This is a genomic window from Marinomonas sp. S3726, assembly GCF_000967665.1.
GTDB lineage: Bacteria > Pseudomonadota > Gammaproteobacteria > Pseudomonadales > Marinomonadaceae > Marinomonas.
On record NZ_JXYC01000006.1, the window covers coordinates 1 to 57,671 of the forward strand.

Genomic DNA, 57,671 nt, shown 5'->3' on the forward strand with positions numbered 1-57,671 from the left:
CATGACCATGACCATGACCATAAGAGCCTCTCTGAGAAAAAGACACTTTCAAATCTTGATGCGCATAATCAAGAGGACTTTTATCTTAAGGTGTCAGATGATGGTTTAAATATGGCTTGGGTTTTTCCTCAAACGGCTGCTTTTGATCAGGCCTTGTTAGAGAGTGTGCTTGAAAAGCTTAATGGGATGGAAAACATTTTAAGGATGAAAGGTGTATTTAATCTTGCTTCGGGGGCTTTATTATTAAATGCAACGCAAAGGGATTTTTCCCTTTATGCTAATGAGAAAAAACAGACGGAATCTAAACTTGAACTGATTCTGTCTGCAGATAGTGAAGATCTGAACCAAGACCAAATTCAGTCTTGGGTGTTAAGCTTGCTCTGAACTAAGGCTATTGAGGCCTCAGGTCTATTCTAACCTTTACTTTATTGCCTGGCGCTTCATAGTTTAGATCGTCAAAACTGAAGAGCTTGGCAATTGCTATCCCTCTACCATGAGGGTCCGTAATCCGCTCGTTATCAATTTCTAAAAACTCCTCCCAATCAAAACCTTCCCCTTGGTCGGTAATAATAATTTCAACCATGTCTGAGTTTTTATCAATTTCTAAAGTGGCGTTTTTGTCTGAATTCTCATCGAGGGTGAGTCGTCTTTCGACTTCTTCTTCCCATTGGTCAATTTCCATTAAATGGGTTTTCTCTTTATAACTGATCCCCAGGTTGCCATGCTCTATGGCATTAATCATCAGCTCTCTTAAGCCAATTGGTGTATTAATATTATGGGGGAACATACTGCTCAAGCTTTCAACTAGGCAGTTCACATCATGTAGGGTGCGAAAGTTAAACTGACCTTGGTTAATTAGGCTAAAAGCATCAGCAAATTTGTCTTGGTTTTCAACTAAAGAGCGTATGCTGTTTAATTCGTTAAGCGCGGCTTTAAGAACCGAGAAAAGAACATCTTGTCCTAATGGTTTTGTGAGGTAATAAAAGGCACCAGCATTCAAGCCTTTCGAAATGGCTGATGGAGCGCTTAAGCCTGAAATCATAATGGCCGGAACATGCTTATATTTATCCAGCTCTTTGGCTTTTTTTAATAGTTCTAGACCGTCTCCATCCGGCATAACCCAATCAAGCAGAAGTACATCAAACTGGTAATCATCGTTGGTTAAGTATTCCCAAGCCAGTTTGCTAGATTGTGCAAATGTAACTTGGTAATCAGATTCAGATAAATAGTGTTCTAATATCCTTAAGTTAATTTCTTCATCATCAACGGCTAGTAGGTGGGGGCGAATATTTGTCAAAGCGACGTCCTCATATATGTCTTAACCCTAATATAGACGCTTGGTATAAGCTTGCTCATCTTACTATGTTTATTCTTGTAGTTAAGTTTATAAATGAGCCATATTTGTTATGAAATTGTTATTGCTACTTGATTATCACTTGTTTTCAGTAGCGCATTTTTTACTCGTGTTTCTATTACTAAATAGTCAAATGGTTTTCGAATACAGTCATAAGCGCCATTTTCAATGGCAATAGAGGCTTCTTTTCGATATTGATCACTGTATAAAACAATCACTGGAATGTGCTTTGTGGCGCTGATTTCTTTTAGTTGAGTGAGTGTGTCTAAACCACTCATAAAAGGCATGAGTAAGTCTAATAGTATTAGGTCTGGTTTATATAATTCGGCTTTTCGTATGCCTTGAGCACCTGTCTGTGCACAAGAAATTTGGACTTTATCTCTTAAGAAGTTACCAAGAATTTGCAAACTGTTTTTGTCGTCATCAATAATCAAGACTTTTTGATCAGTATTCATGACAGGACCTCCTTGTCCTTTTGTAAGATTAAGCGTCTAAATAACTTACTTCTTCCAATAGTTCATTGCGGTAATGTACTTGATTTTTACCTGACTTTTTAGCGTCATATAATAAAGCATCAGCGGCATTCAAGAGCCAGTTTGGAGATAGTTTTTTACTTGGTTTACAGGTAACGCCACCTAGGCTAATTGTTAGGGTATTGTTGTTAATACATTGGGCTTGCTCTTGTGTTGCTTGAATTCTGACATCTAGCTTTTCAATTTCTAGGCGACAAGATTCAATAATCGTTTCTACGTCAGAGGCTTTGGTTCCTGGCATAAGCAAGATAAACTCTTCGCCACCGTAGCGAGCTACTAGGTGGTCTTTATTGCTACTGATTGAGTTTATTGTGTTAGCAAGGGTTGAGGCTACTTGTTTTAAGACCTTATCCCCAGAGGTATGACCAAAACTATCGTTATGTAGTTTGAAACAGTCTATATCTATCATGGCGACGGTTAAAGGTTGCTCTTCATCTAAGCATTTTAGCCATTGTATTTTGAAGTCTTGGGTAAACTTACGGCGATTGGCAATGGCCGTTAGAGGATCTATATGTACAAGCTCATCTAATAAAAGCCGTTGTTCAATTAATTTAAGCTGTAAGCCGATACGAGCTTGAACAATATCTGAGTGAAATGGCTTATGGATATAGTCACATGCACCTAGTTGGAATGCATGTGCCTCATGGTTTGTCTCACTTAAGGCACTAATGAAAATAACAGGAATCTCATTGGTACAGGGGTTTTGTTTGAGGATTTCCATCACCTCAAAGCCTGTCATAACTGGCATAAGTATGTCGAGAATAATGAGATCAGGCTGAAAACGTTTGCTAAGGTCTATCGCCTCAGCGCCATTTTTAGCGCATAAAATCTCACAATCGCCTCTATCATCAATAATGCTAGTGAGGAGGATACGATTGATCTCTTCATCGTCAACCAGAAGTATTAGGTGCTTTTTATGAAAAGACTGACTCATATTAGATGTCTCTATCATTTCTAGACAGGTTGTTTAGAAGTTGTTCTGCTAAAGCTGATGCTTTTTCAAACTCAACATCTTCTACCCAGTCAACTAACTGCTTAACTTGTACCTCTAAGTGACTACCTTTAGCCAGTGTTAGTAGCGTTTGCATATCTTGCTCAACACTAAAATCAGAAGAATTTAGGAGAGGTAATATGCTGGTTAAATAGTCTTTTAGTTTTATATCTATCTGTAGCTTACCAATTATTGGATCAGAATCGCTTATCGCATCAGATATTTCTTGTATCAGCAGTTTTAGTGGTCCAGTAATATTATCAAGTAGGCCTGTTAATAAAGACTCAGCTTCATTATCAAGGTCACTCGTTTTATTTTTATATTGTTCTAATTCTTTTTCTAATATGGCACTTTGATCGTATAAATCTAATGCGCCTATATAGATAGCATTCGACTTTAAAGAATGTACCTTAATGAATAAGGTCTCAAATTTCCTTTGATTAAACAAGTCATTCAATTCATTCTCTAGACCAGAGTTATCCTTTAAGAAGCTTTTTACTAGCTGGATATAGAGTTTATGTTGCCCTTTTAAGCGAGCAAGAGCCTCTTTAGTCGATAACAAACTTATGTTTTCAAGCTTTGTGATTTTAGTTGTTAGCTCTTGGTTTGCTTCTTCTTTTTTATCAAGAGTATCTAACTTTATCGGATCTGGCTGGTTCTTTTCTTTAATCCATGAGGAGAGTATTTTAGCCAGGCTTAAAGGGTCTATCGGCTTGGATATATAATCATTCATACCAGCATTTAAACACTTTTCCTTATCAGATGCGGTTGCATGTGCTGTCATTGCAATAATAGGGAGGTCTTTCCATCTTGCATGCTCTCTGATTTTCTTGGTTGCCGTAAAGCCATCCATAAGAGGCATTTGAATATCCATGAAAACGAGATCGTAATCTTGCTTTGTGAGCTTCTCTATCGCTTCTAATCCATTTACAGCTAAATCAATATTAGCTAGCGTTTCTTTTAATAAGCCCTGAGCAACTTGACGGTTTAGGGCGTTATCTTCAACGAGTAAGATTTTTCTACCTTGATAGAGTTGAGGCGATTTAGTCTCTTTAATCGCTTTTGAGGTAATAAGCCTTATGTTTTTATCTGCAAAGGTTAACAGGACTCTAAAACCAAATGTAGAACCTTTGCCAGGTTCACTATTAACCCAAATCTCCCCTTTCATTAATTCAATGAGCTCTTTAGAGATAGCAAGGCCTAATCCAGTCCCACCATATTGGCGTGTTATGGAGTCATCGCCTTGGCTAAAGGAGTTAAATAATTGGCTGATTTGTTTTTTATTCATACCCACGCCTGAATCAATCACTTCAAACTTGAGTTGTGCTAAACCTTGTTCATTTGGCTCTAAATGAATGTGGATGTCTACTTTCCCAGAGTGGGTAAACTTCACCGCATTATTTGCTAAATTAATGAGTATTTGTTGTAGCCTAAGTGGGTCACCTTGTAATAATGGAATGCCTTGTTCATGGTTGTAAATGTTGAGAGCGAGTCCTTTTTCTTTAGCCTTGATTGAGCAAATAGACGTACTATTTTCAATGACTTCGTTTAAATCAAATGGAATAGATTCTAATGATAATTTGTGAGCTTCAATTTTTGAAAAATCGAGCACACTATTTATTAAGCCTAATAATACTTCTGCTGATTCAAGAATTTTATTGAGATAATCTTTCTGTTCTAGATTTAATTGGGTTTTTAGCGCCAAGTGACTTAAACCTATCACAGCATTCATTGGGGTCCGGATTTCATGGCTCATGGTTGCTAGAAACATGGATTTAGCTTGATTAGCTTCCTCTGCCTGTAATTTAGCTAAGTTTAGCTGTTTGGTTCTTTTATTTACTCTGTCTTCTAGGTTTTGATAAACCAAAGCATTGTCGATAGATATAGCGGCCTGACCTGCCAGAATATTTAAAACCTCTAAACGATCTTTAGTAAAAGCCCCAGATATTAAATTATTTTCAAGATATAGAATTCCCATCAAAACACCTTGTTTTAAGATGGGGTAGCAAAGTAATGAAACTGGGCTTTGCTCTTGGATGTAAGGGTCTATTGCATAATCAAGACAAGTACCGGCGTTATCTAAAATCACAGGAGTGCGGGTGCGTTTTACATAAGTCAGAATAGACTTAGGTAAGGCAGAGCTTTGTAACTCTTCTGAATTAAAGTCTATCAGTGTGCCGACAGGAATACGTTCTTCGTCATGACTATCTTTGCTAGCGAACTGATCGTTTATCGCTGAGGCCTGAACACTCCAATTGTCATCCGTATTAAGGATAAGTTCGCCAGACTGTGCACCGGCTTCTGAAATAATGGTCGACATTAATTTAGTTAGAAGCTGGTCAATCTGGATCTCGCTAGAAATGATCTGGGCTGATTTAGTGACTGATAATAGATCGAGTGAGCTTCTTTCAAAATTACGAGTGTTGAGCGTATTTGTATGTGGTCTTGATGTTTGTAATTTGAGCTCGGGGTAGGCTTGTTGTAACTGAATCGCTTTATTTTTTGCACCCCAGTTGAGAAAGTGAGTGTAAGCTTCTTTTAAATAGCTCAGTGCAATAGTCAGCTTGCCTTTTCTAAACCAAAAGCGACCTGCAAGCTCATTTGCGATACCTGTATGGTAAATAAAGTCACCTTCACTAGCGCCTAAAATAGCATCATCATATAAATCAAGTGCAGCTAGAGTGTCGCCTTCTAAACTCGCCAATTCTGCATCAATTAACTTTAATTTAAAGCCAAAGTTAACCTCACAGTTATTTGCCCAGTTTTGCATTTTATCTCTGTTTTCAGCAATTTTAAGCTTCATTTCTTGTTGTTTAGAAATATCTAAAGCATCAGTTTGACTTACTTGGATTAAGCTCAATGTTTGTAAAAAGCAGTGTTCTGAAATGCTGAACCAGCCAAATGTTGCTGCAAGCGTTTTCTCTGCTTCGATAGAGAAGTCTAATGCTAAGCTGTAGTGGCCTAAGATAAAGGCTTCCATCATCTTGCTAAAATGATAATAGTTAAGACAGAGTATATGATTAGAATCAATAAGAGTTTGCACAAACTCAGATTCATTAAAGTTCTCATCATCCCAACTTAAATCTGTTTTGCTTCTGCCTTGTAAGAGGTTGTTGGAGCGCATAAGCATTTCGTGCACTTCCATTGTATTTGGATCGGCTAATTTTTGTATGACACCACTAAGTTGTTTGCCTTCTTCTTCAATAATATTAAGAGGTTGTCCACTGAGTAGCATATGTTTAAGAATATGGAAGGCGCTGTAACTAGCAAAAACGATTTCACCCGCTTCTAACCCTGCTTTAAGTGCTTTCTTGAGGTAATCAATATTGTTTGGTAAGTGAGATGACCAAGGGCTATTCGTGACACCAAACATGGTATAAATCTTACAGGTTAAGGGTGAATACGGGCTGCGTTTCACTAAATCGACAGCCAGTTTTCCAAACTCATAACCTTGCTGGTAGTTCCCCATAAATGCGGCCAACATGGTGCCATAATTGACATAACCAAAGGCAGACATGTTTGAGTTACCTTGCTGAATAGATAGCTTTACCATTTTAACAACAGCTAGGGTGCTCATATGCAGTTTTACATTAATTGCAGGCCCCCAAATGTGGCCAAAAAGATCCATTAGCACGAGGGTTTTTGGGTCTTGCATTGGAGGGAGTTCAAGTAAACTTTCTATACTTTTTGCTTCAATAAAGGACGCTATTTCAGAGAGTTCTACGCCCATTTGTTGTTGTAATGCTTCATCTTCTTCGGGCCAGAAAACACCCAATAAACGAATGCCTTCAGAGCCTGCGCTAAGAGCCTGATCGAATTGGCCTAGACCTGCATAAAGCTCAGTTTTAAGTGCTAGGATTCTGGCTCTGTCTATGTCTTCAATTTTGTGTTCTAAGATAAAGTCACAGGCTTTGTGAGCGGCATCGAAACGCCCTGCTAGGTGTGCTGCTTCTGCTTTTTCTTTATAAAAATTAAGTGCGATCTGGTAATTATTATGCCAACAATCAGCAGATAAAAATTGAATACCATGATCAAGGTAATTAAGTGCAGGTACATAGGCATTGGAATCTTTAGCCTTAATTGCTGCTCTCAAATTCAACTTTATTAGAGAGTGAAGCTCCTCTTTATCACCACTAAAGAGGGATTGGGCTAGATTGAAATGATGAAGAATATTAAAGAGTTGGTCGTCTGAATTTGGGCCTTGTTTTTCTAATAGGTTTTGACCAAGTTCTAGATGAATTCGTTCGGCATTTACTTCAATGCCAATGTTGTAGGCCGCTTGCTGGATGTTGTCATGACAAAAGCGGAACTTAGGGTTACTGATTTCTAGTAGTTCACTTTGTCCAAAAGTTCTGTAACTGCTATCTATTGCTTGAATAAAACCATGGTCAATACAGACTGATAGATGTTGTGCGCAGACTGCAAGAGGCTGTTTAATCAGCATGCAGAGTGTTCTGAAATCGAATGTGGTGCCGATAAAGGCCGCCAGCTTGAGTGATTTCTGGCAGGCATAATCGATTTTTTCTATCTTGCTAATCATAAAGTCAGCAACATTATCGGTAACTGCCCAACTTCTAATTTTATCTATATCCCAATGCCAACGCCCTTGTGAGGGGTTGAAACTAATGAGTTTTTGGTCGTAAATCGAGTAGAGAAACTGGGTTAAGAAAAAAGGGTTTCCTAGTGTTTTTTCATAACATAGCTCTGCTAATGTGTAAGTGTCTTGCGCTGGCAAAGATAAGGTTGAAGCAATTAATTGATTGACTGAATTTAAATCAAGAGGCTGCAGAGGAATACGGACGATGTCTTTGTCAGTTTTACCTATCTCATTCAACGTTAAGTTTAATGGGTGGGCCCTGCTAATTTCGTTTTCTCTATAGGCTCCTATAATAAGCAGGTGATTCGAATCTTCGTCACTTAAAATAGTTTCTATTAGATTAAGTGAGGCTGAGTCTGCCCATTGTAGATCATCAAGAAATAATGCAATGGGAGAGTGCTTATGGCATATGGTTTGAAAGAATATTTTTAATGCAGAGTTAAATCGACTTTGAGATTCACTGCCTCGGATGACATCTGGTTCAGGAACTTCATCAAAAATGAGGGCTAAGCTTGGTATAAGGTTACTGATTAATTTTAAGCTATTGCCTAAAGCAAGCGTTAAGGCTTCACGCCACTGACTGACAACTTTTTCGTCTTGGCTTAATATCTGATTAACCCATTGATTGCCTGCCTGACTAAATGCAAAGTAGGGAATATCACGACTATATTGATCAAATTTACCTGATATAAAATGGCCGTGTTTAGCAACTACATTTTTATGTACTTCGTTGACTAAGGATGACTTTCCTGTCCCTGCATAGCCTGTCACTAATAACAGGCTTGAAGCGCCAATGCTTGCTTTGTTAAAGGCATTATTTAGTTTTTCAGCTTCTTGTGTGCGTCCACTAACAGTTTGAGTTACTTGGAAGTTACTTCTGATATCTTGCTTTGCAATATCAAAATCAGCTAGCTCTTGCTGATTCTCGAGTTGATCGATGCATGACTTTAAGTCTGCTTTTAAGCCAAAGGTGCTTTGATATCTTTCGTCACCTGTTTTCGCCATGAGCTTTAATACAATATTGCTGATCACCTTGGGGACATTAATATTAAGGCTCGTTGGTGAAGGAGGAAGTTGGCTTAAATGACTATGAATAAGCTGGATTGGATCCTTGCTAATAAAAGGTAACTGGTTAGTAAGCATTTCAAAAAGCGTAACACCAAGGGAGTAGAAGTCTGCACGATAATCTAAGGGCCTATTCATTCTGCCTGTTTGTTCTGGCGCGGTATAGGCGAGAGAACCTGCATGAATACTATCTGCAATTTGTGCATGCCCTGATTTAGAGGTATTGGTGCTAATACCAAAATCAATGAGCTTTGCTGTTTTATCTGGCAGGTTCCAAAGTATGTTATTGGGATTAATATCGCAGTGAATGAGGTGCTTACTGTGAATATCCTGAAGAGCGCTTGCAAGATCAAAAGTAATTTTCAAACTATCAATAATAGAAAGCTTTTTATCTTTTATCAGGGAGGATACAGGTGTGCCTTTGCAATCTTCTAGCACCATATAGAGTGTATGGTTAGACCTTTCTAGATTAAAAGCCTGTCTGATATGCTGACTTTCTTTGAGAGATTGAATTATCTCAAATTCTTTTCGATAGCCTGCCATTAATTCTGGGGTAGGAGATTTATCCCTGATGACTTTTAGTATGACAGATTTAGCGTCACTTATTCTGATTGCACGATATATAAGGCTATTAGTCCCTTCGTGAAGTTGAGTTTCAGTTTTATATTCGGCTAATTTAATCAAGGATAATCCTCTAATTTACTGATAAAGCGACATTTATTTTCGTCGAGTTAGATTTCTAGCACACTTCTATTCAAAATTAAATTATTGAAATTGAAGATAAGTTCATCTATTTCTAAATACGGTAATTAATAATGGAAACAAGGATTTAATTATTGAGCTTAGACTAACTATTTTAGTAGATAAATGAAGTTATTCTTTTTATTAGATATTGAGGAAGTTGTGATGACGGATGTAAGGAAATTAGCGGTACTTGGCGGTGGTGTGGCGACTATCACCAGTTTGTTTGATTTGACCAGTCAGCCGGATTGGAAAGAAAAGTATGATATTACTCTTTATCAAATGGGGTGGCGCTTAGGAGGAAAAGGGGCAAGTGGCCGTAATCTAGAAGATCACGGTAGAATTGAAGAGCATGGTATCCATGTGTGGTTTGGCTTTTATTATAATGCATTTAAATGTATGCGTGCTTGTTATGAAGAGCTGGATAGACCCAAAGATAAGCCCTTATCGACCCTCTATGAAGCATTCACGCCTCATCACTCAACCGCTTTAGCACAAGACTTTAGGCATGACTGGTCCGTTTGGCCGGTTAATGTGCCACCATTACCTGGCAAGGTAGGTGAAGGGGCTGACCCAGTTGATATCTTGGAGGCCTTGTCTGTTTTAATTAATTGGTTATTAAAGCAGGCTGAAAAAGAGCCAGAGCCATTAGATGAAGATGCTAATTTCTTCGACTTTATTTCTCATGTTAAGGATGAAGTTGAAGATTACTTTGAAGATGAGATTATTTTGGCCGCCGTTAAAAAGCTAAAAGTGGTCAAAAATGGTTTGTCTGAATGTGCGACCCAAAAGGATAAGAACAAATTTGATAAGCTTATTAATGAGATAATTTGTATTATGGAAGATGTTAGGGAGACCTTAACTGGGCTTCTTTCTATTCCTGCTAGATTGAATTTAAAAATTAATCGAATTTATACCAGTTTAGATTTTGTTTTAACTATGGGAATTGGTGTTTTAAAAGGTGAGCTTTATGTACCTAGTGCATTAAGTAAAATTAATGACCAAAACTTTAAGGACTGGCTAACTTCATGGGGGGCAAGTGAATTAACAACCTCAGGTCCTTTGATGAATGGCATGTATGGCGGCTTCTTTGCTTATAAAGATGGAGATTTATCTCAGCCAAATGTTGAAGCTGGTACTGTGATTAAAGCGGGTTTATGGGCAATCGTGGCGGTAAGAGAATCGTTTGTCTGGCGTATGCATGCTGGTATGGGTGATGTGGTTTTTGCTCCCTATTATGAAGTGCTCAAACGTAGAGGTGTTAAATTTAAGTTTTTCCATCAAGTCGAAGAAGTTTGTGCAATTGAAAAAGATGGTAGGCATTTAATTAGTGAAATTCGCATAGCGCAACAGGTCCCTCTTAAACAAGGTGTTGATGAATATTGCCCTTTAGTGGATGTTAAAGATTTACCTTGCTGGCCTTCGGCCCCTTTATATAAGCAAATAGAGCCAAGTATCGCAGCTAAGCTGATCGAAAATGATATTAATTTAGAATCCTTCTGGAGTAATTGGTCTGAACTTTATGATCAGCCTAAAATTACGCTAAAAATGGGTGAAGATTATGATCAGGTGATTTTTGGTATTTCTGTGGCTTCAATTCCGTCAGTTGCACCAAGTTTAATGGCTTTAAATCCCGTGTTTAAAGATATGGCTGAAGGGCTCTCAACGGTCGCTACACAGGCGTATCAGGTGTGGCAAAACCAAGATATAGAGTCTCTAGGTTGGCCAGAATATAAAGAAGGTGAAGAAGCGCCAGAAATTCTTGGTTTTGATTCACAACCTTTGGACTCTTGGGCTGATGTAAGTTATTTGGTTAAAAGAGAGGAGTGGCAGGCAGGAGACCCTGATTCACCTAAAGATATTAGTTATTTTTGTGGTGTGTTTGCACCTGATGCTGCGCCAAAAGCACCAGATCCTTCTTATCCAAAATCGCAAAAGGCTAAGGTTGAGGCAGGGGTAAAGGATTTTATGCTAAATCGAGTGGGGTTTTTATGGCCTAATGCTAACCCTCAAGAAGGTGTGTACAAATGGGAGTATTTGGTTGCGCCTAGTAAAATGAAGGGTGAGGAAAGGTTAGATGCTCAGTATTGCAGGGCGAATATTGATCCAAGTGAGCGTTATGTTCAATCAACAGTAGGTACAACCAAATTAAGACTAAAAACCGATGAGTCTGGTTTTGATAATCTATTGATTACAGGGGATTGGATTTTAAATGGATTTAACATGGGGTGCGTTGAATCCGCTACCATTTCAGGCTTGCAGACGGCAAGAGCTGTCAAAGGTGAGAGTTATGGTATCTTCGGTGAAACCTTATTTGATTAAAGTTTAACTATGATAAGAGGCTTAATATGAAATCATATTAAGCCTCATTTTTATTTTGCTACAGCTTATTTCGTTATTTCATTAGGCTTGGGGTTTTATTGGGTAAGGGTAGCAGGGCTCTTTTTTTTCTAAGTAGCCAGTGAGGAATGGTGCTTGATCATATTTTGCGGCAGCTGCATACATTTCTTTTATATGTGGTTTGATTATCCAGTCATCTAAGATTTTTACCCCAAAATCTTCTAGTTGGAAGGCATCTTTAATAATTTCTTTTAAATCAGGTTTCTCTTTCCAATCTTTAATTATATCGAAAAAAACCTCTTTAAGAGAAAGCTCATCGCCTTCAATGATAGCTAAATCATCTTCAGTTAGTGGGTAATTAGTTGGATAAAAGTCTGGTAAACTGGTTATTAATTTAACCGAAAAACCTCTAGGGTCTGCTAATAGTGAACCTAACTCTCCAAAAATAGTGACATCTTCAACCATGGCTTGAGCAAACAGAAGTCGATATAAAATGATGTTAAGAAACTTCTGCTCTATATCATTTTCTTCTCTGGCATCACTCAAATAATATTCGAAGGCATTAAGAATCGTGGTGTTATGAGCTTTGTACCAATGCTCAGCCGTTGGTTCATTAAGATAATCTAACCAAACCTGAACAGGGACTGGTAAATCAGCTTGGATGAGTTTTTCATCAAAAACTTTACCTGCTAACTCAGAAAAATAGATAAACCTCAAATTAACGTTACGCCACCAAGGACTACCATCTTGAATAGGATCGTTGAGCGGGTTAAATACACCTCGATTAATTTCCCATTTCAAAAAGGCAATTTCAGAGTCGCCATAATTATAGGGGTCGAGTAAGGTTGAGCTTCCATGGTTGAGGTAGAAATCTTGTCTTACTTTGAGCCTTTGTTGAGGTTTGTTTTCAATATCTTGGCAAAGTTTGGCGACTTCTTGTTCTAATTGAGCATATGTTTTCATCTTATCCCTCTCTTTCCATTTGATGATTGATATTTCTATATGAGTTGTTTCTAAACTAATATTAATCAGGATAGTGAGAGGGTCAAATTTATGAACTCTTATTCAGAAAGTATTATTAAAACTTATTTAAAGTATTTTGACCTCTTATTTATCGTTTAAGTAAAGAGTGTAAGCCGTAATAGATGCTTGTAGAGTATTAGATACCAGTAGTCCAGCGATAGACTTTAAGTTTTATGTATTAAAGTTTTGAACGCTATTTTTGCTTTATAAAAAGTTGTTTAAGGTGGATGTTCTATTTGGTGAGATTCATCGTATGCTTATGAGAATATTGAAGTGATAAATTAGGTTTTAGCTAGGCTCTTTAAGCTGTAAAAATATGACAATTACGCTTATTCAAAAAGCTTAATATTTATACTATGCATATTTTTGTTACTAATCTTGGTAGCTTTTGTTATTGAGAGAATTTGAAGAATAGCCGAATCTGTTAGTCATAGTTACCCTGTTGAAATGTAAATGGGGACAAATGAAAAAAACAATAAGAGGTCAAGGCCATGCCTGAGTATAAAGCGCCATTGCGTGATATTAAATTCGTAACAGAAGAAGTGTTGGATGTTAAAAGTCATTACGCCAACCTGCCGGGAGCTGAAGAAGCTACCCCTGATATGATCGCTGCAATTCTGGAAGAAGGTGCTAAGTTTGCTGAGCGTGTTTTATCTCCGCTAAACCGAGTTGGTGATCAGCAAGGCTGTACTTTTAAAGATGGTGTGGTAACGACACCAGAAGGCTTTAAAGATGCTTATCAGCAATATGTTGAGGGTGGTTGGCCATCTCTTCCTCATCCTGAAGAGGTGGGTGGGCAAGGTCTTCCTGAATCTCTCGGTTTGATGGTGACAGAAATGATTGGTACTGCGAACTGGTCTTGGGGTATGTACCCAGGTCTGAGTCATGGTGCTATGAATACACTTGAATCTCATGGAACCGATGAGCAAAAGCAAACATACTTAACTAAGTTGGTGTCTGGTGAGTGGACAGGAACCATGTGTTTGACTGAGCCTCATTGTGGTACAGATTTAGGTTTGCTAAAAACTAAAGCTGAGCCTCAAGCCGATGGTTCTTACGCTATTTCAGGTACAAAAATCTTCATCTCAGCGGGTGAGCATGATATGGCTGACAATATCGTGCATATCGTTTTAGCACGACTTCCTGATGCACCTGCTGGAACCAAAGGTATTTCTCTTTTCATCGTACCAAAATTTAATATTGATGATGCTGGTGAAGTGGCTGATCGTAATGCGGTAGCTTGTGGCTCTATTGAGCATAAAATGGGGATTCATGGTAATGCAACCTGTGTCATGAACTTTGATGGCGCTAAAGGTTTCTTAATCGGGCCTGAAAATAAAGGCTTGAACTGCATGTTTACCTTTATGAATACGGCGCGTCTAGGTACAGCACTTCAGGGGTTAGCTCATAGTGAATGGGCTTTGCAGAACTCTGTATCTTATGCTCGTGACCGTTTGCAAATGCGTTCTTTATCTGGCCCTAAAGCACCAGAGAAAGCGGCTGATCCAATTATTGTTCACCCTGATGTTCGTCGTATGCTATTGACACAAAAAGCCTTTGCAGAAGGTGGTCGAGCTATGATTCATTATTGCTCTATGCTGGTGGATATCACTAAAAAAGGTTCGCCTGAAGATAAGGCTCATGCAGATGAGCTAATGTCTCTTCTAACCCCAATCGCAAAAGCTTTCTTGACAGAAACAGGTTATGAAGCTGCAAACCTAGGTATGCAAGTTTATGGTGGTCATGGCTTTATTTCTGAGTGGGGGATGGAGCAAAACGTACGAGACTGTCGTATCTCTATGCTTTATGAAGGTACAACAGGTATCCAAGCACTAGATTTACTAGGCCGTAAAGTTTTGATGTCTCAAGGTAAGACGCTAAAAACCTTTACTAAGATTATCCACAAGTTCTGTAAAGAGCATAAGGGTGATAAACGCTTCAAGCCGTATATCTCTACTTTGAGCAAGCTTAACAGCGAATGGGGTGATATCACTCTGAAAGTAGGTATGAAGGCTATGCGTAACAAAGATGAAGTGGGTGCGGCATCTGTTGATTACCTAATGTTCTCTGGTTATGTTGTTCTAGCATATTTCTGGGCAAGAATGGCTGTGACAGCACAAGTTCAGCTAGATGAAGGTTCTGATGAAGAAGGTTTCTATAAGTCTAAATTGCAAACTGCAACCTTCTATTATGATCGTATCTTGCCTCGTACTCGCTCTCATGTTGAAGCGATGCTTTCGGGTTCTGATAACCTATTGTCGATTGATGAAGAAAACTTCGTTTTCTTATAAGTTCTTAATTAATATGAAAAAAACCTTACTTTCAAGTGTTTTGAGAGTAAGGTTATAAACAGATAAATATGTAAGAGGTATATATGAGCAATTCTAAAGTAGTTTTTGATTCAATGATTGAACGTTTTGATGCAGAGGAAGCAGATGATATGGAAGCTGTTTTTCAATTCGAACTAGATGATGCTGATGACTATCATATTGCAATAAATGACGGTGCTTGTGAGCTTGCAGCAGGTGAGCATGACGACGCTACCGTTACCTTGTCTATGGATCTTGAAACACTTAAAGATATTATGAGTGGTGAGCTAGATGGTATGGCTGCTTTCATGCAAGGTAAAATCAGAGCTGATGGTGACATCATGCTTGCGACAAAATTGAATCAAATTTTTCCTCAGTAATTTGATTGCCAACTCATACCATATGAGTTGTAAAACCCAACGTTAATAAGCTAACGTTGGGTTTTTGACATAAGAACTTTCCCCAATATAAAAAAAACAAAGCGGAGCATTAATATGCTGACAGAAACTGAGTCTTCACTTCATAAAGAGCCTGGTAGTTGGATACCAGAATCATTAAATCCACATAATTTTCAGTCTGTTACAGAAGTATTGAAAAAAAGCTGTAATGACTTTGCTGAACTCCCTGCATTTAGCTGCATGGGTCGAACCATGAGTTTTAGAGAGCTAGATGAAAAATCCAACCATTTTGCGGCATATCTGCAAAATGAAACAGATCTTGTGCCTGGCGACAGAATTGCTATCCAATTGCCTAATGTTTTGCAATATCCTGTTGTTACTTTTGGCGCTTTAAAGGCGGGTCTAATAGTTGTAAATACTAATCCCTTGTATACCGCTAAAGAGCTAGAGCACCAGTTCAATGACTCGGGTGCTAAGGCATTGGTTGTATTTGCTAACATGGCAAGCACAAGTGAATCGATTTTGGCAAAAACAGGTATTAAGCATGTTTTTGTGACTGAAATAGCGGATTTTCATCCGCAACCTAAACGCTTATTAATTAATAGCATTGTTAAATACCTTAAAAAAATGGTCCCAGAATATAGCCTGCCGATGGCGAAAAAGCTAAACGATGCTATTGCTAAGGGACAAAATTATCAGGTTAAGATTATAGATAAGAGTCCTGGTGATATTGCAGTTTTACAATATACTGGTGGTACAACGGGTGTAGCTAAAGGCGCAATGCTAACTCATGCTAACCTGATATCTAATATGCACCAATTAGGTGATCGCCTTGATGCACATTGTATTAAAGGTGAAGAAACCTATGTTGCACCTCTTCCTATGTATCACATTTATGCCTTTATCATTCATGGCCTAACCTTACTTGAAAAGGGTGCTCAAACGGTTCTTATTCCAAACCCTAGGGATATCCCAGGTTTTGTAAAAGAATTAAGTAAGTGGAAGATTACAGGCTTTGTTGGTTTAAACACTTTATTTGTGGCGCTTTGTAATAATAAAGATTTCCAAGCATTGGACTTCTCTGCTTTAAAAATAACAGCATCAGGTGGAATGCCTTTAACTCATGCTGCAGCAGACGAATGGGAAGCTGTGACTAAGTGTAAAGTGGTTGAAGGCTATGGATTAACTGAAACTTCACCTGTTGTGTCTTTCAACCCTCCAGGAGAGCAGCAAATTGGAACCATAGGTATCCCAGTTGCAGAAACCATAGTTAAAATTTTAGATGATGATGGCAATGAAGTACCTCAAGGTGAGTCCGGCGCTCTTTGTGTTTCTGGACCTCAAGTTATGAAGGGGTACTGGAAAAGAGAAGCAGCAACACAAGAGATTATGGTAAATGGTAACTTTTTAAACACTGGTGATATTGCTTTAATCCAAGCTGATGGTTATCTGAAAATTGTAGACAGAGCTAAAGATATGGTGATTGTCTCAGGCTTTAATGTTTACCCTACAGAAATTGAAGATTGCTTATGCTCTCATCCAGACGTTCTTGAAGCCGCTGTTATTGGGATCCCTGATGAAAAAACAGGTGAAGCGGTTAAAGCCTTTGTTGTTCTTAAAGGTGATGATGTGCAGTTTGATAGTAAAAAGCTTCGCAACTATTGTCGCGAAAGCTTAACGGCTTACAAAGTGCCTAAAATCATCGAAGCGAGAGACGATTTACCAAAAACTAATGTGGGTAAAGTTCTACGTCGTGCCTTAAGAGATGAAGAGGTTGCTTAGGCTGTGAGTTTGTCATCAAGCTCCTTCATTATTAATCAAGCAGAAGCTGATGAGCCTGTGGTGAGAGAGTTAAAGCATCGCAGGCGAGTCATTAGTGATGGCTACCTTAGAAGTGATGAGCTTTGGGAAGTTGAAGCTCAGATGCAAGATATCAAGGCATATGATGTGTGGCGTGACTTTGATGGAGAGCTTGTAGCTCAAGATACACCATTTCACGATATTAGTGTACGTATCGCTCTTGATGACACATTTGTCATTAAGGAAATAGATGTTCGCATTGATGCTCACCCTTTTCCTAATTGCCATGAGATTGCGCCAAACTTTAATCGCCTTGTTGGCACATCAATTACGTCTGGTTGGCTATCTCATGTGAAGAGGGAGTTTAAAGGTGTTGCTGGTTGCACTCATGTTCTAGAACTCATGCCTGTGGTTGCAACCACTGCTTTTCAAATGATGTGGTATCCATTAAGTGATAAGTACCCTGAAAGAGCTAAATTAGCGATTAACTCTTTTTCTGATAACTGTCATGGGTGGGCTGAAAAAGGGCCTATGATGACTAAAATTAGACAGGGTGAAGTCGGTTAGTTCTTATATAGATTGATTGTTACGAATGAATACTCATGCCATTTAAACGTGTCATGAGTATTTTTTTTGCCCAGAAAATAAAAAAACAAAATGGAGCTTAACGTGGAAGCACTAATTCTTGAAAAAATTGAAAATGGTATTCAGACATTAACGATTAATCGATCAGATAAAAAGAATGCGATTACGCTAGATATGTATTTGGCTTTAACGCAAGCACTCAATAGTGCTAAACAAAATGATGATGTTAGAGTGACTTTGATAACAGGTGCTGGTGCAGACTTTAGTGCTGGTAATGACTTAGCAGAGTTTGTAACGCTCGCTCAAACGCCAGATAAGTTAAATACAACATTTGACTTTCTTCATACTATTGCAACTTATCCAAAGCCCTTGGTCGCAGCTGTTGAAGGAATGGCAGTTGGTATTGGTGTCACCATGCTTCTACATTGCGATTTGGTTGTCGCAAGTCAGTCAAGCACGTTTATTCTACCCTTCGTTAAATTGGGTCTAGTGCCTGAGGCTGCATCTAGCTTACTTGTTCCTAGTTTAGTAGGACATCAGAGGGCGTTTGAGCTTTTGGTGTTAGGTGAGGCTTTTGATGCAAATTTAGCCCTTGAGTTAGGTTTAATAAATAAATCATGTGATCTTGGATCAGCCTATGAAGATGCGTTAGTTTATGCCAATAAGCTGTCTGTTTTGCCGACACAAGCAGTGCAGTTAAGTAAGAGACTTTTGAAGCAACCAAAAGAAGATAGTGTGCAACTGAGCTTGGCAAGAGAAAGCCGTGTGTTTAAGGAAAGGCTGACCTCTCAAGAGGCAAGAGATGCTTTTATGGCGTTTCTTAATAAAGCTTAATATGAAGCTTTTTAATATTAGTTATATTTAATTTGATGAATTAATAATCGACTTCTGGGTGTTTTCGACACTTATCTATCATGTTTAGAGTGAGTGTTTTCAAGGGATGAATTGTATTTGAAGATTTTTGTTAGTTAACTGTGGCTTTTTTGTTATTGATGAAAAATTGTCAGAATTTAGTATTAAGTACAAATGACGACCATCCAAATTAATAAAGTATTAGGGTGCTTGTAAGTTCTAAACTTGTTTTGGACTTAGTTTAAAAATAGACACGAGGGGCGTATGAAAGTATTAGTCGCAGTTAAGCGCGTTGTTGATTACAACGTCAAAGTAAGAGTACAAGCTGACCACAAAGCAGTCGAGCTTGCTAATGTAAAAATGTCTATTAACCCATTTTGTGAAATAGCTGTTGAAGAAGCTGTTCGCTTAAAAGAAAAAGGCATAGCAACCGAAATTGTAGCTGTTTCAATTGGTTCAAAAGGTTGTCAAGAGACGTTAAGAACAGCGTTAGGTTTAGGTGCTGATCGTGCGGTTCAAATTGAAACTGAAGACGGTGTTGACTCTTTGGCTGTTGCTAAGCTTCTAGCGGAAGTTGCTAAAACTGAATCACCAGATCTAATTATTCTCGGTAAGCAAGCAATTGATTCTGATAATAACCAAACTGGTCAGATGCTGGCTGCATTGCTTGATATGCCTCAAGCAACATTTGCCTCTGAAGTTGTGGTTGAAAATGGTGAAGCACAAGTTACCCGTGAAATTGACGGAGGACTTCAAACACTTGCTGTGAGCTTACCAGCAGTCGTAACCACAGACTTACGTTTGAATGAGCCTCGTTTTATTAAGTTACCAAATATTATGAAGGCTAAGAAAAAGCCTCTAGATGTTAAAACGCCTGAAGAGCTAGGTGTTTCAACAGCATCTAATGTCAATGTTATTTCTGTGACACCACCTGCAGAACGTCAAGGTGGCATTAAAGTAGGCTCGGTAGCTGAGCTTGTAGAAAAATTGAAAAATGAAGCGAAGGTGATTGCATGAGCATTTTAATTATTGCAGAACATGATAACGCGAACCTAAAACCAGCTACTTTAAATACGTTAGCTGCTGCCACTCAAATTGGCGGAGATGTTGATCTTTTGGTTGTTGGAGCTAACTGCCAGACAGTTGCTGAGCAGGCCTCAAAGGCGGAAGGTGTTTCACGTGTTTTGTTAGCTGATAATTCTGTTTATGAATATCAGTTGGCTGAAAATGTTAGTAAATTGGTTGTTGAACTATCTGAAGGTTATAGTCACATTTTAGCGCCTGCAACAACAACTGGTAAAAATATGCTTCCTCGTGTTGCTGCTTTACTTGATGTTGCTCAACTTTCTGATGTCATCAAAGTTGAAAGTGCTGATACCTTCGTTCGTCCGATTTATGCTGGTAATGCGATAGCTACGGTGCAATCAAACGATACCGTTAAGGTTATTACTATTCGTGCAACTGGGTTTGATCCTGTTTCAGCTGAAGGTGGTAGTGCAGAGCTAGTGACACTTTCTCAAGTAATTGCTTCAGATAAGAGTCGTTTTGTTGGTGAAGAGCTTGCGGAATCAGATCGTCCAGAACTAACAGCTGCAAACATTATTGTTTCAGGTGGTCGTGGTATGGGAAGTGGCGATAACTTTAAAATTCTTGATGGTGTTGCTGATAAGTTGGGCGCTGCTGTTGGTGCATCTCGCGCAGCAGTTGATGCTGGTTTTGTACCCAATGATTTACAAGTGGGTCAAACAGGTAAAACAGTGGCTCCCGATTTATATGTCGCAGTTGGTATTTCTGGTGCAATTCAGCATTTGGCAGGCATGAAAGATTCCAAAGTAATTGTTGCTATCAATAAAGATGAAGAAGCGCCAATTTTCCAAATTGCAGATTATGGTTTAGTGGCAGATCTTTTTGAAGCTGTACCAGAGTTAGAAAGCGCGTTGTAAGCGATTGAGCATTTGCTCGATATTATTAACTTTTAAATAGGCAGTGAATGCTGCCTTGCCTTAGGCTCATTTTTAAATGAATCCAAGGAAAGGTCAAAATAAGAAAAATTGGAGATCAGCATGATTTTTGAAGGACAAGCAATAAAGGTAGCTGAAAAGTCACCTGGGATTGCCATCGTCACTCTTGATTTACAAGGTGAATCAGTAAATAAATTTAATAGCTTAACTTTGCAAGAATTAGGCGAAGCCGTTTCTGCATTGAAAGTACAACCTGGTTTGAAAGGTGTTGTTTTTGCTAGTGCGAAAGATGTTTTCGTTGTTGGTGCGGACATTACTGAGTTTTCGACTTGGTTTGAATTAGAAGACGAGCTATTGGCTGAAAAACTGCGTGCAGCCCATAAAATCTTCAATGATATTGCTGCTCTTCCATGTCCAACTGTTGCGGCAATTAATGGTGTTGCTCTAGGTGGTGGCTTTGAGCTTTGCTTGGCCTGTGATTACCGTGTCATGGCAGATTCAACTAAAGTTGGTTTACCTGAAACACAATTAGGTATTTATCCAGGTTGGGGCGGTACAGTTCGTTTACCTCGTATTATCGGTGTTGATAATGCTTGTGAATGGATTTGTGGAGCAGGTCAAAAACGTGCCAATGTTGCTTTAAAAGATGGCGCCGTAGATGCAGTTGTTAAGACTGAAAAAGTGTTAGAGTCTGCGCTTCACTTAGTTGAGCAAGCTGCTTCTGGTAAGCTTGACTATATGGCTCGTCGCGAAGAAGAAACGGCACCTATGGTTTTCTCTGCTATTGAGAAAATGATGATTTTTGAATCAGTTCGAGGTGTTGTTGGTGCTAAAGCTGGCAAACATTACCCAGCGCCTATGGCTGCGATTAAATCAGTAGAAAAAAATATCGGTCAAGCTTTTGAAAAAGCTTGTGAAACTGAAATTACTGGTTTTATCAAAATGGCGAAAACGCCAGTTGCTAAATCTCTTGTTAACCTTTTCTTAAGTGATCAGCAAATCAAGAAAACATCTGGCGCTCTAATTAAAGATGCGACACCTGTCAAACAAGCCGCTGTATTAGGTGCCGGTATAATGGGTGGTGGTGTTGCTTACCAGTCTGCTTCTAAAGGCACTCCTATTATTATGAAAGACATTCGCACAGAAGCGATTGATCTTGGCCTGAATGAAGCTACTAAGCTGTTAAATGGACAGGTTTCACGTGGTCGTTTAACTGCTGATAAAGCGATGAAGTCTCTAAGCAAAATTGTACCTGCTTTGACTTATGGTGAATTTGAAAATGTCGACCTAGTTGTTGAAGCGGTTGTTGAAAATGTGAATGTTAAAAAGTCAGTATTGGCGGAGACTGAAGGCCATATTGCTGATGATGCTATTTTGACCTCTAACACTTCGACAATTTCGATTACTGAGCTTGCGACTGCACTTAAACGCCCTGAAAACTTTGTTGGTATGCATTTCTTTAATCCTGTGCATAAAATGCCTTTAGTTGAAGTTATCCGTGGTGAAAAATCTAGTGAAGTTGCTGTTGCGAAAACTGTAGCTTATGCACAAGCAATGGGTAAAACACCAATTGTTGTGAATGACTGCCCAGGCTTTTTAGTTAACCGTGTTCTATTCCCTTATTTTGGTGGTTTTGCTGCCATGATGAAAGAGGGCGCAGATTTCCGTCAAGTAGATAAAGTGATGGAAAAATTTGGTTGGCCAATGGGTCCTGCTTATTTGATGGATGTAGTCGGTATTGATACGGCATACCATGCAGATGAGGTGATGGCACAAGGTTTCCCTGATCGTATGCAGCATGAAGGTGTGAGTGTCATTGATCGCTTGTTTGAACTTGAGCGTTTTGGTCAGAAAAATCAAAAAGGCTTCTACACTTACGAAAATGATCGTAAGGGTAAACCGAAGAAAATTTACAATGAAGAAATCGTTGAGCTTCTGGCGCCGACTGTTGAGTCTCAAACTGAGTTAACAGAAGAAGACATCATTGCTCGTATGATGATTCCGCTATGTATTGAAACTGTTCGCTGCCTTGAAGAGAATATTGTTGCTTCACCAGCTGAAGCTGATATGGGTCTTATCTATGGTATCGGTTTCCCTCCATACCTAGGTGGCGCAATACACTATCTTGACCAAATGGGTCTTGCAGCATTCTGTGAGCTAGCTGATAAGTTCAGTCACTTGGGTAAACTTTACCACCCAACAGAGCAAATGCGTGCTATGGCAGCCAATAACGAAACTTACTACGGCAATGCTGCTAAGTAATTCATAGGTCGAGATTAGGAGATAATCCATGAAATTGAATCCAAACGATGTAGTCATCATTGATGCCGTACGCTCACCTATGGGTAAGACGAAAAACGGTGTATTTAGAAATGTACGTGCAGAAAATCTATCTGCTGGTCTAGTAAAGGCTTTGTTCAAACGTAACCCTGGTGTTGACGTAAATGAAGTAGAAGATTTGATCTGGGGTTGTGTTAACCAAACGCTAGAGCAAGGTTTTAATATGGCTCGTGCAGTCGCTCTTATGGGTGGCTTACCTGTAACGTCAGCCGCTCAAACTGTGAACCGTTTATGTGGTTCATCAATGTCTGCAATTCATACTGCTGCTCAAGCTATTATGACAGGTCAAGGAGACGTGTTCGTAGTAGGTGGTGTAGAGCACATGGGCCACGTAGATATGATGCATGGTGTCGATGTTAACCCTGCAATGTCTAAGCATATGGCAAAAGCGTCCATGATGATGGGTGTAACAGCTGAAATGCTAGGTAAGATGCATGGAATTAGCCGTGAAGATCAAGATGCCATGGGTGTACGTTCACACCGTCTTGCTCACGAAGCCACTTTGGCTGGCCGTTTTGATAATGAAATAGTGCCTATTGAAGGACATGATGCAGAAGGTAATAAAATTTTAGTTGAAGTAGATGAGGTTATTCGCCCAGAAACCAATATGGAATCTTTAGGTGGATTACGTCCTGTCTTCATGCCAAAAGGCGGTACAGTAACTGCAGGTACTTCTTCTGCACTGTCTGATGGTGCTTCTGCTATGTTGATGATGTCAGCTAAAAAAGCAGAAGAGCTTGGGGTGACACCTATTGCTCGAGTTAAGAGTATGGCTGTGGCTGGCTGTGATCCAGCGATTATGGGTTATGGACCTGTTCCTGCATCTAAAAAAGCACTGAAACGTGCAGGTTTAACTATCTCTGATATTGAAATTGTTGAGTTGAACGAAGCTTTCGCTGCGCAGGCACTACCTGTAATGAAAGACCTTAAACTACTTAATGATTTAGAAACCAAAGTGAATCTGAATGGCGGTGCTATCGCTCTCGGTCACCCACTGGGTTGTTCAGGTACGCGTATTTCGACAACATTGCTTAATGTGATGAAGGAGAAAGATGCAACACTAGGTCTTGCTACTATGTGTATTGGCATGGGGCAAGGTATTGCAACCGTTTTCGAACGTTTGTAGTTGAAAAAGGGTGCACCCCCGCGCCCAATTTCAATGTTATTGAAAGTCCATCTCTGTCTTTTAGCCCCTCTTTGAGGGGCTTTTTTTTGCTTAGAAAAAGTGCTTATAATTTATTTATTCGAGCTAAAAGTTTAACTTTCAAAAAGGAGCTGCAGTGTGGAGTATCGACAAGCAAGCTTGGGAGACCTTGATGCAATTGCAAATCTACATGCTAAAAGTTGGCAAGAAACTTATACCGGCATTTTGTCTGATGAATACTTAGAGGGAAACGTATTACAAAATAGGCTAGATGTTTGGCGTAAAAGATTGACTAACAAAAATGAGAATCAAACGGTTTTACTTGCTGAGGAGGCGAATAACCTGCTTGGTTTTATTTGTTTAATGAAAGCGCCGAGTGCAAAAACAATTTTGTTAGATAATCTACATATTGATTCCAGCCATAAAGGCAAAGGTTTAGGAAGACGACTTATTGATAGGGCTTTATCAAGTTTGGGTGATCTAGAGGGGGTTAGTTTGTATTTAGAGGTGTTAGCAAAAAATAAAAACGCTATTAACTTTTATGAAAAATTAGAAGGTAAACGAACCAAAGCCAATGTATGGAATTCTCCTTGTGGCAGTAAGGTAGAGGAGTTTGTTTATGTTTGGCCAAGTACGGATGCATTACTTGAGTTATTAAAGTGTAAAGTTGAAGTTAAGCAAAAGTAGAGGCTAAATAAATTTATTGGGTGTGATAAATCAAGATAGGTCAGGGTCAATGTATAGAGTAAAGGCAAGGGTAATTAAAAACACTCTTGCCTTTACTCTTACTACAATTGGTGAAAGCTATTCTTTAACAGGTTTTTGGTACCAAGGGTTAAGTTGATCAGTCATTTGGAAGAGGTTGTTCTTTTTATTAAGTTTTTGACCACCATCTCTTGTTAGAGGTTGCCACTCAAAATTAGCTCTACTTGAGTTAGGCTTAATTGTTAAAATATCAAAAGGAACTGTAAAGTAGAAACCTTTGGTAAAGCTGCCCTCACCAAATTCTTCAGCAGACATGTCTGTCTTGCTTGCATAAGCCCCAACGATAATGCCACTGTTGAACTGCTTGGAAAAGTCCAGTTGAAAACCAATATCACCTGCTAAGAATTTACCATAATCTAGTTGGAACAAGGTATCTTGTAGGAAACCCCATTCTGGTCTGTAGTAAACAGATGCATGACCAGTTGTACCTTGTGAGAGCACTTCTTCTGTACTGCTATACTCCCAAGGGCTATTGAATGTACCTAGCCAAGAATCGGGCTCTCTCTGGGATACAAGGTTCCAATCTAGGCCAAGTGCCCAGTTAGCACCTTTTTGACGGTATAAAACTTCACTGCCGACACCTGCAAACATTTGTTCTAAATAGCCAAAGTAAAACTGTTGGTACCAATCTTGGTTATATTTTTGGAAATTACTCAGTTGTAAGCTGTTTATATAGGCTTGATTGTCATGTATGTATTCTCGCGCTAGGGTTCTTACTCTAGGGTTAGATGTTCCATCGCTTGGAACTGTATAGTTAAATTTGTCGTAATTATCTAATAGATTGAGGTAGAAACTTGACTCAAGTTGCCAATTTGATGACAACCAGTATGAAACGTCAAGTTCAATACCTATGCTATATAGGTAAAAATCCTCGGCGCTTCCAAGTGTTTGAGTAAGCCCTGGACCAAAACCATAATTAAAGTTTTGATCGTTTGTATAGCTAGGGTTAGAGCTTGGTAAATTGTTGTTATCAAGATCAGTAATGGCATCTTGAATTCTAGGATTAATATAATTTACTTCTGCATAGTCTGCATGCTTATCACGTGAAACTATGCTGCTTTTAACTGGTATATTTTTAACTTTTTCTATGATTAAAAAGTCGTTAATATCTTCGGGAAGCTCATTTGATAGGATTGAAGAAGCTTTATCTTGAGCTATAAATCTATTTCTATACTTTTTTTGCTCAGCGACTAAAGTGAGAGTGGAGTCTTCTAAGTAAAACTCATTTTCGTTGTAACCTGCGATATCTGCTAGTTGACTATCTATGGACTCCCAATCTATCTCATTTGTATCAATATTATTTTGTGTATGATTTAAGTTAGGTGCTTGTAGGTCTTGTGAAAATGATCTGTTTTTGTATAACTGTTTGTTTTTATTGAAATTTGTAGAAAGGCTAATACCTAAAGTTACGGTATTCCCTCTTTCGTAGCTAAAACGGGCATCCGCATAATCACTGAGGCCATATACAACTCCAAAGTTCCAAGGGCTATCTTGAATCATTGATACATTACCACTTGTGAGCGGAGCATCTTGACTATAGTCATTACCGTCGTATTCAAGCTTGAGTCTTAATGGCGCATAAAGAGTTTGGTATTCAATACCACCAAAAAGTGCTGAATTACCTTTGAACCATCTTTGTGAGTCAATAGTGCCGCCATTATCAGAAAAGCTGGAGTCACGGTTACAATAAGAATCGCTATAACTACATAGAGGGTTGGAGATATTGCCACTTTGTCCAAGGTAGCCCCACCCCAATCCTAATGTAAAATCGAATTGTCCATAGTTATCAGTTGCTAGACGCTTTGTAGCAGCAATGAACTCTCCATCAAATAAGCCAGTGCCACCTATATCTCTTAATCCGATTGATGTTTCAGGTAGCCAATTAGTCTCTTTAAATAATCTAATTTTGGCATCAACACCTTTATCAGCAAACTTGGTGTCACCACTAAACACTTCACTATTACTGAAGAGCAAATCTTGTACTTCTGTATAACGAATCGTACTTTCAAACCAGGGCATCAGCTGCAAAGAAAAAGAATAGAATTCATATTCAGAGTTTTGTGTGTAATTAAAAGAAAATTCACCTTCTTTTGCCATACGACCAGTTGGCATTTGCATTAATCCAACACCGCCAAAGTCCATTTGAGATACTTTAAGTGTATGAGGCTCAAATGGATAACTTGTATGGTTTTCAGAAGCAATAAGGTGTTGTGAAAATAGAGTGCTTGCTAAGGGTATAAGGTAATATTTAGGCATTAGTAAACCACGTGATGTTGTAGCAAGTTTGTAACGTTTTGATTAATAGTCTCGGCTTTGTAGATATTTCTATTTAATCCCACATAAATGATTGCTCCTGGTGATAAATAGTACTTATTGCTACTCCAGTAATTTATCTTCGGGGTAATGACTTGTTTATCTGCCTGAATAATTCTAATGTTTTCTGTAGTGAAGTTTTTGTTTTTATAATGATCACGTAAGTAGTTTTCTAAGTGATATCCGGCGTTTAATTTTAGCCTTACGATTTTCTCAAAGTTTTGAGGGTCAATTAAAATAACGAAATCAGGTCTCTTTGGTAAATAAAGTTGGTAGTCACCTGAAATAATGGGGTTTAGTCTGTTATTTTGTTGTATTCTCTCAAGATCAAGGGTGATATTTTCTTGTTGAAAAAAATTGAGGTTTTCTATAATTGTTCGTAGGTTAGATGTATTTGCATTGCTAATAACTTCTAAGTGCTCTAAAAGTTTAGTTTTTGTGTTTTGTATAATAGTGTTTGTATTGTTGTTTTTTTTAATTAGAGCTGAGCCTAGTGGGTATGCTGAATATTCAATGTTCTTATTTGCGTCAATTAATAACTGAGATAATTTAGGTGCATTATGATAACTTAAACTAATACCTTGCTGAGGTATAGTGACTTTTAGAGTAGTTTCACTGTTAGCTTTACTAATACTAAATAAAATAGGTACTAATAAAATTAAGATGTAACGGAAAAGATTAAATTTTGCTATCATAATTAATTACTTACTTTTGTTTTTTTTACTTTGGCAAGAAACTTTTGACAAAGCTCATTTCTATCTTATCCATATTTGGTCCAAGATATTGTATTGACTTAACCACTTGACCATTATCATTCAACCAGTAATGATTTGTTAATTCTGTCTTAAGTTCGTTAAAGTTTATGACTTCTTTCACATGTTGGGCCTGTAGAGACCAAGACGCAAGACTAACTGTTTCTTTTTTAACTAACTTTGAATTTATACTAGCGCTAAAATGGTATTTATAGAGCGGCATCCAGTCATAATATGCAGACCATTTGTTAGTCTGAACTGAAGGTCGAGGAAGGTTTGAATTCAAATTGTCCTTTTGGTTAATTCCTATAAGATTACTTTTAAACCCTAAACTTTTAACTATCCTACTATTTTCAGTTATTAGTATATAACTATCAGCTGAAACCCATTTAAAACGCTGGTAATTATTTAAATTATTACCCTCTATTAAAGCAAGTACCATTAGTATTTTCCGACCATCATTTAAACGTACATAAGCGCTATCATAAGGGAAGTCTTTAAGCTCATCTTCACTGAGCTCAATATCTTTTAAGCCCTTGATTGATGCGTTAACTGTACTAAAGGAGTCCTTAAACTTTTGAGTGCAGGCAGACAATAAAAATAGGCTAATAAAAAAAGTTAGCTTAGTTCCATGCATTCTCGTTAATCGCATTATTTTTCACTTTTACATGTATATAAATTAGGAGCAAAAAAAACCCAGCATAAATGCTGGGTTTCTATTAACGAGCACATTAGTTCGTTGTTGATGCACTTGTTGCTGTGCTGTTTGAATCTGTAACAGTAGCTGCAACAGAAATAGCTGCTACTGATGCGGCTAAAGTACCAACTGTACCTAATGCGGCAGTAGTACCTGCTGCTACACCACCTGCTGCTACAGCACCACTTGCTGCTGCACCACTTACTGCTGCACCACTTGCTGCTGCACCACTTGCTGCTGCGCCACCACTTGCTGCTGCGCCACCACTTGCTGCTGCGCCACTACCAGCTGCGCCACCACCAGCTGCGCCACCACCAGCTGCGCCACCACCAGAGCTTGCCGCAGCACTTGAGTTTTCGATTGCTGCAGCAGCTGCTCTTTCTGTAGCTATTTCAGCCGCAAAAGTTTGGCTTGCTGCCAATGTCGCTATAAATGCGAAAGCAAGATTTTTCATAATATTTCCTTTTATAAACATTTAAGTTCAAAGTTACTTTTATTAGAGCAACCAAACTATTGAATAAAAATACAATTTTATTCTAGTGGATCTTAGATCGTTTTGTAAGCAGCTTGAATTAAATTAATGTGAAAAAGGGTAAAGAATGGCTAGTTAATAGATTTAAACCAATCATTTGTAGGAAAAAAGCCTAAAACCTATGTAATAAAATGTTAATCGATACTGACTTTATTACGCATTAGACTTTTTTGTTATAACAGGCCTTACTGAAATAAGTATTTTAGATAGTGTAATTATTTCAGTAAGAATATGTTTATTTAGATTAATTCACCTAGTATTTCATCTGAATATGCAGTTAAAGTCTTGTTACACCTTACTTTCTCTATGTAGTCGGGGTTAGCTATAAAAGGTCTGCCTATGGCCAAAAGATCAAATCTATTTTCTTCTATAGCTTGGCTACCTGTTTCAGCGCTAAAGCTGCCAACGCCCACGAGAGTTTTATGATAATGCTTTCTGACATAGCTCGAAGCTCTTCCTCCAAGGTAGTCAAACTCCATCGCATCATCAAAAATACCTATGTGTAAGAAGGCCAAGTCACGTTTTTCAAGCTCAGGTAGTAAGTAATCAAACACATCTTTGTCTTTTGGGTTACCCTCTAGATTAAAGTAAGCACCAGGACTCAGTCTTAGAGCCGTTTTACTATTTCCAATCCTATTTGTAATCGCATCCACAACGTCTAATGCAAAGCGAGACATATTTTCTGGTGTTTTACCGTAGTCGTCATCTCTTTGATTACTCGCATAATGTAAGAATTGATCGATGAGGTAGCCATTCGCACCATGTATTTCAACACCATCAAAGCCTGCATCTATAGCATTAGCAGCAGCCTGTGCATAATCTTTCACAAGTTGCTTGATGTCATCCTGAGTTGCCGCTTTCGGTGTTTGATAAACCAGCTCTCTCATTCTAGGTACAGTACCCTCTATCTTTATTGCCGAAGGTGCTAGTACGTCTGTACCAAAAAAGTGTGAGTGAGCAACTCTACCCGTGTGCCAAAGTTGAGCAAAAATTTTGCCACCTTTTGCATGTACTGCTTGAGTAACTTTTTGCCATCCTTCTATTTGTGCGCTTGAGTAAAGTCCTGGTGTATTAGGGTAGCCTTGTCCATCAGGGCGAATGATAGTCGCTTCACTGATAATTAGTCCTGCATCAGCGCGTCTAGCATAATAATCAGCAATTTGTTGAGTAGGTACTAAATCATCATCGGCCATGCAGCGGGTAAGAGGCGCCATGAGAATACGGTTTTTTAATTTGATACTGTCGTTTAGCGCATATTCTTGAAATAGATTATCAGTCATCTTTTATTCCTATCATTTACCTACTAATCAAATGGGTAGGTGTATATTTTGAATGTTTATTCAAGATATAGGTGTTTGAATGATCATTCAAGGCTTATTTTGAATAAACATTCAAGATGAAGTATTATTTTCTAATTAATCAATAAGTGAGACTAATTCAATGCCACCGGCAAAGTTTGATCGTGAACAAGTGCTAAGGTCTGCAATGAACACTTTTGTTCAAAAAGGCTACAGCAAGACAAGCATGCAGGATTTAACGAAATCTACCGGGCTACACCCAGGTTCAATCTACTGTGCTTTTGAAAATAAACGCGGCTTGCTATTAGCTGCTTTAGCTCAATACAAACAAGATAGTGAGTTAACGTTTGAAGGGCATTTTTCTCAAGAAGTTGCGGTATTGGATTCTTTAAAACAATATCTTGATGCAATAGTGTTAGATTGCGCTGATAAAGAGGGCAATAAAGCTTGTCTGCTAACTAGAGCTTTGACGGAAATTGCCGATCAAGATGTGGAAATTAAAAGTGTCATCAGTGATAGCCTTTATGATTGGCAAAAAGCATTTCAAAATCAATTTGAAATGGCAATTGAAGCTAAGGAACTATCGTCTGAATGTGATATCTCCCACATGTCACGTTATCTTTCTATGGGGATTTATGGACTTAGAACTTTCGCCCAAACTAATACAACTCAAGCCGTTTTACAGGAACTTGCAGATCAGCTTTTTAACGATATAAAACGTCTAAGTCTTAGTCATTAGCATAAGACTAAAGGTGCATATCTTTTAAATTTAAAGGCTCTATATGATGTTTATGGAATCGAGTTTTTTATTTGTATTCAGCTGAATCTAGCTTCATTTGATTAGGATAATAATATGTTTGATGCATTAGTATTGACACAAGAAGATAAAATAACAAAAGCGAAAATTGAACAATTAGAAATTGGTGACCTGCCTTCAGGAGATGTACTTATTGAAGTGGCTTGTTCATCTCTTAACTATAAAGATGGTTTAGCGATTACAGGAGCAGGTCGAATTATACGAGATTTTCCTATGGTACCTGGAATTGACTTTGCAGGTACGGTTGTCTCTTCAAATGATGCTAGATATCAAGAAGGTGATTCAGTCATTCTTACTGGTTGGGGTGTTGGCGAAAACCATTGGGGTGGTATGGCTAAAATGGCACGAGTTAAAGCTGATTGGTTAGTTCCAATGCCAAAAGGGTGTGATGCAGAAAAAGCAATGATGGTTGGCACAGCCGGTTTAACTGCCATGTTATGTGTACAAGCTTTGCAACATGCCGATGTAAAGCCTGAATCTGGGGAAGTATTAGTGACAGGCGCTAGTGGCGGTGTGGGCTCTGTAGCTGTTAAATTATTGTCAGAGCTAGGCTATCAAGTAGTCGCGTGTTCAGGCCGAGTTGAAGAAAATGGGCCATTGTTAAAAGAATTAGGCGCGAAAGAGGTTATTGACAGACGTGAGTTTGAACAAGAGGCAAAACCACTAGAAAAACAACGCTGGGCAGGCGTCGTAGATACAGTAGGTAATAAAATTTTAGCCAAAGCGCTAGCGCAAATTGATTATGCTGGTGCTGCCGCTATATGTGGTCTAGCAGGTGGTTTTGCTTTACCTACAACGGTTATGCCTTTTATTCTACGTGGCGTTAATTTGTTAGGTATTGATTCTGTTCATTGCCCAACAGAGAAAAGGTTGGCTGCCTGGGAGCAAGTAATGGATATTCTACCTGAGTCTTTTTATCAAGCAGCTTGCCAAAAAATCAGTTTAAAAGATGTGCCTAGTTATGCAGATAAAATCATAAAAGGCCAAGTTACAGGTCGAGTTCTAGTCGCGCTTTAATTCGAAATAGAGCTAAGTCTCATGGCATTCTTAGCTCTATTAAAATTCAATCAAAAGTTTAAAAAATAGTAAGGTGAAATGAATACCGTGAAAAGGCCTGTGAATAACCATAAAGCTTACCATGCACATGTTTATTTTGATGAATCGACATTAGCTTTAGCAAAGCAAATATGCCAACAAGCAGGTGATATTCATAAAGTAAAAGTTGGTAGGTTTCATGAGAAGTTAGTTGGGCCACATCCTAAGTGGAGTTGTCAAATAGCTTTCACCGCAAATGTATTCGATACTTTAATTCCTTGGCTGGAGGCTAATAGGCAAGGATTGAGTATTTTTGTTCATGGCCTTACTGGCGATGACTTAAAAGATCATACTGAATATGCTTATTGGCTAGGTGAGGCAGAAGAGCTCAACCTTGCAATGTTTCGATAAATACTATGCTGTAATAAATAAAGTCCTTGTACGTTTTTAACCTGTTAAGTAGTAGCTCTAAAGCTCCAATTACGTCTCTCAAGCTTTAAGCTTTTTTACTTCCGTTCACCGTTTAAGAAGAACACGCCTTCAGTAGCAGATTAACTTATTTGAACCATACTTATTAAACGCTTTTATGTCATGAGTATTAAGCATGGTAGAGCATATTTTAATTTAAGGGGTGCTTATGAGTAATCAACCAATCATTGCTAACAATAAACCTTTGAAAGTGAGCTTAGATGCTAGGCAAGAATACTATTTCTGTACCTGTGGTCGTTCATCCAAGCAACCTTTTTGCGATGGGTCTCATAAAGGAACAGGCTTTAAACCACAGATGTTCAAAGCTGAGTCCAGTGATGATGCCTACTTATGCGCTTGTAAGCATAGTGCTAACCTTCCATTTTGTGATGGCACTCACAAAGCTTTTGCAAGTGAACAAGTTGGTAAAGCAGGGCCTGGGATACAAACTGAAAAAAATGCGGCTCCAGTAGCTGTAGCTACTGAAGAAGAGCCAACATTAGCATTTATTCATCAACTTGCGAGAGAAGGGCTTTCTAAGTTAGGGCACCATGGACCGATGACATCTATGGGGGTTCCAAGACATCTTTTACCTCATTGGGATGATTTGCAAATTATGACAGCACAAATGGCCACTAAACCTTTGCTTGAAGATGTTCCCGTTTCAACTGAACTTATAGTCGGGCCCAATGCAGATAAGCCACTCATACTGGATATTCCTTTATTTGTTTCAGACATGAGCTTTGGCGCTTTATCTGAAGAGGCTAAGACTGCTTTAGCCATGGGGGCTGAGCTAGCTGGCACAGGTATCTGCTCTGGAGAAGGTGGCATGTTACCAGAAGAGCAGGCTGCAAATAGTCGATACTTCTATGAATTAGCCAGTGCTGGTTTTGGCTATCAAGAAGCTTTATTAAAAAGAGTACAGGCGTTTCACTTTAAAGGTGGACAAGGGGCAAAAACTGGCACAGGAGGTCACCTTCCAGGTAATAAAAATAAAGGTAAGATTAGTCTGGTACGAGGTATTGCAGAAGGTCAGCCCGCAGTATCTCCACCTACCTTTAAAGATTTACATAGTTTAGATGATTTTAGGCGATTCGCTGATAGAGTAAGGGAAGTAAGTCAAGGTATTCCCGTTGGTTTTAAGTTAAGTGCGAACCATATTGAGGCCGATATGCAATTTGCCTTAGATGCTGGGGCTGATTACATCATATTAGATGGGCGAGGAGGTGGTACAGGGGCCGCGCCAGAAATGTTTCGAGACCATATTAGTGTACCAACGATACCTGCTTTAGCTCGAGCTAGGCGCTTTCTTGACGAGCAAGGAAAGTCAGGTCAAGTTACGCTTATTATTACAGGTGGTATTCGAACTCCCATCGATTTTGTTAAAGCTATGGCGCTTGGTGCAGATGGTGTGGCTGTTTCAAACAGTGCTATGCAATCCATAGGCTGTGTAGCAGCTAGAATCTGCAACACGAATAATTGTCCAGCAGGAATAGCCACTCAAAATGAAGACTTACGTCAAAGGCTCAATGTAGAGAAATCAGCAAAACAGCTAGCAAACTTCTTTAATGCTTCAACCGAGCTAATGGCTGTCATGGCAAGAGCTTGTGGTCATAATCGTCTAAATCAATTTCATAAACATGACTTGGCCACTTGGCATAGGGAAATGGCCCATTTATCTGGGGTTAAATATGCAGGCTTTTCTCACTAATTGTTTAAATGTAAGGTTGGGCTCTAGCGGGACCAACCTTTAAATTATTTCTTAGCTTAAAGAGTCACATCTACTTTTTGGTAATTAATCAACATATCTTTGGCAAGCGCTAAGATAAGTTGACGCATTTTCGCGACTGAGTGAGGATAGCCGTCAGCTTCTATCTCGGCTTTGAAAGTGAAGTTATATTTAGGGGAAAGCGCTTGTGTTTCTTGTGTGTTAATAAAACTATAACTACCCGTCAGTACCACTTTGGAGTCTATCGTGGCATAAAAGTGGTCGATATCAAGTATGAGGCTGACTTGCGTATTAGCCTTAATATCTTGCTGGTTACCTGATGCAATTTGTTCCTTTACTAGCTTTCTTAAATCCTGATCCAGACCTTTTTGAATAGCATCATCTAAGTTCTCAGCCCAAGTATGATAATAAGCATAGCTTAATTCGTGCTCGCTCAACTGCAATACTAGATTAGGTTGCTTTAAGTATTCAGGCAGGCTTAGCTGGACCTCTCTTATTGGACTAAGGTTTGCCAAACCTTGCGTATCAAGTTGCTGATTAAGAATGTAATAATGGCTAGTTGGTGTTGGCTGGCTATTACAGCCTAATAATAAAACGCTGATAAATATAGGAATGATACGCATTAAATTCATTGTTATTGGCCTGTGTTTGGAGCTTTAAAGGGTTCAATATCAGAAGGCTGATTATCCGAAAAAATTAAGCTATTAGGTCTATTTTTCACCTTATTAAGTAAAGGCTTAAGTTCATGTAAGCTAGATTGAACCGCTTGTAGTGTATTAAGTAACTCGTCGTAGCCTGGTGACCCTTCCGAAAGCCCTTGTGTCATGGTTGAAACCTTTTCAAGCGTATCTTGTAGTTGCTGAGGAAGTTGAGCTTTGTGAGTTTGATCAACTAATGCATTTACTTTATAGCTAGTTTGGTTGAGGTCATTTAATGTTTTACTTAGGTCTTTTAAGACTTGTTGTGTATCTTTTGTCAAAGACTCAAGTGGTAATTTATTAAGTGTATCGATGAAGTCACCCGCTTTATTCGCTATCTGACCTAAGTTGTCTTCTATAGTTGGAATGATTTCATAACCATCTTTAGAGGAAACACTTGTCATAGGGTGCTCAGGAAAATGCTGCAATTCGACAAAAAGGCTGCCAGTGAGTAAGTTACCTGTTGCTAAACTTGCTTTAAGCCCTTTCTTTATCCACTTACGCGTCTGTAGTTTGATTCCTTCAGCGCTTAACTCTGTGTCAGGTAGGCCAACAAGGCCTGGCTCTAAACTCAGTAAAACAGGGATTTTAAGGTCGTCTTCTAACAAAGCTTCATGCTTATTCTTATTAAAGTTTGTATCTAGCACTTTACCAACATGTACGCCTCGATACTCAACTGGAGCGCCAATTTCTAGCCCTCTAATTGAGCTACTAACGAGCATAATATATTCAACTGTATGCAAATATTTAGTCGCGCTTGCTTGCTCAACATTGGTAAAAATTCTGAACACATCTTCTTGTGTTGCCTGAGGGCCGGGCTCCATTCCTTGAGGTACACCAAAGGTAATACCATTGGTGAGCAAGGTTTCGACATTACCTGTTTGTACACTAATACCATCGCTATTTAGATCTAATCGCAAGCCACTGGTATTCCAAAAGCGTGTATTTTTTGTAATTAACTGATGATATGGCTCATTGATAAAAGCATCGTAGTAAACAACTCTTTCTTCAAAGTTAAACTTAACTTTCTCAAAACGGCCAATGGTTAAACCCTTATATATGATGGGGTCACCTGTGGTGAAGGCAAATTCGTCGTCACTGTTTAAAGTGATTCTAAGGCCTGGAGTGCCTGCTGGTGTAATAGGGGGCGTTTCAAGGCCAACAAAATCGTAACGAGACACCTTGCTTTGACCCGGAGAAATTTCAATATGTCCACCAGACAAAATGGTGTTTAAACCTGATATGCCTTCTTTTCCTACTCTTGGTTTTACTACCCAGAAGTTGCTATCTTCTTTGAGTAAAGGGTCTGTATTTTTATCAAGGCGAGCTGTTAGTTCAATACTGTCAAACTGATCTGATAGCTTTAGATCTACAACCTTGCCTATGGTGATATCTCTTAGTTTGATTTTAGTAATATCAATCTCAAGGCCTTCAGCATTATCAAACGAAATTGTGATTAATGGACCCTGATTACTCCAGTTAAAATAGAGCATCCATAAACCTATTGTGAGGGCGACAAAAGGGACTAACCAAACTTTTGAAATCGGTCTTGCCTGATCTACTTTGGCAGGTGAAACATACACTTCTGGTGGCATTTTATTTCTCGTTCTCAAATTGATGAACTTGGTTTGCCCACATTAATCTGGGGTCAAAAGACATGGCTGCTAACATTGTGGTGATTACCATACCTGCAAAGGCAACGGCAGCCATGCCTGGGTAAACACTCATTACTTTTCCCATCTGAATAAGGGAGGCTAAAATAGCAACGGCAAAAACATCAACCATAGACCAACGACCTATTAGCTCGGTTATTTTATATAGCTTAAGATTAATGCGCCTTGAGTCTGTTTTCTTGACGGTGACACTTAGGCACAACCAAGATAACGCTAAAATCTTTCCAATCGGCACTAATATACTGGCAACAAAAATAATTACCGCGATAGGGTATGTACCTGGTTCCCAAAGAGAAACAACACCACCAAGTATAGTGCTGGCGGTTTCTTGTCCTAACCAATTGGTATACATGATGGGGAGAAAGTTTGCAGGGATATATAAGAGAACACTCGTAATCAGCAAGGCAATTGTATGTTGTATGCTATTACTGTTTATAAGATGTAAATGGCGATGACAAGTGCGACATTTAGGGTTGCTCATATCATTTAGTGTTAAACAGACTGGGCATCCATATTGATGGTTGTGCTCAGCATTATCTCTATGATTATCTTTCATGGACTTTTACCTTACGCCAAATCTGATATCTATCAAGCAAAGATAATCCCGCTACTAAGCAAATGATAAAAAAAACATAGCTCCAAAAAGATAAGCCTAAAGTTACCGTTGCTAATGATGATATTTTGATAAAACTAATTAAGGTCGCGACCAAAAAAATTTCAGCCATATTCCAATCAATAAGAAAAAAAACACTTTGTAAAAGTGGCTGGGTATAAGGAAGTAGGCGTTTTTGCTGTAAAGAAACCAGCACATAAATGAGTGAAAGAAGACAAATAGCTGGAATAAGCAGAGTCGTAAAAAATAGTAATACAGCAATACTAAAATAGTCCATTAACACCATATTAAAAATGCTATCGGCGAAACTAATGACATAATCTTTCCCCTGATTACTAAAGTATAGAAAGGGAAAAGGTAAGGCAAAAATAAGAAAAATAAAGCTAGAAATTGAGAGAGCTAAAATCTTATTGTGTGCGCCAAGCAGTCGACGAGTGATCAAGTGGTTACATCTTGGGCAAGAAGCCGTTTGCCCATAATCAAGCTCAGGCAAAGAAATAAGTAAATCACACCCATGACAGGCGATTGTTGAGTCACTTTCTGGTACGTCTTGCGTCAAATTATTCATCTGTTTAAGAGAAAATTCACCTATTTAAACTTTGAGTTAGCTAGCCTAAAGAAAAATTTAAGCTAGTTCAAATTTCTAATAGTGTTTACCTTACTTATCTAGGAGGTAATCGTCTAACTGACTTTATGTTTAGTCTTATCTTAACTGGGTTACCTCAAAACGGTGAACGCTATTGTTACTTATTTTTATCAGGTTAAGTTAGTAAAAACGGTGTAAATAATTAACCAGCCTCATAATTCCATTTATTGTTTTCATGTTATTCAAGTTACTTATATGCTGGCATTAATTTAAAGCCTTAAATGTATTTATGAAACTCAGATGTTTTTTAGCTAGTTTAGCTTGTAACCATAGGAGCTGCTCTTAGTTAAGTAAGGTAAAAAGGGTCTCATTTACTTAGTTTATAGCTGACAGTGGTCCTATTTACACAAGCTTGTTGCTTATTTTAATGACTGCTGGGTAAACTAAATTTGGTTTTATATAGGCTATAGTTTATTGCTAAAGCCATTATTAAACGCCTTTAGTGATAACGATAATAAGAGTTTGAAATAGTAATTTATGTCTAATGTCGATCAAGTAAACTCAGACATGGATGATAAAATGAAAAGGATTTTCGATGCCACACCTGTACCCATGGTACTGTCTCGTCCGGATGGTAGTTTTGAGTACGTCAATAAAGCCATGCTAAACCTATTGGGTTACAGCAAGAGTGAAATCTACCAGACTGATATTATCATTTCCCACCCTGATAATTTTGAAGCAAATAAAACCATTCGTGAGCACCTAAGAAACGATCCTTATAGTAGCGTTGTTATTGAGAAAAAGTATCTGCATAAGTCAGGAAAAACCATAGAAGGCTTATTAACGCTAACCGCTGAACCTGATGAAGAAGGGGCAATTAAAAGAATGATAGCTCAGGTAGTCGATCTGACTGAGCAAAAAAAGACAGATGCCTCTTTATTAATGTTTAAAACCCTGCTCGATAGCTCTAGTGATGCGATTTATGTGATCGATTCAAAAAGCTCTTACATTATTGAGTGTAATCAGCCAGGTTATCTGACGCTTGGTTACCAAAGAGATGAAGTGGTTGGCAAACTTAAAGTATCAGATATTAACCCTAAGATGGCTCGTAAAGGGGCGTGGAAAAAGTTAACGAATGAGTTAAAAGAGTCTAAAAGTATGTTGTTTGAGCGTAAAAGCATACATAAAGATGGAACAAGTTTTCCCGTTGAAGTGAACCTTAGTTATATACAGTTTGATTCTCAGTCCTATGTCTTGGCTGTTGTGCGAGATATTAGGCAGCGTAAGGCTGCTGAGAAACTGATTTGGCAACAAGCTAATTACGATCATTTAACCGGCTTACCTAATCGGCGCTTAGTGTCAGATAGAATTCAGCAAGCGATTCATAAAGCCGATCTCAATAGTAGTTATATCACGCTTCTGTATTTAGATTTAGATAGATTTAAAGAAGTGAATGATACCTTTGGGCATGCAAAAGGTGATCAATTATTGATTGATGTAGCCAATAGGTTGAACTTAGCCGTTAAGCAAACTGATACGGTAGCAAGATTAGGCGGTGATGAATTTACTTTAATTTTAACTGATCTGGACAATACAGGTAAGGTCAATAAAGCTGCAGTAGAAACTCTTGCGAATCAAGTTTTGTACAGTCTTAGTCAGCCATTTAAGTTAGATAATGAGCAAGTTTATATCTCAGCCAGTATAGGTATCGCCTTTTATCCTAATGATGTGAGTAACTCTGATGACTTGTTTAAAGCGGCTGATCAAGCCATGTATGCAGCGAAAGCAAAAGGGAAGAACTGTTTTCAATACTTCTCAGCAAGCATGCAAGAAGAGGCTGTCGCAAGAGCGTTATTGGTGAAGGAGTTACACAGAGCTATTGAAGAGAAAGAGTTTAGTCTTGAATATCAGCCTATCGTTGAATTAAAAACAGGAAAGATTTGCAAAGCAGAAGCACTAATTAGATGGCAGCACCCTCAAAAAGGCTTGGTATCTCCCAATGCTTTTATTCCTATGGCTGAAGACACAGGTTTAATTTGTGAAATAGGGGATTGGGTGTTTAAAGAGGTCGCTCAGCAAGTAGCGACTTGGCGCATCAAACTTGATCCAAATTTTCAGCTGAATATTAATACATCGCCTATTCAATATTTAGAAAGTAACTCTTTCTTGGGTAACTGGATGACTTATTTAAATGAGTATAAAGTGCCAGGAGAAGCGCTTACTGTTGAAATAACAGAGCGTATTTTGATGGACTCTCATTCGTCCATTTCAAGAAAATTGGTTAACTTTCAATCTTTAGGCATTGATGTAGCCTTGGATGATTTTGGCATGGGATATTCCTCCTTATCCTATATTAAAAAGTTTGATATCGATTATCTGAAAATAGATCGCTCTTTTGTAAAAAATGTGACGACCAGTATTAACGATAAAGTCCTGTGTGAAGCTATGATAGTCATGGCCCATAAGCTAGGTATTAAAGTCGTCGCAGAAGGAATTGAAACAGAAGAGCAAAGGCGCTGTTTAAAAGATATTGGCTGTGACTATGGCCAAGGCTTTTTGTTTTCGAGGCCTGTTGGTGTTGAAGCCTTTGAACAAAAGATGATTCAAAGTCATTTAGATGCGATTAAACTCTCTAACGGATAAGTTAAGTTTTCAAAAAGATAAACTTAACTGGATAGAAATAAAAAAAGGTAGGGATAACTCTCTACCTTTCTCTAATCAGTTCAGATAGGCCTTTCTAGTGAGTTTTGTACTAGTTTCGGCCTGATAAAACACCACCGTCAACATCCCAAATAGCACCTGTTACCCAGCTTGCTTTTTCGCTCAATAAAAAGCAGATACTGTTGGCAATATCCTCTGGTGTACCAATACGACCAATAGGATGGAAACCATCAAAACCAGCCAATGCATCATCAAGTTCATTTTTATCAATAAAGGAGTGATAAATTGGCGTTTTCACTACGGCTGGCGCAACGGCATTCACCCTAATGTTAAACTCTGATAATTCCATCGCCATATGTTGAGTTAATGCATGTAACCCAGCTTTAGCCATAGAATAGGCGCTAGAAGGGGTCGCTTTAATTGCCTGTTTTGCCCACATCGAGCCAATATGGACTATTGAACCTGATTGATTGGCTATCATGTTTTTAGCAATGGCTTGGCTAATAAAGAAGCTGGCTTTATTTAAGATCATATACTTATCAAAATCAGATGCTTGATGCTCTACAAATGCGGTCGGCTTGAAGTAGCCAGCGGCATTAACAAAATAATCGATAGGGCGTGCTTGCTCTGTAATTGCATTAATTAAAGTGCTAACGTCCTCTTCCTGATAAAGGTTAACTTGCAACGTCTTTACTTGAATTGCATGGTTAATTTGATTCAGTTCTGCCTTTGCAGCGGCTAATTTATCCTGGGAACTGGAGGCAATAATTAAATCACAACCTTGGGTTGCAAGTTGCTTTGCCGTGGCTAATCCCATACCGCTGGAACCGCCTAAAATAAAGGCTAAAGGTGTATTTGCTTGTGTCATAATAACTCTCCTAAGTAGGTCTTGTTAAAGATTATTTAGTTAGCTTAAATGGAGAGCTAGCGGCTTGAAAACCAAGCACAAATTGGTTCTATAGGTACTTTTTGGTATATCTTGATGAAAACATTAGAAAATAAAATTAGTCGAAAAAAAGCCCCGGAAAATAGTGCACGCATGGTTGAGACTATATATGGCTGTAAATGGTCTTTGACCGTGTATCAACTGTTAAAAGAAGGGGTTAATCGTCCAGGTAAAATGGTAAAAAGTGTTGAGGGACTCAGCACCAAAGTACTGAATGAGTGCCTTAGAAAAAATACGGACTTTGGTATATTAGAACGCATAAGTTTTAATGAAGTGCCACCAAGAGTGGAGTATCAAGTGACAGAGTTTGGACAAAAATTCATTCGTATTCTAGATGAACTTGAGCAGCTGCAAGACGAAATCAATCAACTGAATTGAGCATTGTTATTGTTTTTAAAAAAACTGTTTGACCTTAGACCTATCTCCAAGCCTTAAAATCAATTTCTAGAATAATATCCAGAATTGGTTTTAACCATGGATTCTATGTGGAGTACCTATGAAAATTAAATCGAACACCCTTATCTTGGCTGCAGCACTTGTTAGTTCTCAAGCTTTTGCAGTAACCATAGACCTTTATAAATCTGCGAACTGTGGCTGTTGTGCTGCATGGGCGAAAATAATGGAGAAAAACGGTCATGAAGTGACTGTTCATGCTGATAAGGATTGGTCAAACGTTCGTCAAAGTCATGGTCTACCTTATCAACTAGGATCTTGTCATACGGCAATTATTGAAGGCTACCTTATCGAGGGGCATGTACCTCAGGCAGAAATAGAAAGATTACTAAAAGAGAAGCCAACAAATATTGCCGGCCTTTCTGCTCCTGGCATGCCCATGCATTCCCCTGGCATGGCAAAAGAAGGTGCTCCCTTTAAAGACTTCCAAGTAATAGCTTTTGATAAGTCAGGCAAAACTAGCTTATATCGTCAATATTAATGCCGAATAACTAGCATCTATAATCTAGCCTTATCTTGGAGTCTAACTAAGATAAGGCTATTTTATTGCCTGAATAATACTTCTCAGCTTGGCTGGTTTAACCGGCTTTGGTAAATAGTTTACTTTTTGTTGCTGGCAATCTTGGACCAATTTAGGGTCGCGCATTGCTGTGATTAAAACGGCTGGAATATTGCTTTCAAATTTATCTCGAATTGCCTTAATAAGAGCTAATCCATCTAAATCTTGACCAAGCTGATAATCCACTAATAAAAGGTCGGGGGCTTGTTCTTGAGCTAAGGCTGATTGAACCTTTGTAAAACAGAAGACAGGGTGCTGCCAGCGTTCGAGTAGTGATTGCATCGCATCTAAATTGTTTGGGTCATCATCAATACACCAAGCTGTGATTTGATGCTTAGCTTCAAATGTTGTCTTGATAGTCGCGCTTGCCTGTTGTTCTAACTCTTCTTGCTCTTTTGCTAGCGGGACTTTAATACTGAAGCAGCTACCAGAGTTAACTTTAGATCTAACTTCGCTTGTAAGGCCTAAGACGTTTTGCATGCGTTTTACTAATCCAAGTCCAAGACCAATGCCTTCTTCATTCGTATTTTGCCAACGATAAAAGTCTTCAAAAATATGGCCTTGTTCTTGGGTGGGTATACCCACACCTGTATCCCATACTTGAATTAATAAGTGATCATTGCGTTTACGACAGGCAATCAGCACCTTACCTTCTTGAGTATATTTGACCGCATTAGAAACAAAGTTTTGAATAATACGTCTTAGATACAAGGGATCACTATGCACCTTATGTTTGCCTATATGGCTTTTAAGTAAGACACTTTTATCTTCAGCAATCACTGAAAACTCATTGACGATAGGCTGTAGTAAATCATTCAAATTGATATCAATCAGCACAGGCTTAATTGCTCCTTGATCAAAGCGCGCTATCTCTAATAGCGTGGATATCAAGGTCTCAGTAGATTGTACTGACTCATTGAGCTTATCAACAATTGACTGAGTTGAGTTCTCTAGTGACTCAGCATCTAAAGCGCCTAAATAAAGCCTAGCAGCATTCAAGGGCTGTAAAATATCATGGCTGGCTAAGGCTAAAAACTCAGTTTTAGTATGGTTAGCTTTTTCTGCTTCTGCTTTTGCCTTAATCAGTTCTAACTCTGCTTTCGCCCTGCGATTGATCTCTTGAATAAGCTCTTGGTTGACGCTCTTTACTTCATCAGATCGAGCTTGCACTCGGTTCTGTAAGTCTATATTGGCTTCTTTAAGGGCATGTTGGCTTTCAATATGTTCGGTAACATCGGTGAAACTGGTAACAAAACCGCCTTCTGGTAAAGGGTTACCTAACATTTCAATGACTCTGCCGTTTGCTCTTCTTCGTAAGAATCTGTGTTGGCTGGCATTGCGTAAATGGGTTAATCGTTTTTGTACTAAGGTTTCAACATCACCAAAACCACATTCTCCGTTTTGCGCATTAAAACGAATCAAACTTTCGATTGGTACGCCAACTTTGAGTAGGTTATCAGGGTAATGGTATAGCTCGGCATAGGTTTTGTTCCAAGCAACCAGTTGTAATTCTTTATCTATGACACTGATACCTTGGGCAAGATTGTCCATAGAGACAAAGAGCAAATTTTGGTTAAACTGAATGGCTTGAGTCGCTTCATCGAGATAGGTCACCATCTCTTCGACCTTCATTCTTTTACCTACCATGACAGAATTGATAATGGTTCTTGCTGATGATCCACCAAATACACCGCCTAGGATACGCTCACAAAAGTCGATAAATTGACGGTCAGGAGAATCCTTTTCTAACAAGGTAAAATTATGCTGCTCTTGATATTCAAATAATATTTGTTGGCTTCTCTGTTTACCTAAAAAGGTTTCCAGTAAAACAATGAGGTCGCCGTTTTGTGCCAGTGATTTAGGCTTAATAAAACGACCTTCAAGTTCAGAGGTCGGGCTGACAAAGGCCGTTGCTTGGATTCTATCTATGAGCCTTTCGCTAGCAAGAAGGGAGCCTGCAATATAGCCAACAATATTGGCGATGAGACTAATACATGCCCCTAAGGAAATAACTTCAGCACGGGTTTCAAAGTTGTGGCTTGACCACTCTTGCACGCCAAGCAAGGGGAAAATAAGCCAGAGTAGCCAAAAAACAAAACCTAGCCCAAAGCCTGTATACACACCAACTGCATGCCCACGACGCCAGTACAAGCCGCCAATTACAGCGGGTACCAGCTGTAATACGAGAGAGAAGGCTAATAAGCCTGTGCCCGCTAAAGACTCGCTAGTGGCCATCTCTTGGTAGTAGAGGTAAGACAAGATAAGAATGGCGGCAATAACAAAACGCCTAATATGTAGCATTTTCTTGTGATAAAGCGGTTGTGCCTGATTTCGAGAGGAGGCTCTGGCCAACATAATTGGCAGAATGACATCGTTCGAAATCATAATACTTAACGAGAAGGTGGCAATGATGATCATGGCAGTGGTAGCCGATAAACCACCGAGGAAAATCAGTACTTCTAAAAAGGTATTATCAGAGGCTATGGCAAACTGAATGACATAAGTATCTGCATTTGTATCTACGCCAAATAAGTTTTGGCCTGTCATGGCGATGGGAGGAATGAGTATGGCAAATATGGTCAAGTAAATAGGAAAAATCCAACGGGCCATATTCAGTTGTTTTTTCTCTTGATGGTCAACAACGGTAACGTGAAATTGCCTTGGTAAACAAATTACAGCGGCAGCGCCCATCAAGGTCTGCATGAGAAAGCTGAAAGAAAGGAAGTCATCTGTTTGCCAAACTTGAGAATTAAAAGTGTGCTCAAGTGTTTGTGAAATTGAAACACTGTCTTGGTCATTGAGTAGGATTATGGCAATAAAACCAACGCCAATAATCGCGAAAAGTTTGAACAAAGACTCAACCGCAATGGCTAGCATCATACCTGATCTATATTCAGTCACCTCAATTTTACGGGTACCAAATATCACCGCAAAAATGCCCACTGAAATTGTTGCAATCAGCACAATAGCAGAGGAAGAAACACCTTCTTGATTTACGAATAAGCTGAAGTTTGAACCTATTGCTTTAAGTTGCAGCGAAATATAAGGAATGATTGCCAGCATGGCGATCATGATGACCAGAGGTGCTGTTAAAGGGCGTTTACCATAGCGGGAAGAAATGAAATCCGCGATCGAGGTGATGTTTTGTTTGTGACTAACAAAGGTGAGTTTTTTTAAAAAAGGAAATGCAAATAAATAGAGTAATACTGGGCCTAATAGAATAGGAAGATAGCTCCAACCAAAGCGAGCGGCTTCACCCACAGCGCCATAAAAGGTCCAAGCGGTGCAATAGATAGCCAAAGACAGGCTGTAAACCACAGGGTGCCGAGTTAGCTGTTTTATCTTAGGGTTTTCTTTATCGCCCCAACGAGCAATCCAAAATAAACCTAAGATGTAGGCTATCGCCAGTAGAATCCAAATAGGAGTTAAAATATTAAGCTCCTATAGACTGAAATTGAGGTTTAGGTTTGTCGCTTTACAGCAATCAGCTGTGTATTTGACCATAAATGGTTTAGTTCTCGCGTTTAAAGTCTTCATTAAAGCTGGTCTGATAATCGATAAATGCCATTTCTGTTTCGCCATAATAGATACTTTTTGAGGCGATGGTGACCAAACGTATAACTGATTCTGGTGTGATTTCAGAGATGATTTTCTGTGACCACTGAGTACCTTGGTCTGTATCTTGGACAAAATAAAGTTTACTAGTATTGCCTTGGTTATCGAGTAAGGACGCTTCTACTTCAGAAAGTGAATAGGGTGAACTTACTATCAAGGTTTTACCGTTTTCAATATAGATATTGAGTTCAAAATTACCGTTCTGAAAAGTACATTTGCCACTGGTGTAACGACAGTTAGATTTAGCAACAAGAGGGTAAGACTCCCCTTCGATGGCTTTATGAGGCTTTTCACTGACTAGGTTATCAACACCAAAATAAGCTAATAAAGCTAGAATAGGCGCCACTATTAGTGCGATAACTACGTGTTTATTTTTGAACATATAAAATCCTGCTTATGATTATTAAAGAGATACAGGTGAGTTTCTGCTCAAACCTTAAGTGAAGGGTAAAGCCTGTTATCCACTTTATCGCATCGCATTCCGTGTCTATATTTTGCTCATATTAGAGTATAAGCAACAAGTGTTTATGAGTTTATATATGAGAAAAGATACCGATACAAGGATCGGTATCTTTTTGTTTAGCTTGACCTAATTAAGCTTAAAACTAAATTAGGCCCAGTCAATTTTAGTGATCCGATGCTTGGCCTGCGCCAGCTGGGATACGTATATGTTCTACCATATCTTGAACATCTTTAGGTGCTTCGCCATACATTCTGTAAACCGCTAGAGCAACAGTAAAGTTAACTAAAGCGCCTACTGCACCAAATGCATTTGGTTCGATACCTAAGAACCAGTTATTTGGTAAATCACCTAGGAAAGATGTGCTAGCAATAAACATGATGCCCTTATGTTGGAAAACATAGAAAAGCGTCACACTTAAGCCTGCAATCATGCCGGCAATCGCACCTTCACGGTTCATTTTCTTAGAGAATATACCCATCATTAAAGCAGGGAAGATAGAAGAGGCTGCTAGACCAAAGGCTAGAGCAACTGTCCCTGCGGCAAAATCAGGTGGGTTAAAGCCTAAGTAACCTGCGAATACTATGGCACCTGCCATGGCAATTCGACTGGCTCTGAGCTCTTGCTTCTCTGTAATGTCGGGTTTGAGTACCCCTTTTAACAAGTCATGAGAAATAGCTGATGCAATTGCGAGTAATAAACCTGCTGCGGTAGATAGTGCTGCTGCAAGACCACCCGCTGCGACAAGTGCAATAACCCAATTAGGTAGTTTAGCGATTTCAGGGTTAGCAAGTACCATGATATCTCTGTCTACTTTTACTAGCTCATTTTTAGACTTGTCTGCTTCGTATTGAATACGACCATCACCATTTTTATCTTCAAATTTAAGAAGACCAGTTGTTTCCCAGTTTTTAAACCAATCAGGACGCTCAGCATAAGCTAGGTTTTCTTCCGCAGCTGGTGGTTGCATTGTATTGATTAGGTTTAAACGCGCCATAGCAGCAACAGCAGGTGCTGTTGTATACAAGATAGCGATGAAAACAAGTGCCCAACCTGCAGAAGTACGCGCATCTTTCACTTTAGGTACCGTGAAGAAACGGATAATTACGTGAGGAAGGCCCGCAGTACCTATCATCAGAGATAGAGTGTAAGCGACCATGTTGGTGGTGCTTAAGCGAGTTTGAGTACTGTATTCTGCCCAACCTAACTCAGTCACAATCTGATCAAGTCGATCAAGGAGGAAGGTCTCAGAGCCAATCAAGGTACTACCTAGACCAAGTTGTGGAATTGGGTTACCTGTAAGGTTAAGTGAGATGAAAACTGCAGGAATAGTATAAGCAAAAATAAGCACGACATACTGAGCTATCTGAGTATAAGTAATCCCTTTCATACCACCCATTACTGAGTAGAAGAAAACGATAGTCATACCAACCAATAGACCCACTTCATACTGCACTTCTAAGAAGCGTGAAAAGGCGACCCCTATCCCTTTCATTTGCCCAATAACATAAGTTACTGAGGCAACGATCAAACAAATAACCGCCACGATGCGGGCAGTTTTTGAGTAGAAACGATCGCCGATGAATTCTGGTACGGTAAATTTACCGAACTTACGAAGATAAGGAGCAAGAAGCAATGCGAGCAATACATAGCCACCGGTCCAGCCCATCAAGAAGACAGAGCCACCATAGCCATAAAATGCAATTAAGCCAGCCATACCGATGAAAGACGCTGCAGACATCCAGTCAGCACCTGTCGCCATACCGTTAAGTACAGGGTGTACGCCACCACCTGCGACATAAAACTCTTTCGTTGAGCCCGCACGAGCCCAGAATGCAATACCTAGATATAAGGCAAAAGTCATTCCGACAACAATATAGGTTAATGTTTGTAATTCCATGATGATCTCCGATTATTCATCAACGCCGTGCTCAATATCGAGCGCCGCCATTTTTTTTGCATAGACGAAAATAAGCACAACAAAGGTATAAATAGCCCCCTGCTGAGCAAACCAGAAACCAAGTTTGTAACCACCGATCTGTATATTATTGAGCACATCGACTAGTAAAATACCGCATCCAAAAGAAACGACAAACCAGACCACAAGCAGCTTGATCATCAAGCTAACATTGGCGCTCCAATAGGCATTATTCTTACTCATTATTATTATCCTCATTAGGTAAGTGCATATTGATGATGAACCCCTAATGAAAAAGTCAGTATTAGACTTTAGTCGAGACGCTTTATTTACAGTGCTTGAAAAGAAAAAATACGAAGGAATTGAGCGAAAAAGTAAAACAAGGCTAACGAAAGTTTTTGAAACTTCGTCAGCCCTGTAATCTGATTAGAAAGGGAGTTAGTAAAGGAAATCTTCTTTAGCGACAAAGTCTCTGTGCTTAGAAGCGAGAGCAGTCGTTCCTGTATTTAACACATACTGAGGTACCAAAGGTGCTGATTTTACTAGGCTTTCTGCTTGGTTTAAGTAAGCTTGCCAGAGATCGTCTTTTGCTTGAATACTTAACAATTCAACCTGATCTGGGTTTGAATTAGTTGCTTGCATTAAGCTATCCAAACCAAGGCTTAAATTCATTACCTCTGCTTTTTGACCTGCATACAACCAAAGGTCTGTACTCTGATCATATTCATATAGAGACATTAGTCTAAGGCCGTGTTCAGCAACAAATTCGATCGCTTTTAAAATAAATTCGGCTTCTTCTTCCGCAATAAAGTAGTTTAAGTTAAAGCGAACCCAACCTGGTTTGAAGCGCTTGTCTTGTGCAATTAAATCGACGAGCTCTAAGGATGTTTGCTCATCTATGTTTAAAAGGTCATGGCCATAAGGGCCTGCGCAAGAGCAACCTGCACGCATTTGAATGCCAAAGAGATCATTTAGTAGACTCACGACTAAACCATGGTGTAGATAGCCAAATTTTGTTTTTACCCTAAATGACGTAATTGATAGGCGTTTCGCATTTGGGTTACCTAAAACCTCTATGGCATTGTTGCTATCAAATTTTTGTTTGATAAGGTCAGACCACTTCTCTTCTAATGCTTCAATGGCATCATCACCAATATCTGATTTCACTTTAAATGCCAAACCAGCCCGAATGGATTCTATGATTGCCGGTGTGCCTGCTTCTTCACTACGTTCGCCCGGCGCTAAAAAGGTGTGATTATCTCGGCTTACAAAAGAAACCGTACCGCCACCAACGGTTGAAGGTCTGTCATTGGTGAGTAGGGCGCGCTTGATGATCAAAACCCCTGGCGTGCCAGGACCGCCAACAAGTTTATGAGGAGAGAAGAAGAGAGCATCTTTATCCGCGCCTTCTACATCAGAGTTCATTGCCACTTTCATGTAAGGTGCACCCGCAGCAAAGTCCCAAAATGATAAGGCTTGATGCTGATGCAATAGCGCTGCAACAGCATCCTGCTCTTGGATAATGCCTGTTACGTTAGAAGCCGCTGAAAAGCTTCCAATTTTTAGAGTGGTGTTTTTGTATGCTTGTAGTTGTGACTCAAGGTCATTTAAGCAAATTCCGCCATCTTGAGCTTCTTTGATACGAACTACTTTTGCTCCAGACTCACGCCAAGGTAATTCATTAGAGTGATGCTCGTAAGGGCCAATAAAGATCACAGTATCTGAGTCATTTAAGTTATGGGCTAAGGTTAGAATGCGAATCAACTTATCAACTGCAGCCGTCGCGCCAGAACCGCAGAAAAGTACAACATCATCTTTGTTTGCATGACATGCTGATGCAATAAGCTGTCTTGCATCTTCACGATAAGCACTTGTCTGACGGCCAGTCACGGTCGCCTCCGTATGCGTATTGGCATAAAAAGGCATGACTTTTTGAGTAATAAAACTTTCTATAAAGGATAAGCTACGGCCTGATGCAGTGTAATCGGCATAGGTGATTTTACGTGAGCCAAATGGTGTTTCAATAAACTCACTGTCACCAATAAGCCCTTGTCTCACAGACTCTAACGCCATAGTTAATTTTGTATTTTGTTGGGTTGAAAGGGTCATGTACTTATCCTCTACTATGATCCCTACACCCTTGTTAATCCTTTACGCTGGGTAAAGGTAGCTCCGTTGTCCACTTAATTTGCTCCATAGCAAAATTAGAAGTGACATCGGTTAGAGAGGTTGCAGAAATCAATCGTTTATAAAATTCGTCATAGGCTTTGATGTCGGACACCAATACCCTTAAAAGATAGTCGTATTCACCTGCCATACGATAGAACTCAACGACTTCTGGAAACTGAGCAACCACATCTGAGAAGTTGTCTAACCAGTTAGCGTCATGCTGATTTGTCTTCACTTGCACAAATACAGAAACGCCTAAATTGAATTTATCACTGTTTAACAGAGCAACTCTTTTACGCACATAGCCCTGTTGTTCTAACTTTTGAATACGACGCCAGCAAGGGGTTTTAGAGAGTCCTACATGGGCCGCCATGTCTTCTAAAGAAATACTATCATCCCTTTGAATTAAAGTAAGTAGTTCTAAGTCTGTGCTGTCCATGGGTATTTTTTCTCTTTAAATTTGTATTTGTTAGTATTTTATTTCTACTTGAAGGGACTTTTCAAGTGCTTTTAGAAATGTGTTTTAGCAAAGCTAGAATTAGCAAAAAAAGGTTGTGTGAAAAACAGAGAAAAATAATCAAAAAAACCTTAAAAAAGTGAAAACAAATTCAGAAAAGACATGTTTTTAGGGATGAATAGAGGAGAGGAGCGCAAAAAAATACCCAAAACAGATAAGCATTGGGTATTTTTTGATTCGTTTTATTTCGCTGTTATTGCAAAAATTAGGTGGTCAATAGATTAAGGGCTTTATTAGAATCCGCATTTGCTTGAGCAAGAACGGAACCTCTCGCATCATTAATCATATTTTGCTGTGCTCGTTCAGCGACTTGAATTGCAAAGTCAGTACTGGTTATTCTGTCGTGCATAGCATCGAGCTGCTCTTGTGTACTAAAGAGCTTTTTCATTGTGGTGTTAAAGTCTGTTTCTTGTGCATTGTATTGAGAGCGAATATCTCTCACCACATCCATACTGCCATTAATAGCCGAGAGTGAATCGCGAATAGATTCAGGGCTATTCAGATCAATCTGGTATAAACCCTCTCTTTCAAATTTGCCATCCACATTATGAGTGACTACGGTAACGCCATATTGGGTTTCGTTATGAGAGGCGAAGGTCTGGTTAGTATTCTGAGTTAAAAGAGGATCACCACCATACTTGGTAGAATCAAATAAATCTTGAATACCTGCCACAATATCTAATGCTTGAGCTTGAGTGTCTTCCACTTGAGTTTGAAACTCTTCTTGTGATTGACCTTCTTTTCTCTCATTTGGCGTGCCTTGAGCGAGTTTTTGTAACTCTTTCAAACCACCTTGAATTTCATCTAAAGAATCGTTCGCCACTTGAATCATAGAGTAGGCATTAACCGTATTACTGATCTGTTTTTGATTCTTATTGATTTCAGTGGTTAAACGTTCAACTGATCGTGTTAACAGAGCTTCTTTCTGATTTGGATTGATCTGTTGAAATGTATTGTCAGCTTGTTGTTGGCTGATGTGTTTAGTATTTATTTTATCAACGTAAGTATCACGTGCAGGGCGAGTATCTTGCCCGCTTCCTGTTCTAACCACATATCTACTTGTTTCAACAGCGGGTGCTGCAGTAGCTGCAGTACTTGCAGGTGTGTTCACTGCATTTGCGGCAGCAGAAGCACTTGTTGTCACAGGGTTAGTGGCAGCTTGGCTCGCAACACTAGGACTAGAGGCTACTTGGCTAGAGGCAACACTACCCGAGGCAGCAGGTGTCGTTGCCGCAGCGACAGGCGCAGCATTGCTAGAAGCCACTGGCAGTGTCATAGGTGGTATTGTTGTAGAGCCATTAATAGTAGACATTAACTAAATCACTTTCTGTTTACGTTTTAATCAGTATAACTTTGAAATTAACCAGAGTTAATAGCTTATCACTGATAAAAACCTAGGAAAATGGCTATTCCATCTGGAGCTAATTGATTTATATACAATTTATCAAATTGTAAAATTACATATAGATTGATTAAATCCAGTTACTTTTAGTTAAGGAAGGTACAAATAGTCAATAACTCAAGTTTGCTGAGGTGGCTGAAATAGCCTTCATTCCTTGCTTCCTTTGCCATTTAAGCAAAGGAAGCAAGTTCAGTTATTTTGGGTTTACCCCTAATACGCCTTGGCGAAAACGTTCAATTAACGCCTTGATATCTTCGTGTACCATAAGTAGTGCAGGAATAAGCACCAGAGTAATCACGGTCGCATACAAGATCCCATAAGCGAGGGATACTGCAGCAGGAATTAAGAACTGTGCCTGACGAGAGGTTTCACCTAATAAAGGCATTAAGCCAACAAAGGTGGTGATAGAGGTTAACAACACCGCTCTTACTCTATCGCGGCATGCTTGGTTGATCGCTTCTTTGATTGAGTTAGTCTCTTGCTTAAGCTCATTAAAGCGTGATGCCAATAGCAGGCTATCATTCACCACAACGCCACTTAAGGCGATGATGCCATTCAAAGATAATATTCCTAACGCCAAATCATTAGACCAATGACCTAACATGGCACCTATGATGCCAAAAGGGATTGCCATCATAATGAGAAATGGCTGTACATAGGATTTAAGCGGGATAGCCAAGAGAATATAAATAATCAGCATCGCCATGATAAAAACAACTAACATGGAAGACTGAGTTTCAGCTTGCTCCTTTGCTTCACCTGCAAAGCTGATATCAAGGCTTGCAAATTGTTGCTCTAACTCAGGGACCAAGTCTGATTTAATTTGGCTGACTAATTCTGTGGCAGATAAAAGGTCCTTATTCAATTCAGAGCTAATATAAACGGCACGTTTTGCATCAATCCGTACAATCTCTTGCTCAGTAAATCCCGAACTGATATTCACTAAGGCACTTAAAGGAACCTGGTTACCATCGTCCAAACGGATTTGAGTATCAATGAGGTCAGTCATACTCGCCTCAGAGCTATCAGGGTAACCTAGCTGTACTTCAACTTCATCACTGTCTCTTTGGTAAGACTGAACTTTACTGCCATCAAAGTAACTTAACACTTGGCTAGATAGGCTTTGAGTGGTTAAGCCTAATGCTCTACCTTGTTCAGTTAAGCTCAAATTTAGCTGTGATTGAGACAGTGCGGCATTATCTTCGATACCGCTGACAGCAGGGATAGAAGATAGGTAGTCTTTGAGTAATTGGGAAGCTTCACTTAATTCCTCACTACTTGAAGACCTTAGTTCAATACGAAGGGCGTCAATGCTGCCTCGACGGGTTTGAACTTTTAAGCTTTTAGCACCTTCAGCTTGCCCAATATTTTTTTGCCAAGCGGCGGCGAATTGTTTGGCGCTATAGGATAGGTCCGAATCTAATTCAATGGTGATTCTGCCAGATTGATCATTACTAGAGCTGACTTGCAGATTAATAATGCCATTATCTGTGCTTGCCTCATTTCTTAGTTTGAGTTCGGTGCTATAAGCCGCTGCTTCCATACGGGCTAGTACCTGATGAGTCTGCCCATAACTGACATCATTATGCATATTAAGGCTGGCGCGTACTGTATCTCCAGGAATGCTGGGGAAAAAGCTTACCCGAATTGCACCGGTAAATGGCATGCTAGCGACAAGAACAAAAATACCGACAAAGAGAATTAAGACTCCATAGCGATTAGCGAGAGCAAAATCGATACTTGGCTTATAAATACGTTGCGTAAAGAAACTTAAGGCTTTATCTGCCAAGTTTTGTACCCAGCGAATTAACATCATAGGCCAAAAACGGCTCTTGGTTGGACGAGTATTTAAGTGGGCTAGGTGAGCAGGGAGTATGAGTTTTGACTCAACGATAGAAAGCATTAAGCAAACGGCAACAACAGTGCCAAATTGAGCATAAAGAGTACCTAGTCTGCCTTCAATATTGGATAAGGCAAAACAAGCTGCAACCGTAGTAAATACCCCAAATAAGGTGGGGACAGCGACTCTTAAGGTTCCTCTAATTGTACTGGCAATATTATCCCCATGTTTAGACCTTTCGCTGTAGACACTTTCTCCCACTACAACAGCATCGTCCACCACTATGCCAAGGGCCATGATAAATCCAAAGGTGGTAAAGGCGTTTAGGCTCATGCCTAAAAAGCCATCTCCCATTAGAAATAAGGTACCAAAGAAGATAAATGGCAAACCTAGGGCAACCCAGAGGGCAACACTCAAGTTTAAAAAGATCGCCAACATTAAGAAGACCCAAAACACACCGTTTATTGCATTATCAATAAGTAGGTCTAAACGCTGGTTAATGGCTTCACTGCGGTCATACCAAGTAGCAAGTTCTACTCCTGTTGGTAACCTGCCTGATTCTAACCATTTTTGACTGACAGCTTTGGCGGCAATCACAGAATCAGAAATGTCAGTCAGACCTGTGGTAATGACTTGAATAGCAATACTGTCTTCATTATTGAAGCGAGAGAGTACCGCTGTATCTTCATCATAGGTGTCTCGAATAACCGCCACATCGGATAATAAAAGGCGGCTACCATCGCTAAAGGTTTTGATGGTTAGTTCGGCAAAATCACGGGTTTGGTAAGCTTGTTCAGAAGATTGGATTTGAAGGTATAAGTCCGCATTTTTAAGAGTGGCGGTATTGGCATTGGTTGATTCTTGGTTAATGGCGTCCGCTACATCACTCAAGGTCATGTTGTAAGATTGCAAACGGCCTTCATCAATATCTACCTTGATAGTGGCATCTAACCAACCTGAAATCGTTACTTGGCCAATATCAGGGTTAGCCAGTAGGTCAGCTTTTAAATCAGTCGCAAGGTTTTGTAGCGTATGTCGACCAACATCACCATAAAGCTGTAGCCAAAGGGCGTGCTCTTCACGTGCTGCCTTTTCTAGAACAGGGCTTTCAGCATCAGAAGGAAAGCTAGAAATTGTATCTACCTTGGCCTTCACATCTGTCATGAGTACATCAATATCATATTCAGACAGCTTTTCTAAACTAACGCTTACTCCATTGGCGTTAGATGTAGTTGTCATGGTCTTGATACCTTCAACTGTTTCCAACTCATTCTCTAACGTAATTGCAATGCCTTCTTCGGCTTGAAGTGCAGAACCACTGTCATAATCAATGCTAATGGTGATGGTATCGGGTTCGGTACTGGGAAAGGCTTCTTTACGTAAATCTCCCATGGTCAAAGCACCAAGGGCAATCACAAGTAGCATTAGTAGATTAGCTGCAACCGGGTTATGCGTGAACCAAGGGATAATGCCACTTGGGGAGTTCGCCGAGTTCGGGCCATGAGGGTGGGCGGATGACATTAGTTATCTCCCTTCACATTCAAGGCTTGGCTTGGATTCGCTGAGTTTTCTTGTGAACCAGACTTCTGCGCTAATAACTTTCTTGAGTTCTCTTGGGGCTGGCTAGCATCTAAATTGCTTTTAACCTTCATACCTTCTAAATAACTATTGTAAGGGCGAATCAAGACCCGCTGTTCATCTGCTTGTAAGTCGGTAGGTGGGGTAATATACACTTGTCCGTTAGCACTAAAGACAGGATCAGCACTAAATGCAGCGAGTCTATTTTCCTGATTTAAATACCATACTTGGCTTTTCTGACTAAAGGCTGTGCTAGGTAATTGCCACAGCTTGCCCATAGAAATCCCTTTTAAGCTAGCTTTCACAAAGCTGCCTGCATAAAGGGCTGGGGTTTGCTGTAATGGGTTATCAACAGCGATGACTAAGGTTCTAAGGCGAGTGCTACTATCTCTATGGCTATCTGCAGAAAGCACATACGCTTGCCATTTAGCTTGGGTTTCAACATCCGTTAAAGTGACAGGCCAACGTTCTTTTTGCATGGTTTCAATACTAGGCAATTTAGCCCAATCTTTGGCTGAAAGGGCAATCTTAATATCCATGCGGTCTGTGTTGTAAATGGTGCCTATCTCTGTGCCTGCTTGTACATAACTGCCTGGCACGATTTCACGGCTAACTACGAGCCCATTAAATGGTGCTTTGATGCGAGTATCTTCAAGGTTTTGTTCTGCTTCTTTAAGGCTGGCCTTAGCATCTAAAAGGGCTGCTTTTGCCTCTGCGATTTGTGGTTCTCTTAATACTAAATCTGAGCTAGGTTGGCCAGATAGCCCTGATGCATTCCATTCATCAAGCGCTTGCTCCGCACTTCTTAACTCTTCCTTTAACGCGACTACCGCGCTGGTAACGGCGTATTCTTGGGTTGCCACACTAGCTTGATAACTCGTGTCTGCAATAATGGCAAGTAGCTCTCCTGCTTTTACCTTCTTACCTGCTTCAAACTCTTTGGCTAAATTGGTGATTTGCCCTGAATTTTGCGCTTCTAAGGTAAGAGAGTATTTGGGTTCGGCACTACCAAATGCCTCAATGACAGGCTGATAATTCCCAACTTTTGTTGGTATAACAGAGACCTGAGGCAGCACTTGTACACTGGCTTTTTTAGGGCGTGTTTGGCTCTTCTTCGCTTCAAGTTGGTTTGAGACAAAAATAAAAATTAGGCCAGACACCAATAAACAGGCGATTAAAAAGGTAAATTGGGAGACTTTGCGTGTCATGGTGATACTCCATTTGAGGCAGCAAGCTTGCCCTTAGTGTTTTGATCTTTACCTTGAGTGTTAGCGACTTGGCCAGATAATCCAAGGGCCAAGCCAAGGGTAATACGGTTATCAAGACGCTGATAAATAAGGTCATCCAATGAGGCAATTAAGTTAAATACATCCTGTTGCACACCCAGTAAATCGACTATATCAACACTGCCGTTTTTAAAGTTCTTTTGATATTGCAGTAGGTTGTTCTTTTCTGCGGTTAAGGCATCTTCAAGGTGAGTTTGGCGAAGGCTTAGAGACTTCTCAAGGCTGATGGCATTTTCAACTTCAAATACAGCATCTAAG

Annotated in this window: 44 protein-coding genes (1 of these 44 running past the window's edge); 19 read left to right on the forward strand and 25 right to left on the reverse strand. The window is 39.3% G+C overall.

Features of this window, described 5'->3' with window-relative positions; translation table 11 throughout:
* The coding region (locus TW85_RS05415) for a GTP-binding protein (RefSeq protein WP_046016091.1) at positions 1-384 on the forward strand (384 nt) is incomplete at its 5' end.
* 7 nt (positions 385-391) lie between these two features.
* Here the strand turns inward: TW85_RS05415 and TW85_RS05420 are convergent.
* The 4 genes from TW85_RS05420 to TW85_RS05435 form a co-directional block, all read right to left on the reverse strand.
* Positions 392-1,297 carry a response regulator gene (locus TW85_RS05420; RefSeq protein ID WP_046016092.1) on the reverse strand — a complete coding sequence of 302 codons (906 nt, stop codon included), beginning with the start codon at positions 1,295-1,297 and terminating at the stop codon, positions 392-394.
* Positions 1,298-1,404: 107 nt separating this feature from the next.
* Entirely contained in the window at positions 1,405-1,809 is a 405-nt protein-coding gene (locus TW85_RS05425) for a response regulator (RefSeq protein WP_052701896.1), read from the reverse strand.
* A gap of 28 nt (positions 1,810-1,837) precedes the next feature.
* Positions 1,838-2,821, reverse strand: a complete 984-nt coding sequence (locus TW85_RS05430; RefSeq protein ID WP_046016093.1) for a diguanylate cyclase — start codon at positions 2,819-2,821, stop codon at positions 1,838-1,840.
* Between the two features lies 1 nt (position 2,822).
* Positions 2,823-9,224: an AAA family ATPase gene (locus TW85_RS05435; RefSeq protein ID WP_046016094.1), complete on the reverse strand. Its 6,402-nt coding sequence runs from the start codon at positions 9,222-9,224 to the stop codon at positions 2,823-2,825.
* A 183-nt stretch (positions 9,225-9,407) separates the two neighbouring features.
* Between TW85_RS05435 and TW85_RS05440 the strand changes: the two genes are divergently transcribed.
* Positions 9,408-11,603 (forward strand): NAD(P)-binding protein, encoded by a 2,196-nt coding sequence (locus tag TW85_RS05440; protein WP_052701898.1) that lies wholly within the window; start codon positions 9,408-9,410, stop codon positions 11,601-11,603.
* Positions 11,604-11,684: 81 nt separating this feature from the next.
* Here TW85_RS05440 and TW85_RS05445 read toward each other — a convergent pair whose 3' ends face one another.
* On the reverse strand, positions 11,685-12,584 hold the full coding sequence (locus TW85_RS05445) for a hypothetical protein (RefSeq protein WP_052701900.1): 900 nt from the start codon (positions 12,582-12,584) through the stop codon (positions 11,685-11,687).
* A gap of 551 nt (positions 12,585-13,135) precedes the next feature.
* On the opposite strand from TW85_RS05445, the gene TW85_RS05450 reads away from it, so the two are divergent.
* The 10 genes from TW85_RS05450 to TW85_RS05495 all read left to right on the forward strand — a co-directional run bounded on the left by TW85_RS05450 (position 13,136) and on the right by TW85_RS05495 (position 24,720).
* Positions 13,136-14,935: an acyl-CoA dehydrogenase C-terminal domain-containing protein gene (locus tag TW85_RS05450; protein WP_046016095.1), complete on the forward strand. Its 1,800-nt coding sequence runs from the start codon at positions 13,136-13,138 to the stop codon at positions 14,933-14,935.
* 83 nt (positions 14,936-15,018) lie between these two features.
* The gene (locus TW85_RS05455) at positions 15,019-15,333 is read left to right on the forward strand and encodes an SCP2 sterol-binding domain-containing protein (RefSeq protein WP_046016096.1); all 315 of its coding nucleotides are present in this window, start codon (positions 15,019-15,021) and stop codon (positions 15,331-15,333) included.
* Between the two features lie 114 nt (positions 15,334-15,447).
* Positions 15,448-17,133 carry an AMP-binding protein gene (locus TW85_RS05460; protein ID WP_046016097.1) on the forward strand — a complete coding sequence of 562 codons (1,686 nt, stop codon included), beginning with the start codon at positions 15,448-15,450 and terminating at the stop codon, positions 17,131-17,133.
* 3 nt (positions 17,134-17,136) lie between these two features.
* Positions 17,137-17,718 carry a DUF2889 domain-containing protein gene (locus TW85_RS05465; protein ID WP_238326165.1) on the forward strand — a complete coding sequence of 194 codons (582 nt, stop codon included), beginning with the start codon at positions 17,137-17,139 and terminating at the stop codon, positions 17,716-17,718.
* Positions 17,719-17,820: 102 nt separating this feature from the next.
* Positions 17,821-18,570 (forward strand): enoyl-CoA hydratase, encoded by a 750-nt coding sequence (locus TW85_RS05470; protein ID WP_084616134.1) that lies wholly within the window; start codon positions 17,821-17,823, stop codon positions 18,568-18,570.
* 282 nt (positions 18,571-18,852) lie between these two features.
* Complete coding sequence (locus tag TW85_RS05475; RefSeq protein ID WP_046016099.1) at positions 18,853-19,605, forward strand: electron transfer flavoprotein subunit beta/FixA family protein; 753 nt, start codon at positions 18,853-18,855, stop codon at positions 19,603-19,605.
* Complete coding sequence (locus TW85_RS05480) at positions 19,602-20,531, forward strand: FAD-binding protein (RefSeq protein WP_046016100.1); 930 nt, start codon at positions 19,602-19,604, stop codon at positions 20,529-20,531. The genes TW85_RS05475 and TW85_RS05480 overlap by 4 nt, the downstream gene beginning before the upstream one ends.
* A 120-nt stretch (positions 20,532-20,651) precedes the next feature.
* Entirely contained in the window at positions 20,652-22,811 is a 2,160-nt protein-coding gene (gene fadB / locus TW85_RS05485) for a fatty acid oxidation complex subunit alpha FadB (protein ID WP_046016101.1), read from the forward strand.
* Between the two features lie 28 nt (positions 22,812-22,839).
* Positions 22,840-24,015, forward strand: a complete 1,176-nt coding sequence (fadA, locus tag TW85_RS05490) for an acetyl-CoA C-acyltransferase FadA (protein WP_046016102.1) — start codon at positions 22,840-22,842, stop codon at positions 24,013-24,015.
* Positions 24,016-24,171: 156 nt separating this feature from the next.
* Positions 24,172-24,720, forward strand: coding sequence for a GNAT family N-acetyltransferase (locus tag TW85_RS05495; RefSeq protein ID WP_046016103.1), 549 nt, complete (start codon positions 24,172-24,174; stop codon positions 24,718-24,720).
* Between the two features lie 117 nt (positions 24,721-24,837).
* Here TW85_RS05495 and TW85_RS05500 read toward each other — a convergent pair whose 3' ends face one another.
* The 5 genes from TW85_RS05500 to TW85_RS05520 form a co-directional block, all read right to left on the reverse strand.
* On the reverse strand, positions 24,838-27,054 hold the full coding sequence (locus tag TW85_RS05500; RefSeq protein ID WP_046016104.1) for a YjbH domain-containing protein: 2,217 nt from the start codon (positions 27,052-27,054) through the stop codon (positions 24,838-24,840).
* Positions 27,054-27,806, reverse strand: coding sequence for a capsule biosynthesis GfcC D2 domain-containing protein (locus TW85_RS05505; protein WP_046016105.1), 753 nt, complete (start codon positions 27,804-27,806; stop codon positions 27,054-27,056). Before TW85_RS05505 ends, TW85_RS05500 begins: the two co-directional genes overlap by 1 nt.
* Positions 27,807-27,831: 25 nt before the next feature.
* Positions 27,832-28,515 (reverse strand): YjbF family lipoprotein, encoded by a 684-nt coding sequence (locus tag TW85_RS05510; RefSeq protein WP_052701902.1) that lies wholly within the window; start codon positions 28,513-28,515, stop codon positions 27,832-27,834.
* Between the two features lie 79 nt (positions 28,516-28,594).
* Positions 28,595-29,014, reverse strand: coding sequence for a hypothetical protein (locus TW85_RS05515; RefSeq protein ID WP_046016106.1), 420 nt, complete (start codon positions 29,012-29,014; stop codon positions 28,595-28,597).
* A 317-nt stretch (positions 29,015-29,331) separates the two neighbouring features.
* Positions 29,332-30,372, reverse strand: coding sequence for an alkene reductase (locus TW85_RS05520; protein WP_046016107.1), 1,041 nt, complete (start codon positions 30,370-30,372; stop codon positions 29,332-29,334).
* Between the two features lie 160 nt (positions 30,373-30,532).
* Between TW85_RS05520 and TW85_RS05525 the strand changes: the two genes are divergently transcribed.
* The 4 genes from TW85_RS05525 (at position 30,533) to TW85_RS05540 (ending at position 34,421) form a co-directional block, all read left to right on the forward strand.
* Positions 30,533-31,129, forward strand: coding sequence for a TetR/AcrR family transcriptional regulator (locus TW85_RS05525; RefSeq protein WP_046016108.1), 597 nt, complete (start codon positions 30,533-30,535; stop codon positions 31,127-31,129).
* Positions 31,130-31,243: 114 nt separating this feature from the next.
* On the forward strand, positions 31,244-32,224 hold the full coding sequence (locus TW85_RS05530; RefSeq protein ID WP_046016109.1) for an MDR family oxidoreductase: 981 nt from the start codon (positions 31,244-31,246) through the stop codon (positions 32,222-32,224).
* 78 nt (positions 32,225-32,302) lie between these two features.
* Positions 32,303-32,653 (forward strand): DOPA 4,5-dioxygenase family protein, encoded by a 351-nt coding sequence (locus TW85_RS05535; protein ID WP_046016110.1) that lies wholly within the window; start codon positions 32,303-32,305, stop codon positions 32,651-32,653.
* A gap of 226 nt (positions 32,654-32,879) precedes the next feature.
* Positions 32,880-34,421, forward strand: coding sequence for a glutamate synthase-related protein (locus TW85_RS05540; protein WP_046016111.1), 1,542 nt, complete (start codon positions 32,880-32,882; stop codon positions 34,419-34,421).
* Positions 34,422-34,477: 56 nt separating this feature from the next.
* Here TW85_RS05540 and TW85_RS05545 read toward each other — a convergent pair whose 3' ends face one another.
* Genes TW85_RS05545 through TW85_RS25915 form a run of 4 tightly spaced genes read right to left on the reverse strand, consistent with a single transcriptional unit; the run spans position 34,478 to position 37,991 of the window.
* Entirely contained in the window at positions 34,478-35,071 is a 594-nt protein-coding gene (locus TW85_RS05545) for a PqiC family protein (protein WP_046016112.1), read from the reverse strand.
* A 2-nt stretch (positions 35,072-35,073) separates the two neighbouring features.
* Positions 35,074-36,732, reverse strand: a complete 1,659-nt coding sequence (gene pqiB, locus TW85_RS05550; RefSeq protein WP_046016113.1) for an intermembrane transport protein PqiB — start codon at positions 36,730-36,732, stop codon at positions 35,074-35,076.
* A gap of 1 nt (position 36,733) precedes the next feature.
* Positions 36,734-37,366: a paraquat-inducible protein A gene (locus TW85_RS25910; RefSeq protein WP_052701903.1), complete on the reverse strand. Its 633-nt coding sequence runs from the start codon at positions 37,364-37,366 to the stop codon at positions 36,734-36,736.
* Positions 37,356-37,991, reverse strand: a complete 636-nt coding sequence (locus TW85_RS25915; protein ID WP_052701905.1) for a paraquat-inducible protein A — start codon at positions 37,989-37,991, stop codon at positions 37,356-37,358. Before TW85_RS25915 ends, TW85_RS25910 begins: the two co-directional genes overlap by 11 nt.
* 597 nt (positions 37,992-38,588) lie before the next feature.
* Here TW85_RS25915 and TW85_RS05565 point away from each other — a divergent pair.
* Positions 38,589-40,652 (forward strand): bifunctional diguanylate cyclase/phosphodiesterase, encoded by a 2,064-nt coding sequence (locus TW85_RS05565; protein ID WP_162197492.1) that lies wholly within the window; start codon positions 38,589-38,591, stop codon positions 40,650-40,652.
* A 109-nt stretch (positions 40,653-40,761) separates the two neighbouring features.
* On the opposite strand, the gene TW85_RS05570 is transcribed toward TW85_RS05565, so the two are convergent.
* Positions 40,762-41,538 (reverse strand): SDR family oxidoreductase, encoded by a 777-nt coding sequence (locus tag TW85_RS05570; RefSeq protein WP_046016115.1) that lies wholly within the window; start codon positions 41,536-41,538, stop codon positions 40,762-40,764.
* 171 nt (positions 41,539-41,709) lie between these two features.
* Between TW85_RS05570 and TW85_RS05575 the strand changes: the two genes are divergently transcribed.
* Complete coding sequence (locus TW85_RS05575) at positions 41,710-41,994, forward strand: helix-turn-helix domain-containing protein (RefSeq protein ID WP_238326166.1); 285 nt, start codon at positions 41,710-41,712, stop codon at positions 41,992-41,994.
* 118 nt (positions 41,995-42,112) lie between these two features.
* Complete coding sequence (locus TW85_RS05580; protein ID WP_046016117.1) at positions 42,113-42,550, forward strand: DUF411 domain-containing protein; 438 nt, start codon at positions 42,113-42,115, stop codon at positions 42,548-42,550.
* A 57-nt stretch (positions 42,551-42,607) separates the two neighbouring features.
* On the opposite strand, the gene TW85_RS05585 is transcribed toward TW85_RS05580, so the two are convergent.
* From TW85_RS05585 to TW85_RS05630, 10 genes are all read right to left on the reverse strand, one after another.
* Positions 42,608-45,946: a PAS domain-containing hybrid sensor histidine kinase/response regulator gene (locus tag TW85_RS05585; protein ID WP_238326167.1), complete on the reverse strand. Its 3,339-nt coding sequence runs from the start codon at positions 45,944-45,946 to the stop codon at positions 42,608-42,610.
* 193 nt (positions 45,947-46,139) lie between these two features.
* Positions 46,140-46,625, reverse strand: coding sequence for a hypothetical protein (locus tag TW85_RS05590; protein ID WP_046016119.1), 486 nt, complete (start codon positions 46,623-46,625; stop codon positions 46,140-46,142).
* A gap of 244 nt (positions 46,626-46,869) precedes the next feature.
* Entirely contained in the window at positions 46,870-48,603 is a 1,734-nt protein-coding gene (locus tag TW85_RS05595) for a sodium:solute symporter family protein (RefSeq protein ID WP_046016120.1), read from the reverse strand.
* A gap of 12 nt (positions 48,604-48,615) precedes the next feature.
* Positions 48,616-48,864 (reverse strand): DUF4212 domain-containing protein, encoded by a 249-nt coding sequence (locus TW85_RS05600; RefSeq protein WP_197477686.1) that lies wholly within the window; start codon positions 48,862-48,864, stop codon positions 48,616-48,618.
* A gap of 195 nt (positions 48,865-49,059) precedes the next feature.
* Positions 49,060-50,730: an aminotransferase class V-fold PLP-dependent enzyme gene (locus TW85_RS05605; protein ID WP_046016122.1), complete on the reverse strand. Its 1,671-nt coding sequence runs from the start codon at positions 50,728-50,730 to the stop codon at positions 49,060-49,062.
* Between the two features lie 34 nt (positions 50,731-50,764).
* Positions 50,765-51,229 carry an Lrp/AsnC family transcriptional regulator gene (locus tag TW85_RS05610; protein WP_046016123.1) on the reverse strand — a complete coding sequence of 155 codons (465 nt, stop codon included), beginning with the start codon at positions 51,227-51,229 and terminating at the stop codon, positions 50,765-50,767.
* Between the two features lie 283 nt (positions 51,230-51,512).
* Positions 51,513-52,619: a hypothetical protein gene (locus TW85_RS05615; RefSeq protein ID WP_046016124.1), complete on the reverse strand. Its 1,107-nt coding sequence runs from the start codon at positions 52,617-52,619 to the stop codon at positions 51,513-51,515.
* Between the two features lie 283 nt (positions 52,620-52,902).
* Complete coding sequence (locus TW85_RS05620; RefSeq protein ID WP_046016125.1) at positions 52,903-56,070, reverse strand: efflux RND transporter permease subunit; 3,168 nt, start codon at positions 56,068-56,070, stop codon at positions 52,903-52,905.
* Positions 56,070-57,335, reverse strand: a complete 1,266-nt coding sequence (locus TW85_RS05625; RefSeq protein ID WP_052701907.1) for an efflux RND transporter periplasmic adaptor subunit — start codon at positions 57,333-57,335, stop codon at positions 56,070-56,072. The genes TW85_RS05620 and TW85_RS05625 overlap by 1 nt, the downstream gene beginning before the upstream one ends.
* Positions 57,332-57,671 carry the 3' portion of a TolC family protein gene (locus TW85_RS05630; RefSeq protein ID WP_084616138.1) on the reverse strand. 1,124 nt of this gene lie beyond the right edge of the window, so only the last 340 of its 1,464 coding nucleotides appear in the window; the start codon falls outside the window, past its right edge — the gene reads right to left on this strand; its stop codon occupies positions 57,332-57,334. Before TW85_RS05630 ends, TW85_RS05625 begins: the two co-directional genes overlap by 4 nt.

Bases quoted from the DNA above. Each gene is read 5' to 3' on its own strand.
- TW85_RS05625 (WP_052701907.1), bottom strand. From the start codon at position 57,335: ATGACACGCAAAGTCTCCCAATTTACCTTTTTAATCGCCTGTTTATTG.
- TW85_RS05515 (WP_046016106.1), bottom strand. From the start codon at position 29,014: ATGAAAAATCTTGCTTTCGCATTTATAGCGACATTGGCAGCAAGCCAA.
- TW85_RS05455 (WP_046016096.1), top strand. From the start codon at position 15,019: ATGAGCAATTCTAAAGTAGTTTTTGATTCAATGATTGAACGTTTTGAT.
- TW85_RS05535 (WP_046016110.1), top strand. From the start codon at position 32,303: ATGAATACCGTGAAAAGGCCTGTGAATAACCATAAAGCTTACCATGCA.
- TW85_RS05590 (WP_046016119.1), bottom strand. From the start codon at position 46,625: ATGTTCAAAAATAAACACGTAGTTATCGCACTAATAGTGGCGCCTATT.
- TW85_RS05425 (WP_052701896.1), bottom strand. From the start codon at position 1,809: ATGAATACTGATCAAAAAGTCTTGATTATTGATGACGACAAAAACAGT.
- TW85_RS05500 (WP_046016104.1), bottom strand. From the start codon at position 27,054: ATGCCTAAATATTACCTTATACCCTTAGCAAGCACTCTATTTTCACAA.
- TW85_RS05620 (WP_046016125.1), bottom strand. From the start codon at position 56,070: ATGTCATCCGCCCACCCTCATGGCCCGAACTCGGCGAACTCCCCAAGT.
- TW85_RS05595 (WP_046016120.1), bottom strand. From the start codon at position 48,603: ATGGAATTACAAACATTAACCTATATTGTTGTCGGAATGACTTTTGCC.
- TW85_RS05600 (WP_197477686.1), bottom strand. From the start codon at position 48,864: ATGAGTAAGAATAATGCCTATTGGAGCGCCAATGTTAGCTTGATGATC.
- TW85_RS05440 (WP_052701898.1), top strand. From the start codon at position 9,408: ATGAAGTTATTCTTTTTATTAGATATTGAGGAAGTTGTGATGACGGAT.
- TW85_RS05540 (WP_046016111.1), top strand. From the start codon at position 32,880: ATGAGTAATCAACCAATCATTGCTAACAATAAACCTTTGAAAGTGAGC.
- TW85_RS05565 (WP_162197492.1), top strand. From the start codon at position 38,589: ATGAAAAGGATTTTCGATGCCACACCTGTACCCATGGTACTGTCTCGT.
- TW85_RS05460 (WP_046016097.1), top strand. From the start codon at position 15,448: ATGCTGACAGAAACTGAGTCTTCACTTCATAAAGAGCCTGGTAGTTGG.
- TW85_RS05450 (WP_046016095.1), top strand. From the start codon at position 13,136: ATGCCTGAGTATAAAGCGCCATTGCGTGATATTAAATTCGTAACAGAA.
- TW85_RS05580 (WP_046016117.1), top strand. From the start codon at position 42,113: ATGAAAATTAAATCGAACACCCTTATCTTGGCTGCAGCACTTGTTAGT.
- TW85_RS05520 (WP_046016107.1), bottom strand. From the start codon at position 30,372: ATGACTGATAATCTATTTCAAGAATATGCGCTAAACGACAGTATCAAA.
- TW85_RS05445 (WP_052701900.1), bottom strand. From the start codon at position 12,584: ATGAAAACATATGCTCAATTAGAACAAGAAGTCGCCAAACTTTGCCAA.
- TW85_RS05575 (WP_238326166.1), top strand. From the start codon at position 41,710: ATGGTTGAGACTATATATGGCTGTAAATGGTCTTTGACCGTGTATCAA.
- TW85_RS05605 (WP_046016122.1), bottom strand. From the start codon at position 50,730: ATGACCCTTTCAACCCAACAAAATACAAAATTAACTATGGCGTTAGAG.
- fadB (WP_046016101.1), top strand. From the start codon at position 20,652: ATGATTTTTGAAGGACAAGCAATAAAGGTAGCTGAAAAGTCACCTGGG.
- TW85_RS05505 (WP_046016105.1), bottom strand. From the start codon at position 27,806: ATGATAGCAAAATTTAATCTTTTCCGTTACATCTTAATTTTATTAGTA.
- TW85_RS25910 (WP_052701903.1), bottom strand. From the start codon at position 37,366: ATGAAAGATAATCATAGAGATAATGCTGAGCACAACCATCAATATGGA.
- TW85_RS05525 (WP_046016108.1), top strand. From the start codon at position 30,533: ATGCCACCGGCAAAGTTTGATCGTGAACAAGTGCTAAGGTCTGCAATG.
- TW85_RS05480 (WP_046016100.1), top strand. From the start codon at position 19,602: ATGAGCATTTTAATTATTGCAGAACATGATAACGCGAACCTAAAACCA.
- TW85_RS25915 (WP_052701905.1), bottom strand. From the start codon at position 37,991: ATGAATAATTTGACGCAAGACGTACCAGAAAGTGACTCAACAATCGCC.
- TW85_RS05570 (WP_046016115.1), bottom strand. From the start codon at position 41,538: ATGACACAAGCAAATACACCTTTAGCCTTTATTTTAGGCGGTTCCAGC.
- TW85_RS05610 (WP_046016123.1), bottom strand. From the start codon at position 51,229: ATGGACAGCACAGACTTAGAACTACTTACTTTAATTCAAAGGGATGAT.
- TW85_RS05510 (WP_052701902.1), bottom strand. From the start codon at position 28,515: ATGCGATTAACGAGAATGCATGGAACTAAGCTAACTTTTTTTATTAGC.
- TW85_RS05475 (WP_046016099.1), top strand. From the start codon at position 18,853: ATGAAAGTATTAGTCGCAGTTAAGCGCGTTGTTGATTACAACGTCAAA.
- TW85_RS05430 (WP_046016093.1), bottom strand. From the start codon at position 2,821: ATGAGTCAGTCTTTTCATAAAAAGCACCTAATACTTCTGGTTGACGAT.
- TW85_RS05615 (WP_046016124.1), bottom strand. From the start codon at position 52,619: ATGTCTACTATTAATGGCTCTACAACAATACCACCTATGACACTGCCA.
- fadA (WP_046016102.1), top strand. From the start codon at position 22,840: ATGAAATTGAATCCAAACGATGTAGTCATCATTGATGCCGTACGCTCA.
- TW85_RS05530 (WP_046016109.1), top strand. From the start codon at position 31,244: ATGTTTGATGCATTAGTATTGACACAAGAAGATAAAATAACAAAAGCG.
- pqiB (WP_046016113.1), bottom strand. From the start codon at position 36,732: ATGCCACCAGAAGTGTATGTTTCACCTGCCAAAGTAGATCAGGCAAGA.
- TW85_RS05545 (WP_046016112.1), bottom strand. From the start codon at position 35,071: ATGAATTTAATGCGTATCATTCCTATATTTATCAGCGTTTTATTATTA.